We start from the raw sequence: 57671 nt of genomic DNA on the forward strand, positions 1-57671 counted from the left end.
GATTGCCTGTTTTGGGCGTTTCAAAATATACACATCCCGAAAAATACCACTCATACGGAATTTGTCCTGATCTTCCAAATAGGAACCATCACACCACTTCATGACCAGAACCGCTATGCTGTTCTCTCCGTCCCGAAGGAGGTCGGTGATATCAAACTCACTGGTCATATGAGAAACCTGGCTATACCCTACATAAGAGCCATTGATCCATACATAAAAGCAACTGTCTACTCCTTCAAAGTTCAAAAAAGCTTTTGATGCTTTCTCATCTCTGCTGTACTCAAAATTATGTACATAAGCTCCACACGGAATATCCTGTGGCACATATGGTGGATCAAACGGAAACGGATACCGGATGTTTGTATACTGGTGTGTATCATATCCTGCCATCTGCCATACACTTGGAACCTGAATCTCATCAAAATTTTCTGTATCATAATTCTTCTCAAAGAAAGAATCCTGAATGTCATAGATGCTGTTAAAATACTGGAACTTCCAAGTTCCGTTCAATAACTGCATACGATCTGACTCTTCTCTGTGTTCCACCAGGTTATCCATTCTTCTGGATGCCGGAATATAATAGGCTCTGGCTGGCATTGTGTTTTCGTGCAGTACGCTTAGATTTTCATAATAACGTGGTACGATCATAAATAACTCTCCTCCAATACATATACTTTTTTGTTCTTTGTTTTCCTAAAGCAAACCTTATACTTTACTTTTTTGTTTACGTTCCTTAGTTATGCTATATATAACTTATCCTAATCCGCAAAATATGTCTATGAATTGGATTAGACAAAATATGCACTAAATGATACAATGATAAAAAGTACGAAAAGAGGTGCTGTCCTATGTATTTGAACACCGGTTATTTAAACCACTCCCATATGGATTTCAAAGACAAAAGTCGCCCACTGGTTGTAGGAAGCTGTGGTACTTACCGTCTTTCCAGACATCCCAAACTTCCGACCTACCGTCCAAGGGGGCGTCTGGATTATCAGATTATATATATCACTGCTGGTTGTGGGCATTTTCATTTTGACAATGTGGATAACGAAACGATTGTCCCCGCCGGCAACATTGTACTGTACAGACCGAAGGAACTTCAGAAATATGAATATTACGGAGAAGATAAGACAGAAGTATACTGGATTCACTTCACAGGAAGCAATGTGAAAAATATCTTACGTCAATATGGGTTTCCGGATAAAGAACGTGTCTTTCAAGTGGGTACATCTAATGAATATGAACAAATTTTCAAACGTATCATTATCGAGCTCCAACGCTGTCAAGACAATTATGAGGAAATGCTTGTCCTTTTGCTACGTCATCTTCTGATCAGTTTCCACCGGGAACTGACAAGAGAGCACATATTAAAAAATGAATATCTTGATCATGAGATGGATAATGCTGTTACCTTTTTCAGTGAAAACTACAATCAAAATATCAATATTGATGATTATGCTGCCTCACGAGGCATGAGTGTCAGCTGGTTTATCCGAAATTTCAAAAAATATACCGGTTCTACACCAATGCAATTCATTGTGGGAATCCGCATCAACAATGCTCAGATGTTACTTGAAACAACAACTTATTCCATCAATGAGATTTCTAAGATTGTCGGATATGATAACCAGCTTTATTTCAGTCGGCTTTTTCACAAGCTGAAAGGATATTCGCCAAGAGAATACCGAAAAATAAGAAATAAGTTATGAAATCTATAATGTCATAAAAACTAAATGTCAAAAAAGGATGCCACCGAATCAAAACAGATTACGTGACATCCTCTTCTTTTTATTAGTGCTATTTTATAAATTCAACCGAATAGTAATACATGTACTCATTATCTGTATTTATATGCTCCCCTGCAATATCCTGTATTGGCAACGAACGCTCTCCTTGTTCGCCATAGATCAGTGTTGCCAATCCTTGCTCTGTTCCGTACTCTATCGTGCTTTTGTTCTCTATAGAGGTCGCAGATCTTCCATAATATTCTCTGTTTGCAACACCTTCCAAGATTGGCGTTTCTGTCATATATTTTGAATATTCATCTGCTGCAATAAGCTTTGCAGTAAAATTATCAAAATCCGGAGTGATGACAATCAATCCATTTTTTGCAGATTTCACGTCCTCATAGGAAAGTTCCAAAACTCGTTTATGAGAAACTCGTTTTCCAGGATGATATTCTGACAAGTAAACGTATAATGCTTGAAATGTATCTTTTGAATTGTATTGAAACATCATGGTTCCATCAATTCCGGACAACAATTCAGCCGTTTTCATTTCTACACTATCCGGATCTACTGCTTCTATATAATTTTGTGGTTGCCGCAATTTATTACATACCATGATTCCAAGAGTAATAGCAAATACTCCCACAGCAATAAGAAGTACAGCAATATTCTATTTCAGATCATAAGCAATTTTGCTTAAAAAATCAATCCCTATTCAAATTCATACCATTCCTTAAATCTCAGTCTTTGAGCAAAATACGATTTTTTTTGTATTCAATCATGCCATCTTTCTGCATTTTAGAAAGCTCGTTGCACATAGTACTGCGGTCAACATTCAAGTAATCTGCTAATTGCTGGCGGTTATATGGAATCAGAAAAGAATTGCTTCCGGCATGTTTTGCGCATTCTGAAAAATAAGACATCAATCGGCCTCGTATGGATTTGGAACTGGTGTGCAAAATCCTTTGTGAAAGTTGCAGACTTTTATGAGCACAGACAGTCAGTAGATTTCGTGCAAGGTTTGTATGAAAAGGGCAGGCGTTTGTGCAGGTAGTCAGAACACGTCCCACATTCATAAACAACACAGAGGTATCTTCCACGGCAGACACTGTAACCAGCATCGGCTGTCCCGGAATACAGGCATATACCTCAGCAAATACAGAACCAGGTGCAACACTTCCTAAAATGCTGGTATTCCCCCAAATATCGTTACAAGATATCATTGCCATGCCTGACAGTACAATGCCGATATTCTCTATAATACTCCCTTCTGAAAGAATTACTTCTCCTTTTTTATAATTGCGTTTTACACTATTCAAACAGCTTAAAAGCGAGGAGATGTCATCTTCTTCTAACCCACGGAATAGCTGCATATCGGATAATTTCATATTTTTTACACTTTCGTTGTTATAACAACAGATTTTTATTTTTAATTATAATATACTATGCCCAGAAAGACAAGAGAAAGGATGGTATAAAATGATTCGAAGAATTATCCAAATAGATGAAGAAAAATGTAATGGATGTGGTGCGTGTACCGAAGCTTGTCACGAGGGTGCAATCGGCATGGTAAACGGCAAAGCAACACTTCTGCGAGATGATTATTGTGATGGTTTGGGAGATTGTCTGCCAACCTGCCCGACAGGTGCAATTTCCTTTGTGGAGAGAGAAGCTGCCGCCTATGATGAAAAAGCTGTGCAGGAAAATATGAGGAAAAAAGCGAAAAGCAATCATGCCGCTGTTCCCCATACAGGCTGCCCCGGCAGTCGAATGCAGCGTATTCAACATTCACAAGAAACAACTCCTTCTGCCCGGGTACAGACAGAATCACAGTTGGGACAATGGCCATGCCAAATCAAACTGGTACCGACTAATGCACCATATTTTGACGGCGCAAACTTGCTAATTACAGCGGATTGCAGTGCATACGCCTATGCCAGAATGCACGAGGATTTCATGCGTGGGAAAATTACGATTATCGGCTGTCCAAAGCTTGACAGCATAGACTACAGCGAAAAGCTGACGCAGATCATTCAAAACAACAACATTCAAAGTGTGACGGTTGTACGCATGGAAGTTCCCTGCTGCGGCGGACTGGAATTAGCTGCCAAAAAAGCGTTGCAGGCAAGCGGAAAATTCATTCCTTGGCAGATTGTTACGATTTCGTTGGGTGGTAAAATTTTGGAATAACAGGAGAGATACTATGAGTAAAAAAATGAAAAACATTGCTCAATCAGAAGTACTGACGCTGAGAGAACAAATTTCTTATCAGGAGGGGCAGGTTGTCAGCAAAACTTTGACACAAAACCAGGCAGTAAGTATTACCCTGTTCTCATTCGCAAAGGGCGAAGAGATCAGTACCCATGAATCGGGTGGGGACGCCTTCGTCACCTGCTTGGATGGTATCGGAAAAATCACGATTGATGGCGTTGAATATCTACTGCACGAAGGAGAATCTATTGTCATGCCAGCAGGCCATCCCCATGCGGTATATGGGCAGGAAGCGTTCAAGATGCTTTTAGTAGTTGTATTTTAATCAAAGCTACATATGTCCACGCTACGTAAAGTTGATGTCTTTTCACTCCTCAACAGAGCAATTAACAACACACTGAAAGTTAATTCAAAATGGACAGAAATATATGGAATATCCATTCAAGGAATCCTAAATTATTGTAAAGAGACATGGTGGATCCAAATCCTTTGGACACTTATTTCTATGGTTATTGGTGCTGTAATTGGAGAATTTATTGGAAAAATTATCTAACCATTACTTATTCTACCTAATTCAACACAAATAACGACAAAAAGCCCTTAGCCATGAGTTTTATACCCACAGCTAAGGGCTTAGTTTATAATATGGATTTATTTGTTGCACAACCGCCTGTCAATCATTCTCTAACCCTAAAACCACTGGATTACAAGAATAATGGCTCTCATGCAACCGTTATCAATTTGTTATCAAAAGACTTTTAAAAATGCTGCAAACCCGCATAAACGCTAGGTTCACTAAGCATTTTTGCTTATTCAAACTCGCAAAGTTTGGTTTGATGTAGGTTATTTTAATGTGGTTATCTATACTGTTTTGTATTGATAATCTATACTTTTTCCACACGTTATTTTTCGTTTCACATATTTTTAGTACCAATCCAGTACCATTGCATTTTTTCATTATTGTGTGTAGTTCAGGTGGCTTGCAGGTTTCTTTTACTACTCACAGAATAATTTTCTGTCGGTTTGCTTGTCCACCTATGGAAATTATAATCTACATCCAATATTTCTGCAAGAAAAAGTTTTGTGGTACTAATCGTTAGTACCACGATTGTTTTCTATGTACTGAGCAATATCAATTACCTTTGCAGGCTTTCTCTTAGTAGCAATCCCTAGTCGTTCCATGTCTAATTTAAAAAGTTCACTCGGATATCCATACGCATCAAATCCCTCTGGCTGGCAGATATCTCTGTTCAGATACTCACAAAGTTCCCATTGATACTTTGCTTCTTTCTCCAGCTTCTTACCAAAATACTGTGCATCCATTACCATTCTGTTAATGCCACCAACCGATTTCCTACCATGAGTTTTGGTTATAGTTGTATCGCCTGACATTTTAAAATACAGCCCTATCTGCTCCTCGGCATATCCCATTTCCTGCATCATGCCATGAATCACACTGCGGATATACATTGTATAGTAATTCCAGTTTCTTGGTTCAATATCTGTCATTGCTATTGTATAACGATTACTGGCATTCACAATAAACAAGACATTTCTTCCTTTTATTTTCGTCAAATGTGTGTCCCAGCAGAACACAAGTGAAGCACCTTTGCTTTCTTCAATCTTTGTTGTTTTTAGTCGATCTTGAACTGCTTTTGTTGCACCAATCTCCATGTGTATCACCTGCTCATCTCAAGTATTCTTTTTACTTCATTCTGTAATTCATCACTAAAGTCTGATAAATCATTATATGTAATTACTTTCAGTCTAATAAGACGAACAATATCCCATATTACCTCTGATTTTTTCAGTTCCATGACAACTCCTAGATGACGTTTATCTTCTTTTATCCGTTTTTCAAGTTCCCAGAATTTCTCTGATGCAGGCTTTTTATCATCATTCAGAAAATTTGCATACTCTTTAACAAGACCTTCCATATAATTTTCCTGCCAACCTGATAATTTTTCTCGAAATAGTTTCCAATCCTTTTTACTTATGTCCATGATTTTGAACCTCCTCAGTCTCATGTTAGTCTCAACAAACAATTTCAAAAATGAGACTACAACATTATAATTTACCTGCAAATCCCGGTTTTATCGCGTTTTGCTATATCATAGAGTCTCACTCAGTCTCAAATCTAGTGAGACTTCGTTGAGACTAACTTCGGAATCACATTAGGTGTTATCATCTTGAATACTATTTCTCTTACTCATTTTCTAAGATATAGTGATAACATCTAAAATTAACACTATATATTTCTCAACAAAATGTCTATTTTATCTTTAATCTTACAATTACAATTTAAATATCCATCTATTTTATCCCATATTTAAATATCAATACAGCAAATAGCTTTTCCAAAATCACTATTTTTTCTCTTGTGTTTTTTATCTCCTCTATAGACATAGTGTTATCAAATGATATTCCGTGTGCAACATTATGTCTCGCCTTTAATGTCTGATTCAAAAAAGTTTTCCACAGACAATCATCTGAAACCTTATTATTCGATAAATTCAATTCAATTGAAGATATATCAATATTATAAGGAAATTCTCTAACTCCTCTAGTTAAAATATCGCTCAATTGCGTTGTTATTTCTAATACAAATTCATTGTCATTTTCAAAAACTTTTTCTATTCTACAATCAGTTATGTACCCCCAAAAATTTCTACCTACAATTTCTTCAAAATACTTTTCTATAACAGATGCTTTAGGGTTCTTGTTGTTCTCATAAAAGAAAGGAGCTATAGTATATTTGATATTTGCCTGTTCAAACAAATCCACCATTTTGGTAATCTTTTTTTCATATCCTTTGTTATCTGTGTCAATAAACTGACTACAAAATGTTCTCTTCATTCTATTTGATGATACTGAAAAGGCATTGTTAATATTTATGTCATCTATTAGACATCTTATAATTTCTTGTAAACACCCTTCTAAATTTGCGACAACTAAAACAATTGCTGCTCTACACAATACATTATATTTATCATCGTCAGTACCTATTTGTTCTGCCATTTGTATAAGAACATTCACTTCATCCCATCTAGCATCAAATTTATCCATAAAATCCGATGCAAATGTACTCATTATTTTAGTACTCCCTTCACAATTTTAATCCTTTTTAGTATTTTTGACTTATCATTCGTGCTTCCATTTATGCTATCTATAAAATCATCATTAAAAAACAATTGTTTTAACCTTTGTTTCATTTGTGTTGTAATGGTAAATGTTTCATCTTCCATTATCTTATCTGAAATAGCAATAGAAATAGCATCATATACGGCTGCATTAAAATGTGATTGCAACTTCAATTTTTCATTTTCCACCTTATACTTTGCAAAAGCATCCGTTCCCAATTGAATAATTATAAAGCTCATAACTTTTTCAAAATGTTTTTTTAATCTTTCTAAATCATTAGAGTCAAATTTATTATACTTATCCATCTGTTCAGAAAGAAAATCTTTAAAAGATTTTTTCATATTTTCTCCTTCTCCATCTATATATGAATAAAATCTTAATACATATTCAACATCTTGCATTTTTTTAACTTTATTATTTTCTTCTGGATTTTTCAAATCAATTCCAAGTAGTTTTCTAAAATCTTCATTTTTAGCCAATTCTTTTATAATATCATTAAATTTTCCTCTATAAATTGCATTTCTTAATTCTTGTGACTCAAGCTGAACTGCCCCTGAATTCAGTCTTTCAAAAATATCAAATTTAACTTGTGGATCAACTGTCGAATCAATGCGCAAACACTTTATCGTTCTTTCTTCCAATCTTCTTATTAAAAAAGGTGGTAAATCTTTATAATATGATCCATTTAAAAGTTCCAATACCTCCAATCCCTCCAACTTATATGCATTTGTCATAAATCCATATATTGCAGTAAGACGCTGTTGACCATCTATCACGGAATATCTTGCCACATCATCATCTACTTCTTCATCAACATCAACATCTTGTGACAAATACACTGTCGGAATAGGAATATTTAGAATTAAACTTTCCATTAATCGAGATGATTCTGAATCATTCCATCTATGGTTCCTTTGATAATCGGGATTTAATTTTATAATTCCTTTTTTTATTTTTTTTACAAGAGTTTCTAAATCATATTCTATATTTTGGGTTTTTACGGTTCTTTCCTTTGCAACTATCTGTAATTTTTCTAAATTATCTTTTAAATTTGAGCTAGCCATTTTACCATTCCTTTCTTTATAAATTCTATTATATAATTTTCCATTCTCCACCATTATCTGGACCTTTTCGTTCTATGATACCTTTATCCTTTAATTCTGATATATATCTTGCAATTGTTCTATCTGTAACATCTAAGGCTGTTCTTAATTCATCAATAGAAATATTCGGATTTTCCGAAATCATTTTCAAAATTTTACACGCTTTAGAAAGCTTCTTCTTAGAATATTTAGGCATTAACTGTTTGATTTTTTCTTCCGAAATTTCTATGACATTTTCTATGACATTTTCTATGACATTTTCATCAGATTCCTTTTCCATCTTCATCACAAGTGTCACCTGATCAAGATTTGTATCTTCTATCAATTCAGGTTTTATCCATCCTTCTGACTTCCACACATCAAGAATTGTCGGAAATCCAGAGCCAGCATTATCGCCAAATCCAACCAATCTAAGCATAGTCTGCATATGAGGATTTCTTGACTTTGAATTACCTCCACGATAAATATCCTCTAGCGGAAGTTTCAAAATTCCCGGATTTGTAAATTCGAACGAATCAGATCTCTTAATTACTTTCAATACTCCTGCATCCATTAAGTAATCCGCGTGAATAATCATATTTACAAAGCCTTCACGAACTGCTTTGTGAACCGGAGTATCATCTATACGCTGAACGCCACCTTCCAATTTAAATGGCTTTTTTAAGTCCTCCGTTAATTTAGGTGTTACTTTGGTAAAGAAATTAAACAGGTTATTTTCCCATGTGCCATCATAGGTAATTCTGTCATTCCAGCGAATATCTGCTGTCACTTGACTCTCATTACGATAGTCCATAAAAACATTATCAAAGCGTTCTCTGATAGCCTGTCCTGTACCAAACATCAAAAGTCCTGCTAATGTCAAGCCTTCTACTCCAGTTTTTCTATCTTTCCTATAGCCACCCAACTTTTCAAGAAAAGACTTGTCATCTAAAGCATTCCATACATGACCATCATTTCTGATTTCAAAAATCTGACGATATTTTCTTAATGTTTCTTTATCAATATCATCCATTGAATAATACTCAATTATTTGATTATCGTTTCCCTCTGGATTTTGATCTCTTATCATCCCTCTAATCTCATGCTCTGTCGCATGATAATCGCCTTCATGATTTCTTTTATATGTTCCCTTATAAGGATTTTCTCCAACATATACCGGACGCATATTAAAATCAGCTCTAGGAACATGAATCACAACTAGACTTATACTGCCATCTTCAACAATCTTTACATCGTCATCAGTTAATAGGTTTATATTCACCTTATTTCCATTAATCGTATTCCAAAAATCTTCTTTCTGCTTAGGCGCATCCTCTATTCCTTGTATTATAAATCGTTCCTTCGGATCAGTCTTTGTTTTATCTTCTCTTACTCCAAGTATGATATATCCACCTTTTGTATTGGCAAATGCAGAATATGACTCATATGCAGATTTTGGTACATTTTTTTCTGCTTTTTTGCACTCTATATCAACTTTTTCGCCTTGGTAAATGAGCTCCTTTAACTCCTGCATATTCATGTGTTGCACCCGCTTTCTTTATTACATTAATCTCCTAATCCTATCTGCTCTGTAATCTTTAAAAAGTAAAATTTTCTTTTATAAAAGAGGAGTATCATTATATTGCTTTCTTTTGCATTTTGTTATATTTAAGTAAATATTGTTAATCAAATTAATACTTGTTAAAATTGCTTCTCCACAATTCAATTTTTTAACTTGCTTAACAGAATATTCATCTAAATGATTTTTTACTGTTCGTATCTCATCATCATGTGTTAACCGATGAATTAATAGTGTTATCTGCCTCTTAATTTCCCTTTTCTCCTGCTTCAGTTCGTCCAGTTCTTCCCGCACTTCCACATGCCATATCTGATATTCCCGGTACTGCTCTTCATTCTTAATACTGCGTTTCCGGCTTGAGCTTTCTTTGTATATCTCATGCTGTCTGTCCTCAATCTGCTGAATCTTTTCTTCCTGCTCACTTCTAAAATTCACCAGTTCCACAACATCTTTAATGTCATTATTCACAAGCAACAAATATTCGTCCTGTAACTGATGAAATCTCTTCAAATCTTCCGTATACTTTGCTCCGCCAACTACAAACCGCTTCTGTCCAACAATCCTTAGCCTATATAGCTTTGCATAAAACTTCTTCTGGAATGGTGACAGTTTCGCCTTGTGCAACCCTCTAATATCAGACGAATAAAAGTAAGGCTTTGCCATCCAAGGCATATCCACATGATGCCTTAGCATATCTTCTGAAAACATTTCGTCTAGCTTTGCAAGTTTATGATAATACCGAAATCCCGGTGCCTGCACCTCCATCCACGCATCTTTCTTAAATATATATCCAAGACTTTTCATCAGATATTTAAAATGCTCCACATTTCCTGCAGCATATGCACACATCTTAGCATCACGAAGAATTATTTCTTTCATGGACATTTCCTTTTCCCACTTGTCCCTGCTGATATTCTTTGGATTCCTGCTGTACTCTGCCGGTATGATAGCAAGCCCCAGTTCATCACAATATTTATTTGTGATAGGCTGGAGATGGTTCTTCCAGTTGCTTTTCGGTGAATTGTATTTCTTACCGGTTGTCATGCTTACACTGTTCCAGATCAGATGCCCATGCATATGCTCTCTGTCAGTATGGACTGCATACACCGCCTCATAATCATCACCAAGCACATCCTTTGCAAAGTGTTCCAGGACATACATTGCCTGTTCTGCTGTTACTTTTTCTTCCGGTGAAAATGATATGATCACATGATACCCCTGCCTTTTACCCGTCTTATGAAAAATGTTCTTTGTCTCTTCCATCTGCTCAAATGCTGTATCCGGCAGGCAGTTAATACCGCCCACCAGTACACATTCTTCTGTCTTATCTGGATTCTGAATATATTCCAAAGCATTCTTTAGGTGTGATGCTGGATTTCTACCTTCCGATTCCATGATATTTAGGATCTTTGTAATCGCCATACTTCCAGCACCTCCCCGAATGTTTTCTTTACATCATCCAGACTGTTCTGCAGTTTATCAATATCGCTGTAATATAACTTTCCCTGTGAATTGCCAAGCTTTACTGCCTGATTAATATTATTTGCAATACCGGCAATAACACGTATTACTCTTGCCCTGTCCTCTGGATAACTTGTATCTATGTTACCGCCTGTCCGGATCAATTCTCTTATATATGCACTTGCTGTCATTCCGGTTCGCTTAAGTGATGCTTTCAGAATATCCATATCTTTCTCTAACAGCTTCACAGATATCTTATAATCTTTCCTGTCAGACTTGTATCTCCTCTTTCCATCTGCCATACATTTCTCCCCTTTCGTAGTTTTCTAATGCTGTATCAAACCAATCTCTTTTTATCTGTACCATTGCTTTTCCAACCTTTCTTAAAAATGTGTTCATAAGTTTTGCAAGATGCGGAAAAGGTCGGACCTTTTCCCGAAAAAATATAAACGCCATCAGCGTTTACATAATTTTTCGTCTTGGCAGGAGCACCTGCACCCTGTATATAATATGTGGTAGTTAATGTACCACCACAATTACTGATATGGTGGCACTTTTTGCCATCACTTTACTGTTTTAGTGGCGTTTTCCGCCACCACTTTTCCATTTTGATGGCACTTTCCGCCACCATGACTTTTTTCTCGCTTATCTGAGTGGTGGCGCTTTTTGCCGTCACTTTACTGTTTTGGTGGCGCTTTTTGCCCCCACTTTTGCATTTTGACGGCACTTTTTGCCCCCACACTTTTTCGGCTCTGATTTATGCGGGGGCGCTTTCTGCCCCCACTTTGTGGTTTTGGGGGCGCTTTTTGCCCCCACACTAATGAAACTGCATCACTACATCCATAATAACGATTTCCTCTGCCATCATCCTAGTCTGTGTTCTTAGCTGTAACTGTTCTGTAAAGGAATTTGGGTTCTTTGGCTTATGCTTTTTCAGCCACTTAGCTTCAATATCATCGAGCAGCTCATATGCTGTATCATTGACTTCATCTGCTCGCTCTTCAAGCTCCCCGAACCGCACCAGACTCTTATATCTCATTGGATATTCTTCCTTGATATATTTAATCCACATTCGCCCATACTTTCCTACTTCTATATCTGCCTTCTCTGTCCCTGCGACAAGAACCGGATAGAAGATTCCATCCCTTTCTTCATATGGGATACCTAGCTTTTCAAATGTTGTCTTACTCATAATGATTACCGCCTTTCTCATCACTTTGCAGAATATCAAGCACATGCTTTAATGGAACCAGCAGTTCTTCAACATCTATACCTCTGTCTGCTTCATCTAATGTCTGTAATTCTTCCAGTATCGTATCAAGATGCACCTGTACTTTCTTTGCCACCTTCATTCCACCAACAACCCTGATTTCATGCTTCAGAAGACATTGGATGATATAATCCTGTTTTGAAAGTCCGCTGAGTGAAACCTTCACATTCAGCTCCTGTGCTTCCTCCGGTGACATACGAAACGCTACTACAACATTTCTCCATCTGTTCTTGGCATCCAGCCTTTTCTCGCTCATAATAATCTGCTCCTTCCGATATAAAATCTATTCTTTTAATTTCAGCTTCGTATATCCAGCAAAACTTGTACCCGCATTATCAGACTGCCTTGTACTTATCAATGCTTATAATCTTTTCCGAAGCCGCATCCATATCAATCATAGGTGCTGTTTCCTCTGTCTGCATGATTTCTACATCATCATCCTGCTCTTCACAATCCTCAAAGCTTGCATTGACAGCATCAAGTCTGTCCGCCATTGCCATCTGCTTTGACGGAAACAGATGCGAATAACGATATGTGATATCAATGCTCTCATGACCAACCCTGTCAGCTATTGCAACTGCGGAAAACCCGAGGTCGATCAGATGTGAAATGTGCGAATGCCTTAGATCATGGATTCTGATTTTCTTCACACCGGATAATTTGCAACCACGCTCCATCTCATGATGAAGAAAGCTCTTTGTTACCAGAAAAATCCTGTCTGTTGGTGTCTGGTCATATAACATTGCAAAATATTCCTGCATTTCTTCGGCAAGGAACTTCGGCAGCTTGATTGTTCTGTTGCTCTTAGGTGTTTTCGGTGTTGTAATAACATCCTGCCCCTGCAGCCGCTGATACGATTTATTTATTCTGACTGTGTTCTTTTCAAAATCAAAATCTTCCATCGTAAGTGCAAGCAGCTCACCTAATCTCATTCCCGTCCAGTACAGCATTTCAAATACATAAAATGAAACCGGCTTATCAATCACCGCTTCTGAAAACTTCTTATATTCTTCAGTTGTCCAGAAAAGCATTTCCTTCTTTTCTTCCCTGCCCATATTTCCAGCCTGCCTTGCCGGATTTGATTTCAGATTATAAAACCTGCACGCATGATTGAATATCGCACTTAAGATGTTATGCATTGTCTTCTTATAAGTCTGGGAATAACATTTCCCATTCTCATAACGGAATGCTACCATCTCATTCTGCCACTTGCGTACATCTCCCGGTGTAATCTCATTCATCTTAAGATTCCTGAAATATGGAAGTATCTTTGTATCCACAATTTGTTCTTTTGTAAGCCACGTGTTGAGTTTGACATAATTTTTCACATCCTCTGTATACAGCTTCCAGAACTCTCCAAATGTCATATCCAGATTGTTCTCCTGCCGTATTTTATAATTCCTCTCATAATCAAGTGCTTCCCTCTTTGTTGCAAAGCCTCTTTTCTTTATCTGTTTGTTTTCCCCAGTCCAGTCCTTACAATAGAATTTGACGAACCAGGTGCCTGTCTTACTGTCTTTATAAGCTGGCATATTCATCATCTCCTTCTTTCCATATGCAGAAGCAGATGCCTAAGCCGTATCGCTCCTGCCCTGCCTCCGCATTAATCTTCTTACCTGTTGCTTATCCTGCATCACTCATACCATAAATGCGTTCTTCAAAATATTTTCTACTTACTTTTCCACGGATTACAATGTAACCCTTCCTTTCAAGTTCACTGTTGATCTGTCTCATAAGCTTGTATGCTGCTGATCTTGAAATTCCAAGAATCTGCATCACATCTCCTACTTCTAAAAACTTTTCGTTCATGCCTTTCACCACCTTTCCTTTATAAATTTGTTTTGGCGTTTCTCCATACCAGTTCTGCTGATGTCACAACCAGCCTCCTTACCTGAGATAATCTCCTGTAATACCGCCCGCTCCTGCTCGAGGTACTCGGTCCGCTTGGGGGAGTGTCTACATTCGCTCGATTCATATGAGTGTCCTGGCAAATGCCTGTTAGATTTCTGATACCGCTCATTCAGTTGTTTTTCAACACCATATAGTATAGATAATTGAATTGATATTATTCTATACCGTATGGTATTGAATTGTAAAGAAGTTTTTCTAATGTTCTTGTATAGAAAAACTTCCATTTTCATTTTTTCCGTGTTATACTGTCTTTAACAGTCCATCAGAGACAGATAAACGGAGGTAACTACACTATGACAATTGGTGAAAGAATAAAGAAAATACGGGTATTCCGTAAAATGACAATGGACGACTTGGGCGGTGCACTTGGATTTGAGGGCAAAAATATGTCTGTCCGCATATCCCAGTATGAAACCGGTGCCCGCATTCCCGGTGAAGATATGATTCTAAAACTTGCTGATGCTTTGCACTGCAATTACAAGGCAATCTCTGATTACAGCCTTGGTGCTGCTGAAGATATCATTGAAACACTTTTCTGGCTTGAAGAAAGTGCCACATCACTTCCTGCACGTGGAAAAGGTACAAGATTCCCAGAGTACACAGCTCCCGGCAACCTGATTCATCTGACTGCAATGACTCCGGCAAAACCTTCCGAGGCTGCCAGACCAACTTACAATGAAGATGATTATGAAAGTGCAGGCTCACCTGTCGCATTAACTTTTGAATATGGATTGGTAAATGATTTCCTTACGGAATGGTGTGAAATGAAAACGAAATTAAATAATGGAGAGATTTCTCCAAATGAATATTTTGAGTGGAAAATAACATGGCCTCAGGCATAAATGAAACTATTCCTGCACAGCTTACTTTAGTACCAAAATAGTACCACAAGGCAAAAAACAAGCTCGCAAATGCCCATTTTACTAGGCTTTGCGAGCTTTTAAAAATTATTCAAACTCAATCGTTCCCGGCGGCTTACTGGTCAAATCATAAAATACTCGATTGACCCCTTTCACCTCATTGATAATTCTACTCATTACCTTCTGAAGTACTTCAAATGGAATCTCCGCCGCCTCTGCAGTCATAAAGTCCACCGTATTCACAGCTCTTAATGCCACCGCATAATCATAAGTTCTCTCATCCCCCATAACACCGACACTTCTCATATTAGTAAGGCCGGCAAAATACTGACCGATGCTGCGGTCCATTTTCGCATTCGCAATCTCCTCACGGTAAATGGCATCTGCATCCTGGACGATACGTACTTTTTCCGCTGTCACTTCTCCCACAATGCGAACCCCAAGTCCCGGTCCTGGGAATGGCTGACGGAATACCAGATACTCCGGAATTCCCAGTTCCAGTCCGGCTTTTCTCACTTCATCTTTAAAGAGATCGCGGAGAGGCTCGATGATCTCTTTGAAATCAACATAGTCCGGGAGACCTCCTACATTATGATGGGATTTGATTACCGCAGATTCTCCACCCAGACCGCTTTCTACGACATCCGGGTAAATGGTTCCCTGTACAAGGAAATCCACAGCGCCGATTTTCTTCGCCTCTTCTTCAAATACACGAATAAATTCTTCTCCGATAATTTTTCTTTTCGCTTCCGGATCTTCCACTCCTGCCAGCTTATCGTAAAATCTCTGCTGTGCATTTACACGCACAAAATTCAGATCATAGTTTCCTTCAGACCCGAACACAGCTTCCACCTCATCGCCTTCATTTTTACGAAGAAGTCCGTGATCAACGAACACACAGGTCAGCTGATCTCCAACAGCCTGGGAAAGAAGCACTGCTGCCACAGATGAATCCACTCCGCCGGATAACGCACATAATACTTTTCCACTTCCAACTTTCTCTCTGATCTGTCGAATAGACTCTTCCACAAAGGAATCCATCCTCCAATCGCCTGCGCATCCGCAAACGTTCAACACAAAGTTGGACAACATATCTTTTCCCTGTTCGGTGTGAAGAACTTCCGGATGGAACTGAATTGCATACAGTTTGCGTGCTTCACATTCAGCTGCCGCTGTTGGACAGTCTGCCGTATGAGCTGTAATTTCAAACTCTGGTGCCACTTCGGAAATATAATCGAAATGACTCATCCAGCAAATCGTTTTTTCGGACACTCCTGTGAAAATCTTGGAACTTGTTTTGTCAATCAGGACTTCTGTTTTTCCATATTCTCTGACATCTGCCCTCTCTACTTTTCCACCTAGAACGTGCATCATCAACTGAGCGCCATAGCAGAGCCCCAGTACTGGAATTCCCAACTCAAAGAGCTCTTTCTGGTAGGTCGGGGAATCCGCCTCGTAGCAGCTATTTGGCCCACCGGTCAGAATAATTCCCTTCGGATTCATTTCCTTGATCTTCTCAAGATCTGTTTTGTAAGAGTAAATCTCACAGTATACATTGCATTCTCTGACGCGCCGTGCTACAAGCTGATTATATTGGCCACCAAAGTCAATAACAATCACTAATTCTCTTTTCACAAGATGATCCTCCTTTTATTTTACTACTTATGATTCTTCTATTTTATTACCATATAGGAATTTCCTGTAAAGTAAAAACAAATTTTATTATATGACAGATCCCCTCTATTTGCAAGAAAATCTGTTGTTTTCGCCCAGTTTATTCCCACATTCTTAAACACAAAAACTCCTCATCGTAACTATTGTACGCTGAGGAGCCTGATTTTTCGAGTTATATCTTATGCTGCCAAATATTCTTCAATTTCTTTCCACAGATCTTCGCATTCGTCTTCATATACTTTCAACTCAATTTCTCTATGAAAACCAAGATTCATAAGTCCTAACAGAGATTTTGCGTCTACAATACATTTTCCGCGTTTCATATCCATATTATAAGGATACTTTTCCACCTTTTTTACGAATGCCAGAACATCCTCAGGGTTTCTAAATACTACGTTCTTCTTGTTCATAAAAATCTCTCCTTTTCTACACTTTCCTATCTTAACACACTTGTTTCGACAAAAAAGTGGAAATTTCTTGGAAAAGTGGCAATATTTTAATCAATCTTTCTGTTTTCTATACTCTGTTGGTCGCATCCCAACCTCCGTTTTGAATACTTTACTCATATATTTCGGATCTGAATAACCTACCATCTTTGCAATTTGATTCAATTTCAAAGTGGACATTCGCAATAACTCCTTAATCTTTTCAATTCGAAATTTTCGTATTGTTTCCGTGAATGATTTTCCTGTCTCTTTCTTAAATTGCGTACTCAAATACTCCCCAGATACGTGAAGCCTAGAGGCAATCTCTTCCAGCGTAATACCCTGATTATAATATTCATGAATATATTGCTGCGTCTTTCTAACCAAGAGACTAACCTCGTCCTTTCCTTTTTGCATATCCGACAGCATTTGCTCAAAACATGCCCATGCCACGCGTTCAATTTCTTCCCAAGTAATTGCTTCTATAATTGCAAAAATTGCATCCTTGGCTTGATAAGCTTTATTCAAAGGCCCCAATTCTTTCGCCACACTGATTGCCGTCAAAAAATATCGAACGCACGCCTCTTTTATTTCTCCCGGACTACATGGAGTGTTAATACAATAATCCCGGAAAAGATCCAAATTATGTTGAAACTGCTCTCTATTCACCTCTACAAAGGCTTCTCTTATCTTCTTTTCCAAATCGATCGGATAACGGATCGGCAGCACTTTTGCCTCTTCAATCTTTGATTGACTAATCAGCACGCCTCGTCCAAATATGAGATTCCATTCTACATTTTTGCTCATTTCCAGCATTACATCTCGTATCCCCCAAATCCCCTCGCAAGTTCCCCATGTACAAATAAGTGTTTCTCTGATCTTCCCACACAACATCGGCACAACTTTCCGTTCAAAATAAGTACGCATTTCCTCCAAATCATCAATTTTATAGATGACCATCAAAAATGCCTGCTTATAAGGAAACGAAACAACAAACGAGCGAAATGTTTGATTCCGACTGCTGATATCTTCCAACATAATGTTTACCACTTCAGCCGCCTTACAATAGTCTTCCCGCAGACCGACTCCGAATACCGCAAGCTTTTCTTTCTTTTCCATCTCATATCTGCTTTTTAAAATATTTTCAATTTGTTCATTTTCTTCTAATTGCCCGGTAATTGCATTTAATAATAAATATTTCAACGAAAAAACAATTCCCAGTCCCTCTTCTTCATATTGACTTTTATGTTCTTCCATCTCTATCCTCTCCAACCTTTCCGGTTCTATCATCATCTATCTGCAATGATTATATCATATCATAAAAAAGGTTGGGAACCCTATGTTTTCCCAACCTTTTTCTTACCGTTGTCCTATATGAAGATATTTTTCCCGTGTCGCCATTCCTCCGCGAATGTGTCGCTCAGATTTGTTAAGATCCAATACTTTTCTGGCTTGATTCGCAAGCGCCGGATTAATCTGCAAGAGACGTTCTGTAACGTCTTTATGTTTGGTCGTTATTATTTAGAGCTGTTTTATTTTCACATTCTTCTTCCACTAAAATGCTTTCATTTAATCCCAAATCACCTAGTAAACGAAGGTAAATATCCACATTTCCATCTTTGTCTACTTCTATTTTCTTAATCAGTCTCTTTAACTGTACATTGGTCATCTCATGAACATCTGTAATATCCTCAATCTGCTTAAAGGTATCATTTAAGATTTTTTCCATCTGATCTCCTTTTGTCAAATTACTGGATACCATTTTCAATTCATTTTCCAGACGATCCAGTTCTTGGCGAGTACCCCCTAACTTATCATTCAATTCTTCTCTGGAAATCAAATCATCGGTATACATATCCATATATTTCTGTCGCATTCTCTGTAATCTAGCAATCTGCAAATTCAATTCCTTCTCGTACTCTGCATTTTCATCTTTTGCTTTGTACACTCTTTGGAATTCTTTCACAACATAGTCAATTACTTTATTTTTTTGCTGAAGAACCCGATTAAAATATTCCTGTAAAATCTGAATCAATTCTTCTTCATCTACAACCGTTTTATTTGGACAGCTATCTGCTCCTTTTCCATTTCTTCCGGAACAAACCCAACGCACATACGTATTTTTGTAAGTACGAACTGTTCTTCGAAAGGACCAGCCACATTCTTTACATTTAATCAATGTAGAGAATAAATACTTGTTGCTTTGCCTCTCATGATTCAGATTGAATGCATCGTTCCTTCCACGAAGAATTTCTTGTGCTTTTTCAAACACCTCATCTTCAATCATACGAAGCTCCGGACGTTCCACAACAAGCCATTCCGTCTCATCCTTCTCTCTTCTTTGGCCAGTCAGAAAATCACTGATTTCCTGCTTTCCATTGATAATCTTTCCCGTATAAATCTCATTGGTCAAAATTCGGCAGATGGCATTCTGACTCCATTTACAGTTTCTCTTTGTCCGATACCCCTTTTCATTCAGCATATTGGAAATCTTGGCAGCACCGTAACCTTCTTCTGTATACCACTTATAAATTTGCTTTACAACCTTCGATTCTTCTTTGTTGATTTCAAGATTGAAATAATCTCCGATTGTTTTATCGTATCCGTATACAATGTTAGGAACTCGTCCTTTTTCTGCGTTTAGTTTTTTACCAAATTTCACTCGTTTTGATGTGTTAGCACTTTCTTCCTGAGCCAATGCTCCAAAGATTGTAAGAACAAACTCACTATTTCCCATACTTGTCATATTCGCTGTAAGGAACTGTGTTTCAATACCTAACGCTTTCAGCTTGCGAACATTCTGTAAAAGATCTACGGTATTTCTGGCAAAGCGAGAAATGTCCTTTACAACGACCATATCAAACATTCCTTTTTCCGCATCAGACATCATACGAAGAAATTCTTTACGGTTTTTGATTTTGGTTCCAGAAATACCTTCATCTGCATATAATTTTACTAAAACATCTCCGGTACGCTGAGTGTATTCGGAGAAAAATTCCTTTTGAGCTTCTAAACTGTTGAGCTGGTCGGCTTTATCTGTGGAAACACGGCAATATGCTGCTATCTTCATAGTGTTACCTCTCTGTATTAAACTTATTTTCTGTTACATCTATATTATATATCAAAATAAAGATTCGTAAACAGAAAAACAAGATATTACTGATAAATTCAATAATATCTTGTTCCACTCTTGGATATTTCTTATCTAGACCTAATCTACTTTCTCGAAAAATTACGTCTTTTTTACTTTACATTTTGATACAACTCCTGTATAATCAGCCTTGTAAAAACATAGACTATATTGTGCTGTAAGACTTGGTAGCTATTTATAGTTGCTATAGCCTAAAGGTACAAGCGAGATTATCAAGGGGTTTCTTGAACGGTATTTGTTTACAAGTGCTTTAGTCAAGAAGCTCTTTTACTTTCCCCACTTTAGATAATCATAAATTCTTATTAATCTTCTTATATTGGTTCTTGTAGCAGTCTTTTCATTACGCAAAATATTTACATCATTTTCAAATAAAGTATATAGCACTGTTTCCAATTCCCTTAAATCCATCTGATCTTCAGTCAGATATGCCATTAATCTTGTTGCTTTTTCTAAATTCTCCTTTTCATTTTCCCATATTTGAGCAACCGAGGTGTATTTTCCTAAGGCACTTCTATTTTTCCTATATGTCTCAGAAATCAATGAATCAAATTTTTGTCCACTTACCACTTGTTCACATTCTGGAAAATCTTTTGTTGCCATACTTAAATATTTGTTAATAGGCAATTTCCCAGAATTTTGCGTTAACATTTTAGGGACTGCATATTCCAATAATTCGTCTGCCGAAAAATCTAAGTCCCCAATTATAATATCCCTATACAACTCATTACTCTCTAAACCACTCAAACCTTTTAATCCAAATTCAGATGCTTTTGCAATGGATAAAATTAGTTCCTCATCTGCAACACGTTCATCTTCGATTGAAGCAACTCGCAATTTCCCTGTCGGTGTACTTGTTAATGTAAATTCATATAACTCTTTCTTAAAACGTCGTAAAATCCTGACTGGTAATTTTGCTCTTATACTATCAAGTTCATTATACAACAACATAAAATCAGATAAGGTAATCTTTTTCATTGTTAACGGCTTATCCTCAATCATAATTGTATAAGGTGTTACCTCCGCACCTTTTATATTTTCTTTATACTCAATAAAAACAAAACGATCTTCCAACCTTTCTACTTGAGACTCATCCAAACAGTTTACGATTGATCGAATAATACTTTGAATATTACTGTCTCCAATAGAATAACCTATAAAAATAATTGGATATTCCATAAAAATGGTCATAAGTTTTGCTGCTAAATAAGCACTCTTTTCCTGAAATTCTATATAATCCTCTTCGTTAATTACAATACTACCTGGCTCTTCTATCGAACCATGTATTTTATAAATTTCTGCCACACCTTGAATTGGTGAAAAAATTAATTGTGACTGTCCTACATATTTACAAAACCCTTTAAAATAGTCCTCTAAAAACGAATCATAATTTGTTGTAATAACACCTGCAATACTCTTCTCCGATATCTCGGCTAATTTTTCAATTTCATTTTGATATGATTCTACAACACTAGCCTTCCTACTAATGTAAGCTCCTAATTCAGCTTTAAACGGCGAAATTCCATTTTGAATTTCTTCTAGCATCTTCTTTTCTACTGTCCTAATGCTCTCGTCTAAAAACCATTTTTTATCAAAATCTTTTTGAATCAATTCTGCCACTTTAGGCAAAATCCCTGCTTTACACACCATGCCTTTTGCCTGATTCTCATATGAACTATATGAAAATTCATCATTACGGATAATCTCCGCAAAGTGCTTGAGCAATCCTTTCCAATCGGGCAAATTCAAGTATCTTCTCGTCAACCCTGAACCCACAAACAAGAATGGTGTTGTATTAAATTTTCCGATAATCTCTCCTATCGTCATCATCTTTCACTCCTCTTCCGCAATCTCCATCAGCTGCCCACCTTAGCATTGTTGATTTTCTAATTATCTTGACTTAAGTTTACCCTTTTTCCATCAATAACACAAGTAAACCTGTACTCCAAAATCTTTTATTTTTCCTCCTGCTTGTCCTCTTCCGCACTCTTCTCAGCTACCTCCTGCATAACTCGTTCAACCTTCTTCGCATTCACCTCAATAAATACTTTTAATATGTAATCGGCGGTCACTTCCGCAGTATTCGGATTATGAAAACGATAATTCAGTTTTTGTTTCTTCATAGCGGTGCTCCCACCTCCCTTTTCTCTTTGTCCATTACTATGAAAATACCTATTAAAATAGACCTTAACCATCATTTATTCGTAATTACTCTGTCATTGGCGGCTGGCAAAGGTATCTATAAAGACTGCCAATACCAAAGTAGTTTTTTGCCAATGTCATCTTTTATTCTGTGATTAACGCAACTGTTTTTCTTCCCTGACACCAGTCGTAACTCAGTCTGTTTTCCAGCTGCTTTCTTGCATCTCTTCCTGTTCTGGAAGAGATCCCATAGGCTAGTAGTTCTGCCTCTAATTCTTCTAAACACATCACTTTTCGTTTGGTTAATAACTCCAGGATCAATTTCTGTGCCTTTTCCAGTTTCGTTTCCTTTTTCGTTCCTGCTTTCCCCATCAGCAGATCTTCAATGGATATATCGTATTCTCCTAACCATTTTAAGCCTTCTTCTCCTAAAGAAAACGCTACCGGATTTTCCTTCTTAGCAAGAGAATCCTTTTGCTGATATACCACTCGGATATCCTGTTCCTTCTCTTTTTCCACCTTTTCTACAAATAAGATGCTTCGTACTGCCGCTGCGATATCAATGGATCCTAGGGAACGGTAATCGCTCTGACTTCCCGACGACTTATTCAAATGTCCAATGAGAACAATGGCACATCCAGTTCTCTCTGCAATCGTACTGAGATGCCGGAATAATGGCCGTATCTCATTGGCCCGGTTCATATCCACATTGGCTCCCAGATAGGCCTGTATGGGATCCATGATCATGAGGCGTACATTGTTCTGGCGGATGGCTTTTTCAATCCGATCGTCCGTCATAGAAAGCTGTTTTTCTTCTTCATTGATGAATCGCACCCTTGTCATATCTGCACCACATTTTGCTAATCTAGGCTTAATGGTATCTGCTATCCCATCCTCTGCTGTTTGATACAACACATTAAAGGGTTCTATGGGAAGTGCATTGGGAAGTTCTTTTCCATTCGTACAGTATGCGGCGATTGCCATTGCAAGCCACGTTTTTCCTTTTCCCGGATTCCCCTGGATCAAAGTAACCTTTCCAAAGGGAATGAATGGATACCATAACCACTGAACCACCGTTTCCTCAACCTCCGACATCTTCATGACCGGAACTGGTTTTTCCCTGGCATCTCTCCAACACATCTGCTTTGCCATATTTTCTACCGGAACTTCTGCTACCAGACATTCATTCCAGTCTTTCTTCACCGGTTCTAATCGGTACACACTCAGTTCCTCCGGAATAAGAGAAACAAACTGCCTGCATCTCTCATTTCCAGGCTCATCATTATCCAGACACAAGTAGATGGAATGGATATGAGGATATTCTGTATACATCCGTTTCATTGCTTTTTCACTCAATCCTCCTAGGGAAATATAACTATGCTTTTCCCATTCTTCCGGAACTGCAGTGATATAAGACAAAAGATCAATGGGGGATTCAAACACAAACAGTTTTTCATCCGTTCCTATATGGCCAAATCCATAGGCTTTTTCCGAACCTCTTGCCTCCCCACGATATCGGTTCTCATCGGTTCCCCGCATAGCTGCATATCTGGGATTCTGTTCTTTGTCTCTTCCAACGAACACTACATTGTGATAGTTTTTACTTTCATAAATATCCCCCTTTGCAATCATCTGATCTACCAGCTGTTCCGATAGTTTCCTCTGCTCAATCAGATACTTCCTTGCAATCTCACAGCTTTCATTTCTTTCTGGCACTTCCAATCCAGGCAAGGGGATGGGGCAGACCTTCTGTCTGCCTGCATCTTCCTTCGCCGTTCTTCTGTTGGTTTCTCCAACTCCCTCTTCTCCTAATAATTCTTTGACTGCCTCTGCAAAAGAAAGACCGTAAAATTCTTTCATAAAATCGATGGCATGACCACCTTTATTCTGACTAAAACGATACCATTCGTTCTTGTTGATCATCACACTGTCATGTCGCAACCATCGGTATTCCTTCCCACATCGTTTGAACTGTTCTCCTCTCCCAGAAAGAAAAACATATAAATCAGTATCATCTGCTCTTTGAATCTGTTCTCTTGTATATTCTTCCATCTTCTAAAATTCCTCCTATAACTCCATTCCATGATGTTTCTTCTTTCGTTTCATGGTTCTCACTGCTTCTTTTGTTTCTGTGGATTGCTCCCGTTTGTTTGTTTCTGGAAGAGAGACACCTTCTCCTTCCTCTGCCATCAAAGCTTCCACATGGTTTTTGATTCCCTCATACTTTCGTAACATGGCATGGATCCGTTTATCTTCTTTTCGTAAAGCAGCTATCTCTTCTGATAAACGAGCGGCTTCTCGTTTCCATTGTCCTTCCGGAATCTTCCCACTTGGGTCTAGATTTTCTTTTAAGATTCTTTCCGAACGATAATATCCGCTAAGTTCCTTCTTATGTTCCTCTTTGAATTTTTCCCTGCCAAAATATTTGTTCTTTAATTCCAGATAAACAGGTCTTGTTTCAAAATACTCTTTCATTGCATAAAGATTGCTGTTGACACTTCGCAAAGCAGACAGTTGTTGATTCAACCGCTGACTTACCTCTTTTAGCTGAGTATCTAATTCCTGGATTTTCTCTGTCAGCTGTTCTGGGGTTCTCACATCCTGCTCTTCCAGAAAGCGGATCGTCTCTGCAAATTGTTTCAGATTTGTATTCTTCGCCTTTTGTGTTCCATAAGCGTAGGATTCTGCAACTGCATTTCTCTTATCACAATAGTTTCTCAGATAATCCGCTAAGGTTGGCTGATGTAAGAACACCATCCGTTCCATCAGTTGGCTTTCTCGAAACAAGGACCATTGAAGAAGATTCTTTGCCCGTTCTTTCATATCATTTAAGGCTCGGATGAGTCGGTTTAAACTTCCCAGTGCGGTTGAAATCCCTCTTGCTTCCATTGCCTGTACATTCGGTCCTTCATGCACCATCGGGATCTTATCAATCCCCCGTTCCTCATAAGACCTGGCATCGACTCTTTCTGTAAGTCCTTTTTCTTCATACAGTTCGTTACACATCTTCGCCCAGGCACTTCTCAATTCTTCCAAGGTTTCTTTCCTACTCCAATCCGTTGTATGTACCGCCCGAAATACCGGTTGTCCTTTCTGATTCAAAACCGGCTGTCCATCCGGTGTCAGTACTGGAACCTTTTTTTGCTTTTGTCCCCAGGTACCATCTTCCTGTAAAGGACGAATGGGCACCATGATGTGCATATGAGGATTGGGGATTTTATCCTTTGCCTTCTTCGGATCATGGATCGCTAGATCTACGATCATCCCTCTTGCGACTAACTGTTCTTCTACAAATCTTCTTGCAAGCTCAATATTTTCTTCCATGGAAAACTCATTCATCAAGGCAATATCAAAGCTGTGTGCCAGCTGTGCTTTCTTATTCCCTTCGATCCATTCCACCTCATTCCAAAGGGTCTCCCTGTCTTTGAATCTCTCCGGAGCCTGTTTGGGAAGATGGATCTCCGCTAATACCACACCGCCTTTTCTCGTATAATCACTTACTTCTCCATAATACGTACATTCCAGTTTTGTACCGGCTCGGTAAGCAGCACTGGCAATGGCAGACTGTCCTTTTCCTCTGGATAATTGATTCAGATGAAAGTGATAACATCCCATCTTACGCATCTCCCTGTGGCAGTTCGCCTCGTTGCATTGCCTTTAATAGTGCTTCTTCTGCGAATTCTCGTTCCTTTGCTTCTGCAGTTTCCGCCCGTCCACGAACCATTTCATGAACGACATCACAAAACTTACAAGCAGAATCATGAAGAAGTTCATCCATCAGCTGATAAAATTCTGCCTCGGTCAGATATTTGGTATCTTTACAGATTGCTTCTATGGCTGCTCCTTTCTGAATCAACAGATGGGTTCGTGCCTTTCGCTTTTTCTTTTTCTGTGTGTCTAGATAGTTCAAGGATCTCTGGATCCTATGCTCTGCCTGTTCCTTCTCAAGCTTTGCCTGTTTCAATGCAGCTTCTGTTTTTTCAATCTCAAGAAGTGCTTCCTGGGTATATTCCTGAAATGTTTTCTTCTTCGCCATATCGTTCTTTTCCTCCTTTTCCAATTCTTCCCTTTTCTCTGTTACGGGATAGGCATTTCTGCCGGAAGGGGAACCCTTCTTCGGATGGATCATCCGCAAACACTTTCGGAATTCCCCTTCAGAAAGATGCTACTTCCGTAGGACGCACATACCTTTTAAGGTATATAAGTGCGCTCTTCTGCTTTCAGCATCCGAGTTTTTCTTACTCAAACGGAAGTTCTTCTCCGTCTGGAAGATGTATAAATCCATCTGGATCGGTATCTTCTTTCTTTTCTGCTCCTGACAATTTCTTCCCTTCTGCGAAATAATGTTCTTCTACGATCACGTTGGTGGCATAAACTTTATTCCCCTCCTGATTCACATAGCTTCCTGTCTGGATCCGTCCGCTTACTAAAATCTTCAACCCTTTTTTCAGATATTTTTCTGCAAACTCAGCATTCTTCCCAAAGGTAACACAGGAAATAAAATCTGTTTCTGCCTTTCCATCCTTTCGATATCGTCTGTCTACTGCCAGCGTGTATCGTGCCATTGCAGTACTGTTTTCATTCTGGAGATATTTCACCTCCGGATCTTTTGTCAGTCTTCCCATTAAGATTGTTTTGTTCATGTAGTTTCTCCTTTCCCTTTTCGTTTTTTCTTTGTTTTTGAATTAGGCCCGATTCTTTTAAGGCAAATATAATTTGTTCCTCATATATCAGAACGTAGCGAGGGCTTTTTACAAATAAAAAAGGAATTTTATTTGTTTGTCCTCATATAACGAAAGGCTCAGAGGGGAAAATACAGGGTGGAAAAGGAAATTTTTTATTTTTCTACAAAAAAAATACCCCTATGACTTCAAAATTGAAATCATAAAGGTACGGTTACTTTTACTTATTCTGTAAAGGTATACCATATTTTATTTTACATTTGTTATTCGCTGATTAGCCAACACTTAAAAAAAGCTCCCTACAAGAAATATAAATTCAAGATATTTAACATCCATTTCATCATAGAGATAATCGCCCTCTTTAATCAAAACTTCTAATTCTAAACCCACATCAAATTCCGTTTTCATTTCAGATAAATCATTGACATAAACTCTCTATATCTTAGTATCCTGTAATTCTTCAACACTCACTCGTTGTGCACGTTATATCTAAATTCTATACTATCCACATTTTCAGGGATATAAGCTTCAGTATCACTGAACAAGCCATTGTAACATTTTCTTCTTGTATAGTCAGCAAATGAACGCCCTATTGCTATATCCAACATCTCCTTTTAATTTAACAAGGTATATCAAATATTGATTTGATAACATCTGCCAATTGTAGTTTTATCGACTCTTCATCGTCTTCAAATATAAAAGGAATTCGAATAAAATGTACCTTTATATCACCGCCTTGGCTTTCACTAATTGCAACAGGAAAATCTTCCTCTTTTAATTCATATCTGTACATTGGATATAACAGATATACATCTGAAATATTTCTCTTTCTTGCATATTCCAAGACCTGGTACATATCAGCCTGCTTAACTTCATTGTTAATATCAGCAGCAACATCCGGATTATCTTCGAATCGCGAAAGCTCCTTATACTTTGTATCCAAAACAAATACTTTATCTGAATATTCTACCAGAATATCATGTCGCATGGTAAATGCAGCTCCACTTGTAGCTCCGCGATATACAATTTTTTCAACCAAACTCATTTTACTTTCTTGAAGCTTAACATTACCCCCATATGGAGATAATACTTCCTTCATAAAACCACCAACAAACCCTTCAAAAAGCAGTTCCGTTGGGAATAAAAAGCAAAATGATTCATTCATATCAATTGCATAATTGGACATTTTGTTTAGCAAGAACATTTTACTCATGCTAATTATGATCCCATAATGTTTATGCATCTTGCTCAAGCGAATACCATTACAATCATATGGGGTACATTTAACGTCAGCGACTGGTTCTAACCTTGTAAGTATTGTTCTCAAGACTTTCTGATTTTTTTTAGAAGAAATATTAAATAGCTGCTTGCAAGTATACTTTATAATCTGATTCACTTTATTATTGAATTCAAAATTCGAAAAAGTACAATTAAACCTATCAGCCTGACCATTAGGAATTTTTCTTAACAAATAATCCTGTAGATTAAATTTACCCTTGATGCTGGCACAGTCCTCCGTTTCATCAGTATATCTATAATATAAACCTCTAGATAATGCACTTCTGACATAACCCACATATAATGTAATAAACAGTTCCTTTAAGTCCTCTGAATCATTTAATTCACTGGATATGTTTAGAAAAGGATATTCTAATTTATTACAATATTCTATCCATCGAACCAAATTATTCAACAGATGCTTTTGAGACAAATCATCCGTTTCGTGATCATCTTTTTCGGTACTGAACACTTTCGGATATATATTTAATTGTTCTCCCTTAAACACAACAGTACCTATGTACTTTTTGGTTTTAATTCCTTGTTGACCTGTAAATTCAAGAAATTGCTGACCACTTGTGATTTCTCCATCCTCATAAAATACAGAACGCTGCTCCCAATTCTCTTGTAAAAATTCTGCTAGATCATCAAGAGCATTTTGTGTTTTCCAGGAATCCGGCAGTCTATTGTTGTTTATCTTGGTATGTTCATACCTATTCAGCACCATCCGCATCACCCTTTAATTTAACTTTAAGTCTACCAATTTTTTCATCTACTAGCTCTATGGTTGCTCCAGCTTTTGTGATTGTGTCTTGCAAAACTGCTGCAACCTTTTTCTTGTTATCATAAAAATATTCATAAAGAAGCGGAATAATATTGTTGTTTAAGACATCGCACAAATCACCTTTATCCTTATTCATAAAATATGAATGACCAATCAGTAAATCTGTGCTTTCCAATTCATCAACTAATTTTAAGTTTAACTTTTCTAGTACACTTCTCATTGTTGGATCATCGACAAGTGAAATATCCGGTAATTGTTCTTTGAATGAAAATCTACGACGTAATGCAGCGTCAATCAACGATATAGATTTATCTGCTGAGTTCATCGTTCCTACAATGTAAAGATTATTTGGAACTGCAAAAACATCACCTGACTGCAAAGTAACGCACATTTCATTCAATTCACCCCATCGTTTGTCCTCTTCAATTAAAGTAATCAATTCACCAAACACTTTGGAAATATTAGCACGATTTATTTCATCAATAATAATTACATAATTATTTCCCGAAGTATCCTCCAGTGCTCTATCTGCAATCTGTTTAAATACACCATCCACTGTCTTAAATGCCACTGTTGAGCTTTCAGTATCTGGACGCAGACCTTGGATAAATTCTTCGTAACCATAATTTTGATGAAATGTTGTAAATACAACTCTCCCCTCTTTTATAAGCTGTTTGTATCTATCGACTTTGTTTTTTCGTTCCTCTGCATCAACTTTACTAAAATCTGCAGTTCTACCATCAACTATTGCCAAAGCATACTCTACCATGGAATAGGTTTTTCCCGTACCGGGTGCACCAAACACGATAAAATTCAACGGATGAATTTTATTTGTTCGCTCACTTCTTTTAATATCTAAGCAAGTTCTCTTTTCTGTTGAACTTCCTTCTCCGCCGTTATTTCCATTTGACAACGGCTCCAATGATAATCTTTCCCTAATATCTTCTATATTAGCTATAATTGAATCTTTCGCTACTTGACTGAATTCTGACATATATAATCCACCTCTCTTAACGCGCATTCTATTTCTGATCTTCTTTCTTTTGTAAGATAAAATCTGCCATCTTTTTTATATGCCACTCCAGCTTTTGAAAAATTACCACTAACATACGGAAAAGAGTTTACACTCCTGGCATCTCCATCACTGGCATTTTTAGTCTTCGTTTTAACATTTATACTAAGACTTCCATCTCTATACTGATCCAAATATGCTCCTAATCGATTTAACATATCCTTTGGGGATTGTTCTCTTTCATATTGAATCAGCAAATATTCTGTAGAATCAATCGAATCAAATTTTTTCATAAAACTTAAAACGTCATAAAAATCTTTTGAGTAGTTACACTCCTGCGATTTCATCATTACAACAAGACACTGAAAATATATTATTTCTTGTATTTTCTCTAGGCTATTTAAGATATCCGTTTTTTCACTGCAATCCGGCTCTGCTTTCGCAATCTGAATGCTTTTCAGGACATCTATGTAGGCCTTTCCAATGTTTGTAAAGAAATTGGTATTAATAAATGGCGAAACATTCTCGTATTTTACAATTCCACAAAATTGTAAGAAAGGAAGGATATTTCTGATATAACTCTTATTAATTCCACACTTTTGTAAATGATTCTTAAAATCAGCCAATGATTCAAAATCATCATGACTGCATAATTCATCATACAATAATAGTATTTGTGCTTTCACATTATCAGTAAAACTTGTTCCTGGAGAACCAGGACTTGATACTACTATATCCATAGTACACCTCCAATTTTATAATTGTTCCTTAATTGCCTTTGCAATATTATACGCAAGGAACGGAGGCACTGCATTTCCAATTGCTTTATATTGATCCGTTTTATTTCCCAAAAAGATATAATTGTCCGGAAAAGACTGCAATCTAGCATTTTCTCTGGCTGTCGGAATTCTATTTTCCTTGTAATGAAAATAATTCCTATGCCCAGTATCTACTGTGTGGCATGGTTTAAAGCTAGGCATTCTCTCAAAGCCCTTTCTAAATTTTCTAACATTCCAGTATTCTGGAGGCAAATCATTAATCGTGCCTCCATCTGGCACCATACTGATTATATCGATTGTTTGCTGAGTATGTACCGTTATTTGATGATTTTTTACTCCTATTTCCGAACCGCGCATCATTTTCTGATATTCATTTTGAGCTGATGTTGCATACAGATGGTATTCATCTTTTCCGTTTTCTAATGTCAAGGGAGGCAAATCACTTATAGCATCCTTACTAGTAACAATTTCATCTAATCCATTAGGAAAAACAAATGATTTACTCTTCATTCCCACAAAAAAAACTCTGTATCTGTTTTGTGGCACACCATAATCAGCAGCACAGACATTTTTAAACTCCACGTGGTACCCCAGCTCTCCAAATCTTTTAACTATATCATCTTTAAAAATCCCACCAGATAAATTTAATAATCCTGTCACATTTTCCAATACAAAAAATTCTGGTCGAACAGTTTCTACTATTCTACAATATTCAAGATATAAGTGATTCCTTGGATCATTAACATCCCTTACTCCTGCTTTACTAAAACCTTGACACGGAGGACCACCAATGATTCCAACCACATCACCATTTTTATTAATATGACTTAATTTTTCCTTTGTTAAATCATGTATATCACAACATTCAGCTACTTTGTCTTCTCGATTGAAATTATATGTATCTATAGCTTTATCCCACATATCAATAGCATACACAGTTTCGAAGCCTGCCTTTTCAAAACCTAGACTTAATCCACCACAGCCGCAAAACAAATCTATTATTTTATTCTTCATTATCTAATTTCTCCTTTATCGCTTCCGCTATGCATTTTGCCAATAACGGTGGTACTGCATTTCCAACTTGAAGATATTGCTCAGTCATTGTTCCAAAGAAAACAAAATTATCGGGAAAGGACTGAATTCGAGCTGCTTCTCGTACCGTTGGTATACGATTAAACAACGGATGATAATAATTACTATGCTGATTTCCCGCATCAATAGTAACTGACACTGAATCTTCTTTCAAACGCTTATATGCAGATGAATGTCTATTCGTTCTTCCTGTTTTGGTTGTTCGTGTAGTTATCCACAACTCTTCAGGAACATTACGCCAATTTCCACCTTGCGGAACATATGAAATTCTTTCCTGTTGAATTTTAGCAGGATAATGAATATCATGATTCATTAACACCCTATTTCCATTTCTAAGATACTTTTGGTAAACTGTTTCAGGTGCTGTTAATATTATTTTTTCCTCTGAACCATTTTCCTCAAAAACATACAACTCACCAATCGTTTCTTTTACTGTAGGTGTATATTCTTGTTGCTTTATACTTCCCATATCGAAATCATCCCCCTTTGTTATAACAAAGAAGTTTCGCATTCTTTTCTGTGGTACACCATATTGAGAAGCATCTAAAACAGCATTTGTAACGCAATATCCCAAATTAGAAAAAATTTCTTCTATTCTTTTTTTGGCATATCCGTTATTTTTTGTAATTATCTGAGGAACATTCTCTATTAATACAACCTTGGGTTCTATCAATTCAACAAATTTTACAAACTCAAAAAACAATTTATTTCTAGGATCATCAAGTTCTACATAATTTTTATTAGCATTAGAAAAGCCCTGACAAGGTGGGCCCCCTATGATAACATCAATATCTGACAAATCTCCAAATAGCTCTTTTATATGCCCTTTATCGATTGTAGAGATATCTGCACAAATACCTTTTGCATTTATAAAATTATTTCTATATGTGTTTATTGCAGATTCTTTGAAATCCACTCCTGCTACTGCAGTAAATCCAGCCATTTCAAATCCAAGGCTCAAACCTCCACAACCACAAAACAAATCTATAAATTTATACATATACCTACTTTTCACCTCATTATTCTTCCATATATTCTACTATATCATCAATGGTACAATCCAACGCCTTACTAATTTTACCTAAAACCTCCGTTGTAACATTTTCGTTACGAGACAACTTCTTTACTGTATATTCGCTAACACCTGCGAGTTTCACTAAATCTTTTTTATGCAAATCTTTGTCTAAAAGAATATGCCATAATTTTTTATAACTAATAGCCATATCTACTTCCTCCAAATATCTTACTGGCTAACAAATAATTTCGTATATAAATATAACACAAAATATATTTTTTTTCACCCTTAAACGGCGATATTTTATCCTTTAAGGCAGTTTTAGAATTTTATCATTCTACAAGTCCCATTCTCTCGCCCCATAAAAAGTAATTTCTAAGCGCTACCCTCCCTATAAATAAACTACAGAACTACTATCGAAAACACCCTAAAAGAAATGCCAGGAGATTACCAATAATGTTTTGTCTATTTTCCAATTCCGGGCAAATATAAAACTCTTTAAGCTCCACCTAGTTACACATCAAATATACATTATGATAAATTTCCGGCATATTTTTATTTATTTGCTTTCATTGATAATGTGTATTACTTTTCTTCATCATGTATTTCCTTCCACAGCAACAAACGGGAGTTACTCCACTTTAGTTAAGCATGTACTTTCCTTGCATTTACACCCAACAACTAATATAGTTCGTTTAAAAAGTAACATAATTATAACTATCTTTTTATATTTTCATATTTAATTTGAACGAAAAAGAGAACGCATCAAAAACGTCCTCTTAGTTTCTACTGTATTAAAAATAAAAAAATATCTAAAGTTTCTTATCTCACCTCATAAACAACCTTCACAAAAACACCTCTTTTGTTACATCTATATGTATCGTACTTTTACTCACTCCAAACTGCTTCGCCGTCTGCCTCACCGTCGCTTTATGTTCAATGATATAATATGCGATCTCTACTGCCCTCTCCTCAATATAGTCCTTCATAGATAACCCCTGCGTAGTTCGTTTTTACAATGTATGCAGGGGAAATTGTGAGTATGTATGGATTGACGGATTGGGAGAAAAATCATCGAAACTGCTTTCCTCACGACCAATCCATTGTATAAAGCAAAAAAGGCCGCATTTCTGCGACCTTTCTCTTCTCTCATTTTATTGTACCCACGCTCCAGATGCGTTCACATAGCTTCCATCTATCCAGGTATCAGCTGCCATATGCCCATCTCCGTAAAAATAGTAACAGCTTCCGCCAATCCATTTCCACCCGGTCTGCATTGCTCCACTTGATGCCATATAGTACCACGTTCCGCCTAAATTCAACCAGCCGGTCTGCATTACTCCACTTGATGCCATGTAGTACCACGTTCCGCCTAAATTCAACCATCCGGTCTGCATTGCTCCACTTGATGCCATATAGTACCACGTTCCGCCTAGATTCAACCAGCCGGTCTGCATGTAACCATCTGCCGCAAAATAATACCATACTCCACCAATATACTGCCAACCTGTTACATAATTTCCACTTGCATTATTGTACCACCAACCTACACTATTAGACTGCCAGCCACTGGAAACCGGATTTGTCACCCATGCTCCAGATGCATTCACATAGCTTCCATTTATCCAAGTATTAGAGGCCATATGTCCATCCCCGTAGAAATAATAACAACTTCCGCCAATCCATTGCCAACCAGTCTGCATCGCTCCGTTTGCAGCCAAATAATACCACGTTCCGCCTAGATCGAGCCAGCCAGTTTGCATCACTCCATCAGCTGCCAAATAGTACCATGCACCGCCTAGGTTCTGCCAGCCAGTCTGCATATACCCATCTGTTGCGAAATAGTACCACACACCTTCAATCTTCTGCCAACCAGTTACATAATTCCCATTTTCATCGTTATACCAACGACCTCTATCATCCGATTGCCAACCGGTTTGCTTCTTCTCCTCAAAAGGTTTGTACGTCGCGCGAACGATCACCTCTTCCTCTGGCATCGTAAAGCTGCACTCTTTATCTTCCGGAGTATCCAACTGTACATTACCTTTAGCCACTTCCCATTTTGCAAACTCCATTCCTTCCGGAATCAACTCTTCCTCGCAACAAGCCCAAATTTGATCCCCCGGTGCAGCTATATCAATATACCAATCAAATTGATTATCCGGAAGTGTTTTACTTGTAACTCCTCCCTCTACACTGACTGCATGCCCGGGAACAAACTCTGCTGCAATTTCCAAATCTTCACTCGGCATGATAAATGGGCATTCATAGGACGAATATGGACTATCTAGTTTCACATTACCTTTTGTTACTACCCACTTGGAAAAAGCCATTCCTTCCGGTCTTGTATAGGGATTTACCTTCAAGTACATCTGTCTTCCCGGCACACCTCTGGACGTTAACCAAATATACTCTCCATTCGGCAGCTCATATTGTGCGTATCCATTCTCTACAGAAATATTATATGCATCCTCATAGATCACACCAATTTCCACGTTTTCACTTGGAACTATAAATTTACAGTTATCCATACTAGTTGGATCACTCAATTCTACCTTTCCAGATTTCACATACCACTCTTTAAACGCCTTTCTGCTTGGCGTCATAGAATCGCTATAATATAATGAAACTTCTTTTCCAGTTGCTACAGTAGATGATTCTAGTACCATAAAATCCGAACCATATTTAACCTTTAATCCGCCATTATCTACGGTAACTACAGAACTATTTTCCGTCAATTCAGCATGAATACTTACTTTACCGGCGGGCATCGTAAAACTACAATCATAATAACTATCTTCATTCGTCAAATCTGTCAGATTCCCATTATCGTCAACCCACTTAGAAAAAGCAAGCCCTGAAGACATATCTACATCCTCAAATCTTAAATATAGCTTCTCACCCGGCACTGCGTTCAATACCTGCTCCACATCTCCATTTTCTTTAAATCTGACAGCTGAAACCCTCCCATGAGACGAAGTCACTGAAATAGAATAAGTATTTTCGCTCACTTTCTCCATTTTACTCTCTGTAGATTGTGCATGCACTACACACCCATTGTTCAAAACACAAAAACAAGAGAGGCCCAATGCCAATGCCGCAACACCTACTTTTTTACATGTTGTTTTTCTCACAAAAATTCCCCCTTTTCTCCTATTTCCGGCCGATTTATTACATCTAATTTTATATTACTCTCATCTTTTTTGAAAGTCAAGCTTTCATATTTCCCTAAAACTCAAAACACTTCTCTTTAAATCGCTGCAAAACCAAATCCAATAAACATCTCCCCCAAAACCAAATGCAAAATAACACAGTTCCATATATTACGATTTTTTCGATAATAAAATTCTAACACGGTAAGGTAAAGGGAACATCCCACCATAAAGAGGAAGCCATAGTGCAAATGCAGCACCCCAAACATAATGGAAGATATAAAAATGGCAATGATTGAGCCTCTCGAACCCACAAATATTTCTTCCATGGTCTCCTGTGCAACCTTTCTTGCCAGCACTTCCTGAAAAAATGTAAAACTAAACTTTTTGGATGTACTATAAGATAAAAAAACAGTTAAGACAAAAGAAATCAGCATAATGATCCAGTTATATAGGGCTTTCGGGAACAAATCTCCCCATACCATCTTGGTCATAGCATAAAAAAACACATAACTACACAACAAGCCTTTCTGCCACCTCATTGATATAAGTAACCATTCCCGTCTTATTTACAGATATCACGCCATCTTGCATGGTGTTTAAAATATACTTTGTTTCTGGAACAGTCAAATATTTCATTCCCATCTTCCTTCTCCCCTCTCCCATCTACTCTTTTTTTATTGTATCTTGTAAATTCCAAAAAAGTAAGCACCCTCTGATATCTGATCCATCTTCTCCTGTACTCACGATTTAAAACGCGAGGCTGTCGCACTTAGTACGACAGCCCCCCTTTTATCTCTTGTTTCAACTTCCTTGCTAAAGCACCTACTTATGAATATTTATAAAGCATGTTTTTTCTTCCAGCTTGCTAAAACAACAATTCCTAAAACGCTCATCGCTAACAATGATACATACAAGCCCACATCTGCATGATCACCTGTTGCCACAGCTCCTTTTCCAGTGTTTGCCTGATTCGCATTCGGCTTTCCTGAATTCGGACCTTGATTTGATGCGGCTCCCTTAAGCTTTACGGTAACTGTACGTGTCATCTTTGTAATATTTCCAGCCAAATCGCTTGCAGAATATTCTAATTTATAAACTCCAACAACGTTCGTATCAATGGATGGCGTCACTTGTATCTCTTTGATCTCACCACATTGATAGTCATAAGCATAGATTCCTTTCAACGGATCAAATTTCTCGCCCTGCACTAAAGTAATATCGCTTACCCCTCTGATTTCCGGCGCCTGTTTGTCGATATTCTTTACAGATACGATAACCTTAACCAAATTTCCTGTCCTGTCTTTTACTTCGACATCTTCATGCTCATTATCTGCATAAACTTTCGTAAAGGTCTGTTCATCAACCTTTGTCCATCCCTGGATATCTTCTATCGGCTCACTTGCTTTAATGGTTACCGTAACGTCAGCATTTGTCCAGTTTCCTTCATTGGAATATGTAACTTCAACCGTTGGGATTTCATCAATTGTAATACTTTCATTATCTTTGATAATCTCACCATTTACTGTGACATCATTTCCGGTTTTGTTTTCTACGGTTACACCATCAGGAAGCTGAACATCTGTAACATTCTGAAGAAGATCAACTTTATCCCCGTTTGTTACATTTCCCAAAGCCTCTTCCACTTTTTCTTTTCCAATATAATAGTCCGTCTTATCATCTTTTGTTACTGCAATGGCTTCTTTCCCTTCGCCAACCTTATTCATAACATCTAAATCAAAGACTCCGCCTTCGATTTGTACATTATTCTTGCTATCAAGTGTTGCTTCCGTTAAGCCATTAAAGCTTCCACCATTCACAGTAATATTTTCTATTCCCGTATTGGTTCCCGCTAATAAATCGCCATGAAATTCGCCATTATGAACGATAATATTTGCCGGATTATTGTAAGTTCCTTTGTCAACATCAGCTCTTAATGCCGCTTTGGTTCCTGCAAAGCTTCCACCTTCAATAGTTACGGTTCCTCCTGAAGTATAAATATAGACGCCATAACCTTCATTTGCTTTCATAAAGTCGGAGTCCGCATGATATTTACCACTCTGAATTGTTACGTTAGCCCCATATCCAACACCGACTGCCGCTCTTGCCCAGGAGTATCCTCCTTCATAATCGCCTGTTACGGTCCAATCGTTGTTTGATAAAACGGTATTCCCTCCGCTCACTTCAATAACCGGACCTCTTGCGGCAACTGCCTTGGTATTGTTAATTGTGATTGTACTTGCTTCCGTCGTATCAATGATGTCAAAATACAAAGCTCTTAAATCTGTATCGAACTGTGAATTTCTAATAGAACCGCTATAACTTGCAAAAGTTCCCTTATGCCCAATGATTTCATTATTGGTATTTACAACAATACCATCGACATTTATAGTCCCGGTTCTGCTCTCAGGCGCATTAATTCTAAATAATCTTCCATTATCTGTATTTCCTGTATAATTACCGCCTAGAATCGAAAAATTATTAACATATGCTTCAACGAAACCGTATGCCTGCTTATTTGATTCTGGTATTACCATACCGCCATTATTGGCTTTGATTGTAAAATTCTCTGCGCGGACTACAAAAGGTCTTGCTGCCGCATTATCCGTAATCGTAAAATCTCCCAAATCCAAAGTTGTATCGTTCGTGATTTCCATAATTTCATTCACAGATACATCTTTTAGTAATTGAACTTCCCCGCCAATCGTCAACGCTTCCCCTAAGGTTTCATAGAAGGTTTCTCCAATCTTAGCCTCATACGTCACCTCTTTTACATTTGCAGCATCTGCATTTTCTTCTGCATACACCGTTGCTGTGAACATCGTCAGCATCAAGGAAAAACTTAAAAGCACTCCTAAAAATTTTTTCATCAAAAGCTCCCCTCTCTTTTTATTAATCAGCCTTACATTCTGTATTAGAATAACCACAGTAATCCTAATAGCAAAAATGTATATTACTTATAATTATACTCTTATTTCTCCCTCAATTTCAATAATCTAATTTTAAATTTTTCACTATCCAAACTGACTCAGATAAAGTGCCGCATACTTCCCGTTCTTTCTCATCAATTCTTCATGGTTTCCAACCTCTTTAATATCTCCGTCTTCCATATAAAGAATCATGTCTGCATCCCGAATTGTGGAGAGACGATGCGCAATCACAAAGCTCGTACGACCTTTCATAAGCTCTGCCATGGCTTTTTGAATCAGTACCTCTGTATGCGTATCGACGTTACTGGTAGCCTCATCCAAAATCATAATTTCCGGATCGGATGCAATTGCCCGTGCAATCGTTAGAAGCTGACGTTCTCCCTGTGAAATATTCTCAGCGCCTTTACTAAGAACCATGTCGTAACTTCCCGGAAGCGTCTTGATAAAACTATGTGCACAAGCAGAGCGTGCCGCCTCTACAATTTCTTCTTTATTCATATGCTCCTTCGCATATCCGATATTTTCTCCTATGGTTCCCTCGAAAAGCCAGGTATCCTGTAAAACCATACCAAATCGATCCCGAAGCTCTTTTCGTGACATATCTGTAATTTTAACACCATCTACTTTAATCGCCCCTTCGTTCACCTCATAAAAACGCATTAATAGATTGATCAAAGTTGTTTTTCCTGCTCCCGTTGGCCCCACTACCGCAACCTTTTGTCCTGGCTGTACGGTCAGATTAATCCCATTCATCAAAAGGTGATCCTGCGTATATCCAAATTTTACATTTTCAAATGTTACTCGTCCGCTGTGATCACTTGGAGTCACGCACTGCTCACGATCTGGAATTTCTTCTTCTGCATCCAACAGGCCGAAAATACGATTTCCCGCAGCTGCCGCAGCTCCGAAGCTTCCTATCATTCCTGCAATTGCAGAAAATGGCTCTGCAAACCGCCAGGTATACTCCAGCATAGCCTGTACATTTCCAACCGCAATTTTCCCGGCGATTGCCCAAAGGCAGCCGATCGCAGCGCACAGAACGTATCCCAAATCATTCACAAGCGTAGTAATTGGACTAATTGCTCCCGCAGTGGTTTCCGCCTTTCTTGAGCTGGTTTTAAGGGCCTCATTCAACTGGGCAAATCTACTTTTGGCACGTTCTTGATAATTAAACGTCTGCACTACTGACTGTCCATTATACATTTCTTCTACATATCCGTTCAGTTTTCCCAACAAATCCTGCTGTTCCCCATAATATTTTTCACTCGCCCTCATGACTCCTGCTGCACTCAAAAGAGACAGCGGAACCATAATAATAGGAATGAAAGATAATTTCGGACTAATCATCAACATCATTACCAATACGCCAATAGCCGTTGTAACCTGCGTTACTACTGCAGTTAGATTCTGACTGATGGTATTGTTAATCGTATCCACATCATTTGTAATAACGCTCAAGATATCTCCATGCGTATGCGTATCATAATAATCTAATTTTAAATGATGCATTTTCTCATCAATTTCACGGCGCAGTGTCTGCATAACATTGGCCGTAATCTTCGCCATTCCAAACCCTTGCAAAAAAGAGAATAGCTGTGAAACCAGGTATAGAACAACCAGCCCCGCCAAAAGCCAAATCAGCGTTTCCCAATAAAATACCCCCTCCGCGATGCTCTCAAAAAGAGTTGTCGTTACTTTTCCAACGAGAAACGGCGCCAAAACCATAAAAGCTGTACTGATAACAGCGGACAATAATACCAAACACACTTTCATCCGATATGCTTTCAAATACCGAAGCAGCCTTTTAAATATTGTTGTATTCTTCATCCTAAACAGCCTCCTTTCCCAATTGAATCTCTGCAATTTCACGATAAAGCGGACAAGATTTCAGTAATTCCCCATGGGTTCCGTTTCCGACAATCTGACCGTCATCTACCACCAGAATCCGATCTGCATCCATAATTGTACTGACTCTCTGTGCCACCATAATAACCGTCGCATCTCCAATGTTTTCTTTTAAATTTTGTCTAAGCTGTCGGTCTGTCTTCATATCCAAAGCTGAAAAGCTGTCGTCAAACACATAGATTTCCGGCTTTTTCATCATTGCTCTGGCAATTGCCATACGCTGTCTTTGACCACCGGATAAATTGGTGCCGCCCTGCGCGACTGCATCGTGGTACCCTTGTTTTTTCTTAAGAATAAACTCTTCTGCACAGGCTGTCTTTGCCGCCTTTTGCCACTCTTCTTCCGTACCGTTTTCATTTCCAAAATTAAGATTATCCGCAATGTCTCCGGAAAAGAGCACATTTTTCTGTGGCACATAGCCAATCAAAGACCGAAGATCTTCCGTGCGATATTCTTTCGCATTGACTCCATCGATCAGCACCTCTCCAAACATCGGATCATAAAGTCTTGGAATGAGTTTCAGAATACTGGACTTTCCTCTTCCGGTTCCGCCTATAATGGCAGTGATCTCTCCGGGACGAGACACGAAGCTTACATCCTTCAAAATCGGCTCATCCGCTCCCGGATAAGCGAAATTCACATGTCGAAATTCTACCGTTGCATGAGTCTTCCGGTTTTCCAAGGAAAGACCTCCATCACGAATGGAGCTTTCCGTCTCTAACACTTCCGAAATACGTTTTGCGCAGGCATAACTTGTAGGGAACATCATAATTACCAGCGAAAGCATCATTACAGAAGTCAGCACCATACTGATATACTGACTGTTAGCCACCAAAGATCCGACTTCCATTGCACCCGTGTTGACATAATAGGCTCCCATCCCCAATACAGCCGCCGTAGTAACACCGAAGATCACGCTGATAACAGGCATCAAAAGACTGGTAATACGACCTGCCGTCATCGCTGTCATCGCATAGTCCATGTTCGCTTCCTCAAAGCGATCCGTCTCTACCTTCTGCTTATTAAACGCTCGAATCACACGAACGCCTTCCAGCGACTCCAAAAACAGGCGGTTGATCTGATCCAGTTTTTTTCTCAGGCGAATCGAATAACGAGATGCTAATACCATAATCATCGTCAGCGCTCCAAGGAGTACCGGAATCGCAACTAAAAGAACGGAACTGACTTCTCCCCCTGTCGCCGCCGAGAACACAAGGCCTGCCACCGCCATCATGGGAGCAAGCAGCCCGACTCTAAGAAGAAGCGTCAGAAAGTTCTGTACATTCGTAATATCCGAAGTGCTTCTCGTAACAAGACTGGCTGTGCCAAATCGATCCATTTCTGCCGCAGAAAAACTCTGCACCTTAGAAAACACCTGATTTCTAAGCTGCGCTGCAAAATCGGTAGAAATGTAAGACGCAATTTTAACGGATAAAAAACTAATGATACATGAAAACACAGTAACTCCTGCCATGATAAACGCATATGTCCAAATCACTCGTTCGTCCCCTGCCGCCACACCATGACTGATCATCTGTGCCAAAAAGGAGGGCAGAAGCATCTGGCCTACCGCAGACAATAGTACCAGTGCAAATAATTTTACAATCTGTCCCGGCTTTAATTTTACTTTTGAAAAAATAGTTTTCATTTCCTTTCCCTCTCTTTCTATCTTGCCGCACGCTCTGTTATTTTGATTTTCGACAATTTAAAAAACAATGTTCCCAAAGCATATTCCTGCAAACTAAGATACTCTTCTTTTGAAATCTTTTCTCCAAACTTCAGAATCTCCATCTCCCCACTTGCTCCTTCTATAAAAATTTCCGAAGATGTAAATCCATTTTTCATATAAAATTTTCGCCTTGCAATTCGCTGCTCCCGATTATCTGCCTGATCGTCCAGACACTCAATAAGGAGGACAATCTTTTTATCCGCATACTGTCTGCATACATTTTCCATAATATAACTACCGGTTCCTTTGCTTCGGATTTTAGACGACACTGCCAGGTAATCTACCATAACCATATTTTTATAGGGAATCAGAACCACGAATCCTAACAGCTTCTGCTCTTCTGTCGCCGTCATAAGTACAGCTTTTCCCGTTCTAACCGAATGACGAAGTGTAAGATATGGTTTTCTTTCCCGTTTCGGAAACGCCTCCATATAAATTTCTTTTATTTCCGGCCACTGATGCTTCTTTATCACTGTGAATTCCATATGAATCTCCTCTTCTAATTGATTTTTCCTTTTCCATGGCGTATCATATAATGTACAGTAACTGTACAGTCAAGAGGTGTTTTATGAATCGAAAAAATTATTTATATTCATCCGGAGAATTTGCCAAATTTACCGGTGTCAACAAGCGTACACTCCACTACTACAACGATATCGGTTTGTTCTGCCCGGAAGTTATCGGCGAAAATGGATATCACTACTATACCTGTTTTCAATTTGCGCAATTAGAGCTGATTCTGACCCTGCGAAAAATCGGTCTTTCCATTGAAGAGATCAAAGACTATGTAACCAAACCTTCTGATGAATCTTTTTCTCAGATGATGACAAAAAAGAAAAAGCTGATCGACGAATCCATCGAACAGCTTTTATCTGCGCAGGCTTTTTTAGAGCAAAAAGCAGAGCGCTTAAAACTTGGAATGCAGTCAAAGCACGGCTCCATTGAATTATGTACTCTTCCCGAAAGAAAAATTGTTCTCTCCTCTCCTATTTCCGGAAAATACGATGAGGAAGACTTTTCTGTTGCGGCCGAATTCTCGCTTCGCCTCAAAAAACACTTCCACCTTTATGACAATTTTGGAAGCCGCATCTTAGTTGATAATATCCAGAAAGATTATTTTAATCGTTATGATTCTTTCTTCGCCTATTGTCCACCTTCTTCCGACACTTATGACTTCATTCTGCCAGCCGGAAGATATCTGCGTGCCTTTTGTATCGGCAGCTGGAGACAGCTTCCTGACATCTATCAGTCAATTCTTTCCTACGCCGATCATCAGGGGCTCACCCTTGACGGTCACGCTTACGAGGAAGGCTTAAATGAAATGTCTATTGAAGACCAGAACGATTACATTACCATGATCACGATCAAATGCAGCGAATAGCCACCTTGATGACCTTCTCCTTGCGATTCTCAAAAATCTCATATGCCTTCTCAATCTCCTGCAGTGGAAATTCATGGGTAATTAGCGGCGTTGTATCAATCTTTTTCTCTTCGATCAACCGAAGGATCTCATCACAGTCACAGCCATCTACGCCTCCCGTCTTAAAGATCAGATTCTTCCCATACATCCTAGGAAGAGGAAGACTCTGTGCTTCCTCATAGAGTGCAACCACCGTCACAATCGCATTTTGGCGCGCCAGCTTCCAGGCCAGTTCAAAGGTCTGCGGACTCCCTGCTACTTCCAAAACGCGATCTGCCCATCCATGCTCACTATGCTCTCTCACAAAGTTCTCTACGTCCACTTCTTTGGGATTTACCACCAGCACATCCGGGTAATGCTCTTTTACAAACGCAATCCGATCTGGATCTACCTCGCATAAAATAATACTTTTTGGATTTTTCAACATCACACATAAAAGGGTACAGATTCCCGTTGGACCTCCGCCAAGAATCACAACGGTATCCTGATGTCCAATCTCAGAAATCTTTGCCGCCCAAAAGCCCGTTGCAAGAACATCCCCCACAAACAACGCTTCTTCATTCGTCACTGAATCTGCAATCCGATTCAATCCCTGATCTGCATAGGGCACTCGAACATATTCAGCCTGCCCTCCGTCGATCCGGCAGCCCAAAGCCCATCCGCCATTTTCATCCGTACAGTTATTCACATATCCATTCTCACAGAAGAAACATTCTCCACAAAATGTCTCTACATTCACCGTAACACGATCTCCCGGCTTTACACTCGTCACTTCACTTCCTACTTTTTCCACGATTCCCACCATCTCATGTCCAATGGTAATCCCCGGAACCGCTCTTGGAACAACTCCGTGTTTGATATGAATATCACTGGAGCAGATACTGGCCAGTGTTACCTTTACAATCGCATCCTGCAGATTTTGAAGTTCCGGCTTTTTCTTCTCCTCTAACACAAATTTCCCCGGTTCCCGATACGTATATGCCAACATATTGACTTCCTCCTTTTATAAGGCTTATACCCTTTAGAAATTCTAATTTCATTTGATTACAGTGCACCACACAAAAAAGATACCGGAAATGGTTTTCCATCCCCGATATCTTTTTCTCTCATATTCTCTATCCAATTCCTCCGAAGAAGATTCCCAGCACATACACCACCAGCGTAATGCCGACAAACACATACTTCGTCACTGGCTCAAACCATTTTCCAAGAGGCTTTTCCCGCCCCTCTTCTACCTGCCCTCTGGCATAACCCTTTGGGCACACCCAGAAGAACATAATTCCGGCAAGCAGGGCGCCAAGTGGAATAATGTAGATCGATACCGCATCCATCCACATGCCTACCGCGTCACCACTCTCAATAAAGATTCCCACTGCCGCGGAGATCACTGCGATAATACCAACCGCCATCCCGCGAGACAGATGAAACTGCTCCTGCAAAGCCTCTATCGGCGTCTCAAATAAGTTCATCAAGGACGTAATTGCCGCAAACAGTACTGCAATAAAGAAAATCACTGCAAACACGGCTCCAAACGGCATCTTCTGGAATACAACCGGAAGCGTAATAAACATCAGCGGCGGTCCGCTTGCAGCGTCCAGTCCGAAAGCAAACACAGCCGGGATCACTACCATTCCTGCTAGAAGTGCCGCGCAGGTGTCAAAAAACGCCACATTTTTCGCGCATCCCACAATGTCAATATCCTTCTTCAGATAGCTTCCATATACAATGGTTCCGGATCCTGCCAGAGACAGGGAGAAAAATGCCTGCCCAAGCGCATACACCCAGGTCTTGATATTTCCAAGCTGCTCCCACTGCGGCACAAACAGATAGCGATAACCATCTGCCGCTCCCGGAAGCGTCACCACGCGGATCATCAATACAATGAAGAAGACGAAGAACACAGGCATCATAACCTTATTCATCTTCTCAATTCCCTTCGTCACACCCAGGAGCATAATTAAAAATGTAATTCCCAGACCCAGCATCTGCCATCCGATACTTCCAAAATCAACGGCCAGTTCTCCAAAATAGCCGCCCATATCTTCTACTTTGGTAAGGCTTCCGGTTAGTGCGCTGCACAAATACTTCAGAAACCAGCCGACAACAACCGAATACCCAATCGCAATTCCCAGTGAACCCAGAACCGGAACCAGACCGATCAATCGTCCCGGAACCTTTCCTTTTGATCCAAACCGCATCTCCATTGCCTTGGAGAATGCTCCAAGCGGTCCTGTCTTCACACCACGGCCAAACGCCATTTCTCCGATCACACCGGAAAATCCCAATAGTATCACAAAGATAAAATACGGAATCAAAAATGCTGCTCCGCCAAACTTTCCAGTCCGGTATGGGAACATCCAGATATTTCCCATTCCTACAGCCGAACCAATACACGCTACAATGAATCCCATTCTAGTTCGGAATTCATCTCTTCCCTTTTCTTTTCTCTTTCCCATAACACTATAAACTCTCTATGTAACACTCTCTATTTCTCTGATTTTACCTGAACACAGTTATCTGTCAGCCATTCTTTTACCATATTATTCAGAATGATATCCTTCAGATCTTCCTCTGGTACAGCCTTCTTCAATTCGTCAACGTCTGCATATCCGTAATCCTTTGCCAGCTGCTTTGATTCGGATTTATATGTCTTATCGTCCAGTTTAATCTTTTCTTTCTCTGCGATTGCTTCCGTAACCATCGTCTGCTTCACGCTGGACTTTGCCGCCTCGTCTACCTGCTTCTCAAAGTCTTCTACCGTAGTATTCATCTGATCCTGGATAAACGTCTCATAATCGCTTCCGTAAAATTCTGCTGCAGATTTATACTGATCGATCAGATCACCGGAAATCTTCTCAATCTCCTTCTTCGGATACTTCGTTACTTCCGTATTGTCCAGAACCGTCTGCCATACTTCCTGGCTTAAAGAATCTTCGTACATAGCCTTAGCATCTTTTTCCAGAGATTTTTTCACTTCTTCTTTATATTCTTTTACCGTCTTCGATTCTTTGGATACCTTCTTTACAAATTCATCATTTAACTCAGGCAGAACCTGTTCCGTCACTGATTTTACTGTAATCGTAAATGTAACCGGCTTTCCTGCCACATCGGTATTCTGATAATCCTCTGGAAAGCTTCCTTCCCAGTCATAAGTATCACCGATGTTGTGACCAATCACACTGTCTTCAAATCCTTCGATAAACTGACCCGATCCGATTGTCAGCGGATAATCCGTACCAGATCCCCCTTCAAATTCTACGCCATCCATCTTTCCTACAAAATCGATGGTTGCCGTATCACCTTCCTGCACCGGGCGATCGGTTACATCCTTTACCTCTGCATTTGCCTGCAGATTCGCTGTAACTGCATTCTCCACATCTTCATCCGTGATCTCTTCCGGCTTTTCTACTTCATCTACTTCCACCCCTTTATACTGGGAAATCTTAAGTTCATCCGTCTCAAGTCCTTTGCTTGCCGCACATCCGGATAATAACATAGACACTGTCATTGCTCCTGTCAGCAGCACTACCATTCTCTTTTTCATATTGCACCTCTTCATAATAATATCATTTTAACACTATTATGTTATAGCACATTCCCCAGTCCTTTCATAGGGGTTTCACATATATTTCATTCTTTTATCGGAATATCTACACGAAAACCGATCTGAAAACCGCAAATTGCTTGCACTCATCCACAAACAATGGTACAATGTACTCTATGAAAAAGGATAAATTAGGAGGTTCACCGTGAGTAAAGTAACAATCGTATTGCTTGTAATCTTAGCAGTGCTAATTATTGCGAGTATCGCATTATATTTCTTTGGAAAGAAAGCCGAAAAGAAGCAGGCAGCACAGCAGGAGCAGTTAGACGCGGCAGCACAGGCCGTATCCATGCTGATCATCGACAAAGGAAAGATGAGACTGCGCGATGCCGGTTTCCCACAGATCGTTATCGATAATACACCAAAGTATCTGCGCCGTTCCAAAGTACCGGTTGTCAAGGCAAAGGTTGGTCCAAGAGTGATGACCCTGATGTGCGATGCACAGATCTTCCCTTTGATTCCTGTAAAAAAGGAAGTAAAAGCCACCGTCAGCGGTATCTACATTATGAATGTCAAAGGATTACGTGGACATCTTGAAACACCACAGAAGAAAAAAGGGTTCTTTGCAAGATTACGAGGAAAATAAGCAGGACACAAAGGCTGTCGCTTTACGATTCATAAATCGTAAAGTGACAGCCTCTTTTCTTACACAAACCACAGCTCCTGCTGCGTCGTAGACACCGCTGCCGCTCCGGCTTTTAGCGCCATCATTACATCTTCTTTACTTTCAATCATTCCACCCGCAATCACAGGAAGCTTCTGCGCTTTCACCGCCCGCTCAATCACACGGGGTATCAGCCCCGGCAGAATCTCAATACAATCCGGTCCTCCTGGCATACTCTGCTTGTAGATATTCTCCAGTGACCGGGAATCCAATGCAAAAAATCGATGAATTGCATACAATCCCTTCTCCTTTGCATACCGGATCTGCGTTGTTTTCGTAGAGATAATGCCATCCGCCCCGGTTTTCTCTTTGATATAATCCACTGCAATCTCTCTGCCATCCAGACCCGTAATCAAATCCAGATGCACCATTGCCACTCTTCCTTCTTCCTTAATCCGTGATACGATCTGTCCTACATTGCAGATATCTCCATATAATACAAAGATAATCTGGCAAGGCGACCGAAAGCTTGCCTCCAAAGCCTGATCATCCTTCACTGCCGCAATCACCGGACAATCTTCCAAAATCCGATAAAAAGATGGTTTCATTTCCGCCACTCCCTTTTTTTCTATCTTATTTTATTATAACAGATTTTTCTTTCAATTCTAAAGAAAACCTTATGTCTTCGTGAACATTTCGTGATCCCTATTGAGTCCTTCCTGAAAAAGGACTAGAATAAAGAACGTTCATAAGGAGGGTATAAAGATTATGACTAAAAAACATATTAAAGACGCATATGATCATTCCGATGATTTTGATTTTTTCGATGGTAATTTTGAAGTAACCTACGACGAAGACCTCTTCGACATTCCGGACCGACAAGATTCCGACAACAGGAACTCTCGCAAAGGCAGCTACGAGGACGACTATGAAGATACGCTTTCCTGTCTGGACGAATTAGATCCTTACGATTCAGAAAGCTCCGAAGACTCTGAAGCTGGCAAACGCAAACGACGCAAGAAAAAGAAACGCAAGAAACTTCCCAATCTTCTCTCACCGGTCGCAAAGACTGCCAAAACAGGTGGGAAAATCATTTACAAGGTGGTAAATCTGCTTCTTCGATGCGCAACACTAATTCTGATGGCGCTGATTTTTTACAAATTAGCCCTCGCCTTTTGGCAGAACCACTCTGCTCTTGGCAACGCATTTACCATGATAAACGGCAAGAACTACACGCTTGCCGCCTACTTTGGCGTAGCTCTCTTTCTGCTTCTGTTCGAGCTGATTGCATTCCTCCTGGTTCTGACCGGCAGCAAAAAAGGCAGCCACAAGGGCCGCCCTGCTGATAAAGGCCGAGGCCTTTTCTCCTTTATTTTCATTGGAGGATGCTCTTATCTGGCGTGGATGCTGAACCCACTGGTGCCAACCTCCCCAGAGCCCCTTCAGGGTATGAAAGCTGCACTGATTGTGTACGGCTCCCTTCACACTGCACTGATCGGCCTTTGTATTGCCGGAGTGATCAGCTGCCTGATTCGGAAATTTTTCATCCGCTAATTTTGACTTGTTTCCTTCGCCTGAAGTTCTTCCTTGCGTTCTTCTTCCTCTGCTTTTTCAAGGAAGTCCGCATCTTTGGATTTCAGGCGTGGGATAAAGCGTTTTGCCAAAATTCCTTTCCCACGCTTTTTCACATAGAAATATCCCAGAATCGAAAATACAACGGCGCCGATAAAGTTGACGAACAAATCTTTCATCGTATCCAAAAGGCCAATATCTAGATATCCGCCCAATCCCAGATCCTGTCCATTTACCATAACAGACTGAATATCCCGGATTCCTACCGGACGATTACTCTTTGTCGGATCCAGCATAACAGACTTAATTGTATGTACAATCGTATCCTTCTGCATATCCAGCCCAAATAACTGATCCATCCCGCACTCAAAAAATTCCCATACGACACCGATCGTCATGGAAAAACAAAACGCCACAATCGCCACAAAGGCCGGTGATAATTGAATCGAAAACTTCTTACTTCGGTTCAAAATATCTACCAGCGCAAATCCAATTGCCGCCATCAAAAAGCCATTCACTGTGTGCAGCACCGTATCCCAAAACGGGAACTTCAGATAATATGCCTGAATTTCTCCTAAAATCTCCGCCGCAAAAATAAAAAGCAATATTGTAATCTCCAACGCGGTGGGCAGCTCAATTTTTAAATTAATCTGGATAAAACTCGGAATGATCAACAAAATCAATGTCAGAATACATAAAAATACATTTTCATAATTCCGGTTAAAGATCTGCAAGATCATCATCAGGATTACCAAAAGTCGCAGCACCACATAGACGATAAAAGAACTCTTGTGCTCTCTCAGCTCCATATGCAGCGCCTTTTTCATCACTTTCATTCGTTTTTTCAGCTTTAATTTCATGCAAAAATTCCTTTTTCTCTGTATGTTTTCTATTCGTTTCCCGATTGCAAAAAACGAGCAATAGTCACCATTTCTAATTTAAGAAATTATCGATAATAACAGCCTCTGCTTCCTCTTCTGTCAATCCAAGCGTTCTTAACTTCACCAGCTGCTCATCGTTAATTCTTCCAATGGCTGCTTCGTGAATAATTGCCGCATCTAGATGTTTGGCATTGATCTCCGGAATGGAGCTCACCTCTGCCTGATCCATAATAATAGAGTCGCACTGCACATGAGCGGAACATTTTGCGCTGCCGACTGCCTTCGGGTGAAATACCTGTCTGGACTCGCCCTTGGCAACAGATCTGGATATGATCTGCGCGGAACTTCCCGCACCATTCATCTGTACTTCCATGTTGGATTCCGCCACCTGCTTATCATGCGTCATCAGCTTCTCCATCACGTACAGTTTTGCGTTTTCTCCCATTTCTACATCCGTTTCACGAATCGTAGAATCCACGCCCTTAATCTGGACGGTATCCAGGGTAAAGACCGCGTCCTCCTCCAGATAAATCTTCGTTACCGGATTTAAGATTCTGGATCCGCTTCCTTCCCCTTCTCCATAATGCTTTTCCTCATAACGTACATTTGCCCCTTTTCCGACATGGAACGCATGGATTCCGTCATGGCGGCTGTCATTACATCCGCTGTTATGAATCCCGCATCCTGCCACAATCGTAACTTCCGCTCCGGGCGCAATAAAGAAGTCATTATAAACCACGTCCACGATTCCCGAAGTGCTGACTACTACCGGAATATGCACATATTCTCCTTTTGTATTCTCATCAATATAGACATCGATTCCCTGCTTGCCTTCTTTTCTCTTAATTTTAATATGCTCACTGTCTCCATGGCAGAGGGAAATCCCATTCTGCCGGAGATTGTAGGCTCCCTCCTGCCGGAAACCGTCTCCATCTATCTGCTTTAACACCTGCTCGGTGATATGATCTAACTCCGTCATCTTACCTTCTCCTTCTTTCTCCATCTTTGTTCTTACTTCCGGCCTGCGCACTTACAATCAGAACTCTCGCCAAAGAGCTTTGGCACCATTTCTTCTTTGGAGCCAATACTTCTGATCTTACCGTCTTCAATTACCATAATGCGATCTGCCATCTTAATAATCTTCTCCTGATGAGAAATCAGAATCAGTTTCTGGTCCTTCTTGCTGTGAATCTTCTCAAACTGATCCACCAGCATAGAAAAGCTCCACAGATCGATGCCCGCCTCCGGCTCATCGAACACGCACAGCTTATGCGGCTTTGCAAGTACCGTCGCAATCTCCAGACGCTTCATCTCGCCACCAGAAAGCGTTCCATCAATCTCACGTTTTAAATACTCGTTCGCGCAAAGTCCAACTCCGCTTAAAAGTTCACAGCAGTCACACTCTGCCAACGGCTTTCCTGCCGCCAAAGACAGAAGCCTCTCCACCGTCATTCCCTTGAAACGCGGCGGCTGCTGAAACGCAAATCCTACACCTGCATTTGCCCTGTGGTCAATATCATATTCTGTAATATCTTCCCCGTCCAGAACAATCTGCCCTGCATCGGCCTTCTCAATTCCAATCAGCACCTTAGCAAGCGAAGATTTTCCTCCTCCGTTCGGACCAGTAATCACCAACATTTCTCCATCTTCTACCGTAAAGCTGATATCCTGAACAATGCTTCTTTCCACACCGTTCTCATCAACCTTAAATGTCAAATTCTTTACTTCCAGCATAATTGTATTCCTTTCCTTCCAGCGTCTTCCACGTAAAATCTCCCTCTTCCAGCATTAGGTATCCATGCGGACTTTCTTCCTTCGGTATGGATACAGAACCTGGATTCAGATAATATTTCCCATCAAATTCCTGTTTTGCCGGCACATGGGTATGTCCGTGCAGCAGAATATCTCCCCGCTTCATCATCGGAGGATTCTCCATATGATACACATGTCCGTGCGTAGCGTAAATCATGCGTGTTCCGGTATACAGAATCGCATAATCCGCCAGAATCGGAAATTCCAGCACCATCTGATCCACCTCGGTATCACAGTTTCCTCTCACACACAGAATCTCTTCTTTGATCCCATTCAACATGGAAATCACCTGCTTGGGGTCATATTCTCTTGGCAGATCATTTCTTGGTCCATGATAAAGAATATCTCCTAACAGCAGAAGCTTGTCCGGTTTTTCTTTTCTATATTGTTCCAACAGCTGACGACAGTAATAAGCGCTGCCGTGAATGTCAGATGCAATCATAATCTTCATTCTCTTATGTTTCCTTTCCTCGCATGCCGTTTGGCACCACGCATGCATATCTTCCATTATATCGGCACTCGTTCGATTTTAAAAGGGGTTTTTCCAAGATTTCCCCAAACCTGCCCTCTGCCAACCATCTTATCTCTTTACACTATTCATTCGGCCGCTGATAAAAACGTCCTGATAGTTGCTCTGTCTTCAACACATTTACGAACGCTTCCGGATCTGCGTCTTTGATTTCCCGAATCACATCTTTACTCTCGGCACTCGATACAACAGAGTAGACCACCTTGCGCTCACAATGCTCATAGGATCCTTCTCCCTGAATAATCGTTGCGCCGTGATTGGTCGTCCTGGCAATAGCTTCATATACCCGTTTTGCATGATTGGTCACTACGAACAGCGTCTGTTGTTGATATTTCTTATACAAAATGTGCAGCACCTGTGTGGAAGTGTATTGAAAAATAATCGAATACAGAGCTTTGTCCCATCCAAACAGAATACCTGCCACTCCTAAAATCACCACGTTAAGCCCCAAAACCATATTCCAGGAATCAATTCCTTTGCGCTCCGACAGAAAAATAGCAATAAAATCCGTTCCGCCCGATGTCGCATTTACCATCAGACACAGACTGATCACGCATCCGTTAATCAATCCTCCAAAAATACTGATCAGCAAAGTATCATAAGTAATTGCATATCCCGGCAGCATATCCGTCAGCACGCTGGTCAGCACAATCATCAGACAAGAATACAGTGTGAATTTCTTCCCGATAAACCGAAAGCCAATCCAAATCGGAATCGCATTCAACAGTATGTTAATCAGCGTATAGGGAAGTGTCAAATCAAAAAACATCTCTACCGCGCGCTGAATTAAAAGCGACAGTCCCGTCGCTCCGCCCGGATATAATCCTCCTGTCCGTACAAATGATTTAATATTCAGCGCCATAATTACTGACGCAAGACATACCACAAGAATTCTCTTAATATTTTCTCTTGCATTGAATTTCACAACCTGTTCCCCCGTTACAATCCTATCTTCTTTTTGGTTCCTTACATGCTTTCCGGCTTAAACCGACGCGGTATTTAGAAAGCCCGGACTTCAACCTAGCCATATCAGGCATACGCCATTCCCAGTTGGGGGATCCAACCGTTCCCGGTGTATTCAGATGTCCTTCTTTTCCTAGTCCTAGAATGTCCGCCATTGGCACAATCACATATTCGGCACAGCTTTTCCAGATATAAGCCAGCAGGCGATCCTGCACAGACCCCTGACGAATTCCCTGACGCGCCAAAAAACGACGTACCTTACGCCTGCCCGGACATGTCAGCCCCTCATACCACTGACGCAGCGTATCATTATCGTGTGTTCCCGTATAGAAAATCATATTTTCCCGATCTTCTTCCCGATCATAAGCGTATTTTCCATCTGTATCAATCGAAAACACCAGAATTTTCATTCCTTTCAGATGATAGTGATCCCGAAGCGTTAAAACTTCCGGACGAAGCAGTCCCAAATCCTCTGCCACCAGCTGGATTCCCGGAATCTTCTCATACAATGTATCCATCACCTCATATCCCGGCGCTTCCACCCATTCTCCTTCAATCGCAGTCGGACAAGATGCCGGAATCTTCCAAAATGTATCAAACGCCCGGAAATGATCGATGCGAACCAGATCAAACATCTGGCTGCTGCATCCGATTCTCTCCACCCAGAATTTATAGTCATCCTTCTGAAGCTTCTCCCAATCGTAGATTGGATTTCCCCAGCGCTGCCCCGTTTTACTGAAATAATCCGGCGGAACTCCGGCAATAAAGACGGGTCTTCCGTCTGTATCAAGCAGAAAGTTATCCTTTCCCGCCCATACGTCTGCCGAATCCAATCCCACGTAAAATGGCACGTCACCCATAATACGAATCCCCAGATCATTTGCCGTACGCTTAATCTTCATCCACTGATGATGGAAAAGATACTGAACAAAGATCTGATACCTTGCTTCCTCTTCAAGTTCATCTGAAAGGGGATATTGATTTTCCGGCCAATTTCTCTCTTCTTCCGTCCATTCATTCCAGCAAAGACCGCCGTTCTTTTTCCGAAATGCCTGGAATACGCCATAGTTATGCACCCATTTCTGCTTCTCAAACTCCTGATATCCGGCATCTTTCTGCTCTGCATCCGCATTGGACGAGAACTTCAAAAAAGCGCTTCTTAGATATTCTTCCTTCCAGCTTCTTATTCCTTCATAATCTACCGTTTTGGCATTCTGTCTTAGCGCCGGCGGCCGTTCCAAAAGAAGTCCTTCTTCATACATATCATCCAGACTGATATAAACGGGGTCTCCTGCAAATGACGAATACGGCTGATAGGGGGAATTCCCATATCCCACCGGATTTAGCGGCAGAATCTGCCAAATCGTCACTTTATTTTCTCTTAACAATTTTAAAAATTCTCGTGTCTGTGCACCCAGCTCCCCGATTCCTGTCCGGGAGGGAAGTGCAGAGACTGGCATTAAAATTCCTGACTCTTTCATGTAACAACCTTCCTATGCAATATTATTAACCATTGTAGCACAGACTGCAAAAGTATTCTAGGAAAAGAAAAAAGCCGTAATCTTATTCAAAGATTACGACTTTTTTACTGCGGATGACAGGAATCGAACCTGCACGGTCTCCCACTAGATCCTAAGTCTAGCGCGTCTGCCAGTTCCGCCACATCCGCAAGGAAAAAGAGTCAAAGAAAGCTTTTCTCTAACTCTTTTTCAGTGAGCGTGCGGGGATTCGAACCCCGGACAACTTGATTAAAAGTCAAGTGCTCTACCACCTGAGCTACACGCCCATAATAACCTGGGCTAGTTGGATTCGAACCAACGAATGCAGGAGTCAAAGTCCTGTGCCTTACCGCTTGGCGATAGCCCAATAATATTCTCTCCCCAATTCTTTATGAGAAAGAAAAAAAGGTGGGTAATGGGACTCGAACCCATGATATCCAGAACCACAATCTGGCGCGCTAACCAACTGCACCATACCCACCATATATATTACTTATCGAACTATGTTGTCCAACTAAGTACCACCATATTCAATTTTTGTGGTTCTAACGAGCCTGGGGGGATTCGAACCCTCGACCTACGGCTTAGAAGGCCGTTGCTCTATCCAGCTGAGCTACAGACTCACAAGACTAGCTCTTTAGAACTATTTCTCAAAGCCTCAGGCTTTAAGAAAGCGGGTGATGGGAATCGAACCCACGTATCCAGCTTGGAAGGCTGGTGTTCTACCATTGAACTACACCCGCATGGATTATCGGGGTGACAGGATTCGAACCTGCGACCTCCTGGTCCCAAACCAGGCGCTCTAGCCAAGCTGAGCCACACCCCGATGTTATGTTGTCCTGTCACTTTTTTGTCTATCTCGCCGTGACACAAGAGTTATTATATAGCAAGGTCTGCAGGTTGTCAACCACTTTTTTCATTTTTTTTAAAAACTTTCTACTCCCTGGTTTTTGTCGCCTTTATACGAACTTTTGTTCCACCTCAACTCCATCCTTTTCACTGGCATACATCACCATGTAACTTCCCCTTCGTCCCTCCTGTCTCGGATACGTAACACTTCCGGGATTCAGGGTAATCAAACCATCCTCTTTTATAAAACATGGTCTATGGGTGTGTCCATACATCACGATGTCCGCTCCTCGTCCACGTGCTTCCTGTTTCAGGCGTTCCTCATTCATGGACACATAATAATAGTGTCCATGGGTAATAAATACATGCTGTCCTTCAATAAAGAATTCCTCTTCTGCAGGAAGCTCCGAAAAGAAGTCATTATTTCCACGCACTATATGAACCGGACAATCTGCCACCGCCTCAATATAGTCCGCGCATCCTTCTACATCTCCCAAGTGGATCAGCATATCAATTGGCGCCTCTCGCTCAATGATCAGATCCAGATTTCGATGCGATTTATGCGTATCACTAACGATCAATACCTTCATTTTTCTCCCTCGCTTCCAGGCGTAACCTCATTTTGCGAAGCCCTTCTCCTCTGTGACTTAACGCATTCTTTTTCTCCGGTGAAAGCTCCGCGCTGGTGCATCCATACTGTGGCAGCACGAAAATCGGATCATAGCCAAAGCCATTTTCACCGGCAATTTCATAACCAATCCGCCCTTCCATCGTTCCTCTTACTACCTCGCTGCTTCCATCCGGGTACGCAGCCGCAATCGCACACACAAATCGCGCAGTCCTTTCCTCATCCGGCACACCAGAAAGGCGATCAATCAACGCCTGATTTTTGATATCATAAGAAGTATCCTCTCCCATATATCTGGCAGAATAAATGCCCGGCTCT

The 57671-nt window shown here is 39.7% G+C and carries 56 protein-coding genes, 7 tRNA genes and 2 pseudogenes (2 of these 65 running past the window's edge); 7 read left to right on the plus strand and 58 right to left on the minus strand.

Annotation, left to right across the window (positions count from 1 at the left end; translation table 11 throughout):
- Positions 1 to 648, minus strand: the start of a protein-coding gene (locus WKT00_RS06775; RefSeq protein ID WP_340262207.1) for a glycoside hydrolase family 2 TIM barrel-domain containing protein. Its footprint begins 2391 nt before the window's first position; the window shows 648 of its 3039 coding nt (coding positions 1–648); it begins with the start codon at positions 646 to 648; its stop codon lies off the left edge, out of view.
- Positions 649 to 848: 200 nt separating this feature from the next.
- On the opposite strand from WKT00_RS06775, the gene WKT00_RS06780 reads away from it, so the two are divergent.
- Positions 849 to 1712, plus strand: a complete 864-nt coding sequence (locus WKT00_RS06780) for an AraC family transcriptional regulator (protein ID WP_101695025.1) — start codon at positions 849 to 851, stop codon at positions 1710 to 1712.
- Between the two features lie 88 nt (positions 1713 to 1800).
- Here the strand turns inward: WKT00_RS06780 and WKT00_RS06785 are convergent, their stop codons facing one another.
- Positions 1801 to 2280 carry a hypothetical protein gene (locus WKT00_RS06785; protein WP_340262210.1) on the minus strand — a complete coding sequence of 160 codons (480 nt, stop codon included), beginning with the start codon at positions 2278 to 2280 and terminating at the stop codon, positions 1801 to 1803.
- 190 nt (positions 2281 to 2470) lie between these two features.
- Positions 2471 to 3118 (minus strand): Crp/Fnr family transcriptional regulator, encoded by a 648-nt coding sequence (locus WKT00_RS06790; RefSeq protein ID WP_016439651.1) that lies wholly within the window; start codon positions 3116 to 3118, stop codon positions 2471 to 2473.
- Positions 3119 to 3209: 91 nt separating this feature from the next.
- On the opposite strand from WKT00_RS06790, the gene WKT00_RS06795 reads away from it, so the two are divergent.
- Both WKT00_RS06795 and WKT00_RS06800 read left to right on the plus strand, forming a co-directional pair.
- Positions 3210 to 3920 (plus strand): ATP-binding protein, encoded by a 711-nt coding sequence (locus tag WKT00_RS06795; RefSeq protein WP_340262228.1) that lies wholly within the window; start codon positions 3210 to 3212, stop codon positions 3918 to 3920.
- Between the two features lie 13 nt (positions 3921 to 3933).
- Complete coding sequence (locus tag WKT00_RS06800) at positions 3934 to 4266, plus strand: cupin domain-containing protein (RefSeq protein WP_009242442.1); 333 nt, start codon at positions 3934 to 3936, stop codon at positions 4264 to 4266.
- Between the two features lie 764 nt (positions 4267 to 5030).
- Here WKT00_RS06800 and WKT00_RS06805 read toward each other — a convergent pair.
- From WKT00_RS06805 to WKT00_RS06855, 11 genes are all read right to left on the minus strand, one after another.
- Positions 5031 to 5615, minus strand: a complete 585-nt coding sequence (locus WKT00_RS06805) for a DUF6933 domain-containing protein (RefSeq protein WP_340262260.1) — start codon at positions 5613 to 5615, stop codon at positions 5031 to 5033.
- 5 nt (positions 5616 to 5620) lie between these two features.
- Positions 5621 to 5944, minus strand: a complete 324-nt coding sequence (locus WKT00_RS06810) for a hypothetical protein (RefSeq protein WP_340262263.1) — start codon at positions 5942 to 5944, stop codon at positions 5621 to 5623.
- Between the two features lie 310 nt (positions 5945 to 6254).
- Complete coding sequence (locus WKT00_RS06815) at positions 6255 to 7031, minus strand: HEPN domain-containing protein (RefSeq protein ID WP_117961153.1); 777 nt, start codon at positions 7029 to 7031, stop codon at positions 6255 to 6257.
- Positions 7031 to 8146: a DUF262 domain-containing protein gene (locus WKT00_RS06820; protein WP_117961251.1), complete on the minus strand. Its 1116-nt coding sequence runs from the start codon at positions 8144 to 8146 to the stop codon at positions 7031 to 7033. The genes WKT00_RS06815 and WKT00_RS06820 overlap by 1 nt, the downstream gene beginning before the upstream one ends.
- A gap of 28 nt (positions 8147 to 8174) precedes the next feature.
- A complete protein-coding gene (locus WKT00_RS06825; protein WP_340262278.1) occupies positions 8175 to 9704 on the minus strand; it encodes an RNA-binding domain-containing protein in 1530 nt (509 codons plus the stop codon).
- Positions 9705 to 9782: 78 nt separating this feature from the next.
- Complete coding sequence (locus tag WKT00_RS06830) at positions 9783 to 11165, minus strand: relaxase/mobilization nuclease domain-containing protein (RefSeq protein WP_340262281.1); 1383 nt, start codon at positions 11163 to 11165, stop codon at positions 9783 to 9785.
- Positions 11144 to 11506, minus strand: coding sequence for a plasmid mobilization protein (locus WKT00_RS06835; protein WP_340262284.1), 363 nt, complete (start codon positions 11504 to 11506; stop codon positions 11144 to 11146). Before WKT00_RS06835 ends, WKT00_RS06830 begins: the two co-directional genes overlap by 22 nt.
- Before the next feature lie 515 nt (positions 11507 to 12021).
- Entirely contained in the window at positions 12022 to 12396 is a 375-nt protein-coding gene (locus WKT00_RS06840; protein ID WP_340262288.1) for a TnpV protein, read from the minus strand.
- A complete protein-coding gene (locus WKT00_RS06845; protein ID WP_116444106.1) occupies positions 12389 to 12730 on the minus strand; it encodes a plasmid mobilization protein in 342 nt (113 codons plus the stop codon). The genes WKT00_RS06840 and WKT00_RS06845 overlap by 8 nt, the downstream gene beginning before the upstream one ends.
- Positions 12731 to 12809: 79 nt before the next feature.
- Positions 12810 to 14006: a site-specific integrase gene (locus tag WKT00_RS06850; RefSeq protein ID WP_340262299.1), complete on the minus strand. Its 1197-nt coding sequence runs from the start codon at positions 14004 to 14006 to the stop codon at positions 12810 to 12812.
- Between the two features lie 91 nt (positions 14007 to 14097).
- Positions 14098 to 14283, minus strand: coding sequence for an AlpA family phage regulatory protein (locus WKT00_RS06855; RefSeq protein WP_116444108.1), 186 nt, complete (start codon positions 14281 to 14283; stop codon positions 14098 to 14100).
- Between the two features lie 395 nt (positions 14284 to 14678).
- Here WKT00_RS06855 and WKT00_RS06860 point away from each other — a divergent pair, with 395 nt between their 5' ends.
- Complete coding sequence (locus WKT00_RS06860) at positions 14679 to 15227, plus strand: helix-turn-helix domain-containing protein (RefSeq protein ID WP_340262305.1); 549 nt, start codon at positions 14679 to 14681, stop codon at positions 15225 to 15227.
- A 105-nt stretch (positions 15228 to 15332) separates the two neighbouring features.
- Here the strand turns inward: WKT00_RS06860 and guaA are convergent, their stop codons facing one another.
- From guaA to WKT00_RS06985, 25 genes and pseudogenes are all read right to left on the minus strand, one after another.
- On the minus strand, positions 15333 to 16880 hold the full coding sequence (gene guaA, locus WKT00_RS06865; protein WP_340262307.1) for a glutamine-hydrolyzing GMP synthase: 1548 nt from the start codon (positions 16878 to 16880) through the stop codon (positions 15333 to 15335).
- 218 nt (positions 16881 to 17098) lie between these two features.
- The gene (locus WKT00_RS06870; protein WP_101695033.1) at positions 17099 to 17329 is read right to left on the minus strand and encodes an HPr family phosphocarrier protein; all 231 of its coding nucleotides are present in this window, start codon (positions 17327 to 17329) and stop codon (positions 17099 to 17101) included.
- A gap of 90 nt (positions 17330 to 17419) precedes the next feature.
- Positions 17420 to 18601, minus strand: a complete 1182-nt coding sequence (locus tag WKT00_RS06875; protein ID WP_159459853.1) for a helix-turn-helix domain-containing protein — start codon at positions 18599 to 18601, stop codon at positions 17420 to 17422.
- Between the two features lie 102 nt (positions 18602 to 18703).
- Positions 18704 to 18859, minus strand: a pseudogene (locus WKT00_RS06880) (sporulation transcriptional regulator SpoIIID); the annotation flags it as partial.
- The gene (locus tag WKT00_RS06885) at positions 18846 to 20414 is read right to left on the minus strand and encodes a recombinase family protein (RefSeq protein WP_340262313.1); all 1569 of its coding nucleotides are present in this window, start codon (positions 20412 to 20414) and stop codon (positions 18846 to 18848) included. The pseudogene WKT00_RS06880 and the gene WKT00_RS06885, both read right to left, overlap by 14 nt.
- A gap of 348 nt (positions 20415 to 20762) precedes the next feature.
- Entirely contained in the window at positions 20763 to 22322 is a 1560-nt protein-coding gene (locus tag WKT00_RS06890; RefSeq protein ID WP_340262316.1) for an SIR2 family protein, read from the minus strand.
- Between the two features lie 125 nt (positions 22323 to 22447).
- Positions 22448 to 22615 carry a hypothetical protein gene (locus WKT00_RS06895; RefSeq protein WP_165854668.1) on the minus strand — a complete coding sequence of 56 codons (168 nt, stop codon included), beginning with the start codon at positions 22613 to 22615 and terminating at the stop codon, positions 22448 to 22450.
- 163 nt (positions 22616 to 22778) lie between these two features.
- Complete coding sequence (locus tag WKT00_RS06900) at positions 22779 to 24686, minus strand: AAA family ATPase (protein ID WP_340262320.1); 1908 nt, start codon at positions 24684 to 24686, stop codon at positions 22779 to 22781.
- A gap of 15 nt (positions 24687 to 24701) precedes the next feature.
- Positions 24702 to 26249, minus strand: a complete 1548-nt coding sequence (mobQ, locus tag WKT00_RS06905; RefSeq protein WP_340262323.1) for a MobQ family relaxase — start codon at positions 26247 to 26249, stop codon at positions 24702 to 24704.
- Between the two features lies 1 nt (position 26250).
- Positions 26251 to 26670 (minus strand): DUF3847 domain-containing protein, encoded by a 420-nt coding sequence (locus tag WKT00_RS06910; protein ID WP_340262326.1) that lies wholly within the window; start codon positions 26668 to 26670, stop codon positions 26251 to 26253.
- Between the two features lie 202 nt (positions 26671 to 26872).
- The gene (locus tag WKT00_RS06915; RefSeq protein WP_340262329.1) at positions 26873 to 27277 is read right to left on the minus strand and encodes a single-stranded DNA-binding protein; all 405 of its coding nucleotides are present in this window, start codon (positions 27275 to 27277) and stop codon (positions 26873 to 26875) included.
- Positions 27278 to 27935: 658 nt separating this feature from the next.
- Positions 27936 to 29321, minus strand: a complete 1386-nt coding sequence (locus WKT00_RS06920) for an McrC family protein (RefSeq protein ID WP_340262332.1) — start codon at positions 29319 to 29321, stop codon at positions 27936 to 27938.
- Positions 29308 to 30372 (minus strand): McrB family protein, encoded by a 1065-nt coding sequence (locus tag WKT00_RS06925; RefSeq protein WP_340262336.1) that lies wholly within the window; start codon positions 30370 to 30372, stop codon positions 29308 to 29310. The genes WKT00_RS06920 and WKT00_RS06925 overlap by 14 nt, the downstream gene beginning before the upstream one ends.
- The gene (locus WKT00_RS06930) at positions 30351 to 31130 is read right to left on the minus strand and encodes a hypothetical protein (protein WP_340262339.1); all 780 of its coding nucleotides are present in this window, start codon (positions 31128 to 31130) and stop codon (positions 30351 to 30353) included. The genes WKT00_RS06925 and WKT00_RS06930 overlap by 22 nt, the downstream gene beginning before the upstream one ends.
- 15 nt (positions 31131 to 31145) lie before the next feature.
- Positions 31146 to 32183, minus strand: coding sequence for a DNA cytosine methyltransferase (locus WKT00_RS06935; protein ID WP_340262341.1), 1038 nt, complete (start codon positions 32181 to 32183; stop codon positions 31146 to 31148).
- A complete protein-coding gene (locus tag WKT00_RS06940; protein WP_340262344.1) occupies positions 32173 to 33261 on the minus strand; it encodes a DNA cytosine methyltransferase in 1089 nt (362 codons plus the stop codon). The genes WKT00_RS06935 and WKT00_RS06940 overlap by 11 nt, the downstream gene beginning before the upstream one ends.
- A 19-nt stretch (positions 33262 to 33280) precedes the next feature.
- Positions 33281 to 33484 (minus strand): helix-turn-helix domain-containing protein, encoded by a 204-nt coding sequence (locus tag WKT00_RS06945; protein WP_340262347.1) that lies wholly within the window; start codon positions 33482 to 33484, stop codon positions 33281 to 33283.
- A 646-nt stretch (positions 33485 to 34130) separates the two neighbouring features.
- A pseudogene (locus WKT00_RS06950) lies at positions 34131 to 34265 on the minus strand (sporulation transcriptional regulator SpoIIID); the annotation flags it as partial.
- A 165-nt stretch (positions 34266 to 34430) separates the two neighbouring features.
- Positions 34431 to 36410, minus strand: a complete 1980-nt coding sequence (locus WKT00_RS06955; RefSeq protein ID WP_101695036.1) for an InlB B-repeat-containing protein — start codon at positions 36408 to 36410, stop codon at positions 34431 to 34433.
- A gap of 116 nt (positions 36411 to 36526) precedes the next feature.
- Positions 36527 to 36952 (minus strand): CPBP family glutamic-type intramembrane protease, encoded by a 426-nt coding sequence (locus WKT00_RS06960; protein ID WP_340262349.1) that lies wholly within the window; start codon positions 36950 to 36952, stop codon positions 36527 to 36529.
- Positions 36942 to 37073, minus strand: coding sequence for a PAS domain-containing protein (locus tag WKT00_RS06965; protein WP_340262351.1), 132 nt, complete (start codon positions 37071 to 37073; stop codon positions 36942 to 36944). Before WKT00_RS06965 ends, WKT00_RS06960 begins: the two co-directional genes overlap by 11 nt.
- Positions 37074 to 37267: 194 nt before the next feature.
- On the minus strand, positions 37268 to 39298 hold the full coding sequence (locus WKT00_RS06970) for an immunoglobulin-like domain-containing protein (protein WP_340262354.1): 2031 nt from the start codon (positions 39296 to 39298) through the stop codon (positions 37268 to 37270).
- A gap of 144 nt (positions 39299 to 39442) precedes the next feature.
- Positions 39443 to 41185, minus strand: a complete 1743-nt coding sequence (locus tag WKT00_RS06975) for an ABC transporter ATP-binding protein (RefSeq protein ID WP_101695039.1) — start codon at positions 41183 to 41185, stop codon at positions 39443 to 39445.
- 1 nt (position 41186) lies between these two features.
- Positions 41187 to 42911, minus strand: a complete 1725-nt coding sequence (locus WKT00_RS06980; RefSeq protein WP_101695040.1) for an ABC transporter ATP-binding protein — start codon at positions 42909 to 42911, stop codon at positions 41187 to 41189.
- A gap of 17 nt (positions 42912 to 42928) precedes the next feature.
- Entirely contained in the window at positions 42929 to 43477 is a 549-nt protein-coding gene (locus WKT00_RS06985; RefSeq protein WP_101695041.1) for a GNAT family N-acetyltransferase, read from the minus strand.
- Positions 43478 to 43560: 83 nt separating this feature from the next.
- On the opposite strand from WKT00_RS06985, the gene WKT00_RS06990 reads away from it, so the two are divergent.
- Positions 43561 to 44373, plus strand: a complete 813-nt coding sequence (locus tag WKT00_RS06990) for a MerR family transcriptional regulator (RefSeq protein WP_101695042.1) — start codon at positions 43561 to 43563, stop codon at positions 44371 to 44373.
- Here WKT00_RS06990 and WKT00_RS06995 read toward each other — a convergent pair.
- The 3 genes from WKT00_RS06995 to tig all read right to left on the minus strand — a co-directional run bounded on the left by WKT00_RS06995 (position 44357) and on the right by tig (position 47956).
- Positions 44357 to 45400, minus strand: coding sequence for an alcohol dehydrogenase (locus WKT00_RS06995; protein ID WP_101695043.1), 1044 nt, complete (start codon positions 45398 to 45400; stop codon positions 44357 to 44359). The two genes, WKT00_RS06990 and WKT00_RS06995, sit on opposite strands and share 17 nt — an antisense overlap.
- 127 nt (positions 45401 to 45527) lie before the next feature.
- A complete protein-coding gene (locus tag WKT00_RS07000; protein ID WP_101695044.1) occupies positions 45528 to 46868 on the minus strand; it encodes a sodium-dependent transporter in 1341 nt (446 codons plus the stop codon).
- 29 nt (positions 46869 to 46897) lie between these two features.
- Entirely contained in the window at positions 46898 to 47956 is a 1059-nt protein-coding gene (tig, locus tag WKT00_RS07005) for a trigger factor (RefSeq protein WP_101695045.1), read from the minus strand.
- 205 nt (positions 47957 to 48161) lie between these two features.
- Between tig and WKT00_RS07010 the strand changes: the two genes are divergently transcribed.
- On the plus strand, positions 48162 to 48602 hold the full coding sequence (locus tag WKT00_RS07010) for a hypothetical protein (RefSeq protein ID WP_340262364.1): 441 nt from the start codon (positions 48162 to 48164) through the stop codon (positions 48600 to 48602).
- Positions 48603 to 48661: 59 nt separating this feature from the next.
- On the opposite strand, the gene WKT00_RS07015 is transcribed toward WKT00_RS07010, so the two are convergent.
- Positions 48662 to 49228, minus strand: a complete 567-nt coding sequence (locus WKT00_RS07015) for a glycerol-3-phosphate responsive antiterminator (protein WP_101695047.1) — start codon at positions 49226 to 49228, stop codon at positions 48662 to 48664.
- Positions 49229 to 49388: 160 nt separating this feature from the next.
- Between WKT00_RS07015 and WKT00_RS07020 the strand changes: the two genes are divergently transcribed.
- Positions 49389 to 50174 (plus strand): hypothetical protein, encoded by a 786-nt coding sequence (locus tag WKT00_RS07020; protein WP_101695048.1) that lies wholly within the window; start codon positions 49389 to 49391, stop codon positions 50172 to 50174.
- On the opposite strand, the gene WKT00_RS07025 is transcribed toward WKT00_RS07020, so the two are convergent.
- The 15 genes from WKT00_RS07025 to rdgB form a co-directional block, all read right to left on the minus strand.
- Complete coding sequence (locus tag WKT00_RS07025) at positions 50171 to 51052, minus strand: hypothetical protein (RefSeq protein ID WP_101695049.1); 882 nt, start codon at positions 51050 to 51052, stop codon at positions 50171 to 50173. The two genes, WKT00_RS07020 and WKT00_RS07025, sit on opposite strands and share 4 nt — an antisense overlap.
- A 73-nt stretch (positions 51053 to 51125) precedes the next feature.
- Positions 51126 to 52052, minus strand: a complete 927-nt coding sequence (locus WKT00_RS07030) for a SufB/SufD family protein (protein WP_101695322.1) — start codon at positions 52050 to 52052, stop codon at positions 51126 to 51128.
- Positions 52053 to 52084: 32 nt separating this feature from the next.
- Positions 52085 to 52807 (minus strand): ABC transporter ATP-binding protein, encoded by a 723-nt coding sequence (locus WKT00_RS07035; RefSeq protein ID WP_101695050.1) that lies wholly within the window; start codon positions 52805 to 52807, stop codon positions 52085 to 52087.
- Positions 52779 to 53336 (minus strand): phosphodiesterase, encoded by a 558-nt coding sequence (gene yfcE / locus WKT00_RS07040; RefSeq protein ID WP_101695051.1) that lies wholly within the window; start codon positions 53334 to 53336, stop codon positions 52779 to 52781. Before yfcE ends, WKT00_RS07035 begins: the two co-directional genes overlap by 29 nt.
- A 142-nt stretch (positions 53337 to 53478) precedes the next feature.
- Entirely contained in the window at positions 53479 to 54339 is an 861-nt protein-coding gene (locus tag WKT00_RS07045) for a YitT family protein (protein ID WP_101695052.1), read from the minus strand.
- 22 nt (positions 54340 to 54361) lie between these two features.
- Entirely contained in the window at positions 54362 to 55858 is a 1497-nt protein-coding gene (gene malQ, locus WKT00_RS07050) for a 4-alpha-glucanotransferase (RefSeq protein ID WP_340262376.1), read from the minus strand.
- A 108-nt stretch (positions 55859 to 55966) separates the two neighbouring features.
- A tRNA-Leu gene (locus WKT00_RS07055) sits at positions 55967 to 56046 on the minus strand.
- Between the two features lie 44 nt (positions 56047 to 56090).
- Positions 56091 to 56163, minus strand: a tRNA-Lys gene (locus WKT00_RS07060).
- A gap of 8 nt (positions 56164 to 56171) precedes the next feature.
- Positions 56172 to 56243, minus strand: a tRNA-Gln gene (locus WKT00_RS07065).
- Between the two features lie 40 nt (positions 56244 to 56283).
- Positions 56284 to 56357, minus strand: a tRNA-His gene (locus WKT00_RS07070).
- Positions 56358 to 56425: 68 nt separating this feature from the next.
- Positions 56426 to 56499: transfer RNA gene (locus tag WKT00_RS07075), tRNA-Arg, on the minus strand.
- A gap of 49 nt (positions 56500 to 56548) precedes the next feature.
- A tRNA-Gly gene (locus tag WKT00_RS07080) sits at positions 56549 to 56619 on the minus strand.
- Positions 56620 to 56627: 8 nt separating this feature from the next.
- A tRNA-Pro gene (locus WKT00_RS07085) sits at positions 56628 to 56702 on the minus strand.
- Between the two features lie 133 nt (positions 56703 to 56835).
- On the minus strand, positions 56836 to 57315 hold the full coding sequence (locus WKT00_RS07090; protein ID WP_101695054.1) for a metallophosphoesterase family protein: 480 nt from the start codon (positions 57313 to 57315) through the stop codon (positions 56836 to 56838).
- On the minus strand, positions 57296 to 57671 hold the 3' portion of the coding sequence (rdgB, locus tag WKT00_RS07095) for an RdgB/HAM1 family non-canonical purine NTP pyrophosphatase (RefSeq protein WP_101695055.1). 260 nt of this gene lie beyond the right edge of the window; only the last 376 of its 636 coding nucleotides appear in the window; its start codon lies off the right edge, out of view; its stop codon occupies positions 57296 to 57298. Before rdgB ends, WKT00_RS07090 begins: the two co-directional genes overlap by 20 nt.

The organism is Dorea sp. ICN-14282, from assembly GCF_037890115.1.
In the GTDB taxonomy this organism is placed as follows: Bacteria; Bacillota; Clostridia; order Lachnospirales; family Lachnospiraceae; genus Dorea_B; species Dorea_B phocaeensis.

Excerpts from the sequence above, each read along its gene's own strand:
- WKT00_RS06780 (WP_101695025.1), top strand. The coding sequence starts at position 849 with ATGTATTTGAACACCGGTTATTTAAACCACTCCCATATGGATTTCAAA.
- WKT00_RS06785 (WP_340262210.1), bottom strand. The coding sequence starts at position 2,280 with ATGAAAACGGCTGAATTGTTGTCCGGAATTGATGGAACCATGATGTTT.
- WKT00_RS06790 (WP_016439651.1), bottom strand. The coding sequence starts at position 3,118 with ATGAAATTATCCGATATGCAGCTATTCCGTGGGTTAGAAGAAGATGAC.
- WKT00_RS06795 (WP_340262228.1), top strand. The coding sequence starts at position 3,210 with ATGATTCGAAGAATTATCCAAATAGATGAAGAAAAATGTAATGGATGT.
- WKT00_RS06800 (WP_009242442.1), top strand. The coding sequence starts at position 3,934 with ATGAGTAAAAAAATGAAAAACATTGCTCAATCAGAAGTACTGACGCTG.
- WKT00_RS06805 (WP_340262260.1), bottom strand. The coding sequence starts at position 5,615 with ATGGAGATTGGTGCAACAAAAGCAGTTCAAGATCGACTAAAAACAACA.
- WKT00_RS06810 (WP_340262263.1), bottom strand. The coding sequence starts at position 5,944 with ATGGACATAAGTAAAAAGGATTGGAAACTATTTCGAGAAAAATTATCA.
- WKT00_RS06815 (WP_117961153.1), bottom strand. The coding sequence starts at position 7,031 with ATGAGTACATTTGCATCGGATTTTATGGATAAATTTGATGCTAGATGG.
- WKT00_RS06820 (WP_117961251.1), bottom strand. The coding sequence starts at position 8,146 with ATGGCTAGCTCAAATTTAAAAGATAATTTAGAAAAATTACAGATAGTT.
- WKT00_RS06825 (WP_340262278.1), bottom strand. The coding sequence starts at position 9,704 with ATGAATATGCAGGAGTTAAAGGAGCTCATTTACCAAGGCGAAAAAGTT.
- WKT00_RS06830 (WP_340262281.1), bottom strand. The coding sequence starts at position 11,165 with ATGGCGATTACAAAGATCCTAAATATCATGGAATCGGAAGGTAGAAAT.
- WKT00_RS06835 (WP_340262284.1), bottom strand. The coding sequence starts at position 11,506 with ATGGCAGATGGAAAGAGGAGATACAAGTCTGACAGGAAAGATTATAAG.
- WKT00_RS06840 (WP_340262288.1), bottom strand. The coding sequence starts at position 12,396 with ATGAGTAAGACAACATTTGAAAAGCTAGGTATCCCATATGAAGAAAGG.
- WKT00_RS06845 (WP_116444106.1), bottom strand. The coding sequence starts at position 12,730 with ATGAGCGAGAAAAGGCTGGATGCCAAGAACAGATGGAGAAATGTTGTA.
- WKT00_RS06850 (WP_340262299.1), bottom strand. The coding sequence starts at position 14,006 with ATGCCAGCTTATAAAGACAGTAAGACAGGCACCTGGTTCGTCAAATTC.
- WKT00_RS06855 (WP_116444108.1), bottom strand. The coding sequence starts at position 14,283 with ATGAACGAAAAGTTTTTAGAAGTAGGAGATGTGATGCAGATTCTTGGA.
- WKT00_RS06860 (WP_340262305.1), top strand. The coding sequence starts at position 14,679 with ATGACAATTGGTGAAAGAATAAAGAAAATACGGGTATTCCGTAAAATG.
- WKT00_RS06870 (WP_101695033.1), bottom strand. The coding sequence starts at position 17,329 with ATGAACAAGAAGAACGTAGTATTTAGAAACCCTGAGGATGTTCTGGCA.
- WKT00_RS06875 (WP_159459853.1), bottom strand. The coding sequence starts at position 18,601 with ATGGAAGAACATAAAAGTCAATATGAAGAAGAGGGACTGGGAATTGTT.
- WKT00_RS06885 (WP_340262313.1), bottom strand. The coding sequence starts at position 20,414 with ATGAAGATAGCAGCATATTGCCGTGTTTCCACAGATAAAGCCGACCAG.
- WKT00_RS06890 (WP_340262316.1), bottom strand. The coding sequence starts at position 22,322 with ATGATGACGATAGGAGAGATTATCGGAAAATTTAATACAACACCATTC.
- WKT00_RS06895 (WP_165854668.1), bottom strand. The coding sequence starts at position 22,615 with ATGAAGAAACAAAAACTGAATTATCGTTTTCATAATCCGAATACTGCG.
- WKT00_RS06900 (WP_340262320.1), bottom strand. The coding sequence starts at position 24,686 with ATGGAAGAATATACAAGAGAACAGATTCAAAGAGCAGATGATACTGAT.
- mobQ (WP_340262323.1), bottom strand. The coding sequence starts at position 26,249 with ATGGGATGTTATCACTTTCATCTGAATCAATTATCCAGAGGAAAAGGA.
- WKT00_RS06910 (WP_340262326.1), bottom strand. The coding sequence starts at position 26,670 with ATGGCGAAGAAGAAAACATTTCAGGAATATACCCAGGAAGCACTTCTT.
- WKT00_RS06915 (WP_340262329.1), bottom strand. The coding sequence starts at position 27,277 with ATGAACAAAACAATCTTAATGGGAAGACTGACAAAAGATCCGGAGGTG.
- WKT00_RS06920 (WP_340262332.1), bottom strand. The coding sequence starts at position 29,321 with ATGGTGCTGAATAGGTATGAACATACCAAGATAAACAACAATAGACTG.
- WKT00_RS06925 (WP_340262336.1), bottom strand. The coding sequence starts at position 30,372 with ATGTCAGAATTCAGTCAAGTAGCGAAAGATTCAATTATAGCTAATATA.
- WKT00_RS06930 (WP_340262339.1), bottom strand. The coding sequence starts at position 31,130 with ATGGATATAGTAGTATCAAGTCCTGGTTCTCCAGGAACAAGTTTTACT.
- WKT00_RS06935 (WP_340262341.1), bottom strand. The coding sequence starts at position 32,183 with ATGAAGAATAAAATAATAGATTTGTTTTGCGGCTGTGGTGGATTAAGT.
- WKT00_RS06940 (WP_340262344.1), bottom strand. The coding sequence starts at position 33,261 with ATGTATAAATTTATAGATTTGTTTTGTGGTTGTGGAGGTTTGAGCCTT.
- WKT00_RS06945 (WP_340262347.1), bottom strand. The coding sequence starts at position 33,484 with ATGGCTATTAGTTATAAAAAATTATGGCATATTCTTTTAGACAAAGAT.
- WKT00_RS06965 (WP_340262351.1), bottom strand. The coding sequence starts at position 37,073 with ATGGGAATGAAATATTTGACTGTTCCAGAAACAAAGTATATTTTAAAC.
- WKT00_RS06970 (WP_340262354.1), bottom strand. The coding sequence starts at position 39,298 with ATGAAAAAATTTTTAGGAGTGCTTTTAAGTTTTTCCTTGATGCTGACG.
- WKT00_RS06975 (WP_101695039.1), bottom strand. The coding sequence starts at position 41,185 with ATGAAGAATACAACAATATTTAAAAGGCTGCTTCGGTATTTGAAAGCA.
- WKT00_RS06980 (WP_101695040.1), bottom strand. The coding sequence starts at position 42,911 with ATGAAAACTATTTTTTCAAAAGTAAAATTAAAGCCGGGACAGATTGTA.
- WKT00_RS06985 (WP_101695041.1), bottom strand. The coding sequence starts at position 43,477 with ATGGAATTCACAGTGATAAAGAAGCATCAGTGGCCGGAAATAAAAGAA.
- WKT00_RS06990 (WP_101695042.1), top strand. The coding sequence starts at position 43,561 with ATGAATCGAAAAAATTATTTATATTCATCCGGAGAATTTGCCAAATTT.
- WKT00_RS06995 (WP_101695043.1), bottom strand. The coding sequence starts at position 45,400 with ATGTTGGCATATACGTATCGGGAACCGGGGAAATTTGTGTTAGAGGAG.
- WKT00_RS07000 (WP_101695044.1), bottom strand. The coding sequence starts at position 46,868 with ATGGGAAAGAGAAAAGAAAAGGGAAGAGATGAATTCCGAACTAGAATG.
- tig (WP_101695045.1), bottom strand. The coding sequence starts at position 47,956 with ATGAAAAAGAGAATGGTAGTGCTGCTGACAGGAGCAATGACAGTGTCT.
- WKT00_RS07015 (WP_101695047.1), bottom strand. The coding sequence starts at position 49,228 with ATGAAACCATCTTTTTATCGGATTTTGGAAGATTGTCCGGTGATTGCG.
- WKT00_RS07020 (WP_101695048.1), top strand. The coding sequence starts at position 49,389 with ATGACTAAAAAACATATTAAAGACGCATATGATCATTCCGATGATTTT.
- WKT00_RS07025 (WP_101695049.1), bottom strand. The coding sequence starts at position 51,052 with ATGAAATTAAAGCTGAAAAAACGAATGAAAGTGATGAAAAAGGCGCTG.
- WKT00_RS07030 (WP_101695322.1), bottom strand. The coding sequence starts at position 52,052 with ATGACGGAGTTAGATCATATCACCGAGCAGGTGTTAAAGCAGATAGAT.
- WKT00_RS07035 (WP_101695050.1), bottom strand. The coding sequence starts at position 52,807 with ATGCTGGAAGTAAAGAATTTGACATTTAAGGTTGATGAGAACGGTGTG.
- yfcE (WP_101695051.1), bottom strand. The coding sequence starts at position 53,336 with ATGAAGATTATGATTGCATCTGACATTCACGGCAGCGCTTATTACTGT.
- malQ (WP_340262376.1), bottom strand. The coding sequence starts at position 55,858 with ATGAAAGAGTCAGGAATTTTAATGCCAGTCTCTGCACTTCCCTCCCGG.
- WKT00_RS07090 (WP_101695054.1), bottom strand. The coding sequence starts at position 57,315 with ATGAAGGTATTGATCGTTAGTGATACGCATAAATCGCATCGAAATCTG.